The organism is Hydrogenophaga intermedia (genome assembly GCF_023715105.1).
GTDB classification, from domain to species: Bacteria; Pseudomonadota; Gammaproteobacteria; order Burkholderiales; family Burkholderiaceae_C; genus Hydrogenophaga; species Hydrogenophaga intermedia_A.
Window position 1 is genome coordinate 55630 of sequence record NZ_JAMBNO010000009.1, and the last position, 55289, is coordinate 110918.

The 55289-nt window shown below is 67.3% G+C and carries 57 protein-coding genes and 2 tRNA genes (2 of these 59 only partly in view); 37 read left to right on the forward strand and 22 right to left on the reverse strand.

Features of this window, described 5'->3' with window-relative positions:
* Positions 1–850, forward strand: partial view of a 4-hydroxythreonine-4-phosphate dehydrogenase PdxA gene (gene pdxA, locus M3149_RS09955; RefSeq protein ID WP_251709154.1) — the 3' portion only. The gene continues 194 nt to the left of window position 1, outside the view; only the last 850 of its 1044 coding nucleotides appear in the window; the start codon falls outside the window, past its left edge; its stop codon occupies positions 848–850.
* On the opposite strand, the gene mscL is transcribed toward pdxA, so the two are convergent.
* Positions 840–1262 (reverse strand): large conductance mechanosensitive channel protein MscL, encoded by a 423-nt coding sequence (gene mscL, locus M3149_RS09960; protein ID WP_251709155.1) that lies wholly within the window; start codon positions 1260–1262, stop codon positions 840–842. The genes pdxA and mscL overlap by 11 nt on opposite strands.
* 179 nt (positions 1263–1441) lie before the next feature.
* On the opposite strand from mscL, the gene petA reads away from it, so the two are divergent.
* The 6 genes from petA to M3149_RS09990 all read left to right on the forward strand — a co-directional run bounded on the left by petA (position 1442) and on the right by M3149_RS09990 (position 5650).
* Entirely contained in the window at positions 1442–2059 is a 618-nt protein-coding gene (gene petA / locus M3149_RS09965; RefSeq protein ID WP_251709156.1) for a ubiquinol-cytochrome c reductase iron-sulfur subunit, read from the forward strand.
* A 43-nt stretch (positions 2060–2102) separates the two neighbouring features.
* Positions 2103–3503: a cytochrome b gene (locus M3149_RS09970; RefSeq protein WP_251709157.1), complete on the forward strand. Its 1401-nt coding sequence runs from the start codon at positions 2103–2105 to the stop codon at positions 3501–3503.
* A gap of 29 nt (positions 3504–3532) precedes the next feature.
* The gene (locus tag M3149_RS09975) at positions 3533–4288 is read left to right on the forward strand and encodes a cytochrome c1 (RefSeq protein WP_251709158.1); all 756 of its coding nucleotides are present in this window, start codon (positions 3533–3535) and stop codon (positions 4286–4288) included.
* A 105-nt stretch (positions 4289–4393) separates the two neighbouring features.
* The gene (locus tag M3149_RS09980; protein ID WP_251709159.1) at positions 4394–5005 is read left to right on the forward strand and encodes a glutathione S-transferase N-terminal domain-containing protein; all 612 of its coding nucleotides are present in this window, start codon (positions 4394–4396) and stop codon (positions 5003–5005) included.
* A 20-nt stretch (positions 5006–5025) separates the two neighbouring features.
* On the forward strand, positions 5026–5535 hold the full coding sequence (locus M3149_RS09985) for a ClpXP protease specificity-enhancing factor (RefSeq protein ID WP_251709160.1): 510 nt from the start codon (positions 5026–5028) through the stop codon (positions 5533–5535).
* Between the two features lie 39 nt (positions 5536–5574).
* Positions 5575–5650, forward strand: a tRNA-Thr gene (locus tag M3149_RS09990).
* A gap of 28 nt (positions 5651–5678) precedes the next feature.
* On the opposite strand, the gene M3149_RS09995 is transcribed toward M3149_RS09990, so the two are convergent.
* Positions 5679–5993: a DciA family protein gene (locus tag M3149_RS09995; RefSeq protein WP_251709161.1), complete on the reverse strand. Its 315-nt coding sequence runs from the start codon at positions 5991–5993 to the stop codon at positions 5679–5681.
* Between the two features lie 64 nt (positions 5994–6057).
* Between M3149_RS09995 and M3149_RS10000 the strand changes: the two genes are divergently transcribed.
* The 5 genes from M3149_RS10000 (at position 6058) to M3149_RS10020 (ending at position 12551) form a co-directional block, all read left to right on the forward strand.
* Positions 6058–7011 carry a M23 family metallopeptidase gene (locus M3149_RS10000; RefSeq protein ID WP_251709162.1) on the forward strand — a complete coding sequence of 318 codons (954 nt, stop codon included), beginning with the start codon at positions 6058–6060 and terminating at the stop codon, positions 7009–7011.
* 174 nt (positions 7012–7185) lie between these two features.
* The gene (gene secA / locus M3149_RS10005; protein ID WP_251709163.1) at positions 7186–9939 is read left to right on the forward strand and encodes a preprotein translocase subunit SecA; all 2754 of its coding nucleotides are present in this window, start codon (positions 7186–7188) and stop codon (positions 9937–9939) included.
* A gap of 40 nt (positions 9940–9979) precedes the next feature.
* Positions 9980–11227 (forward strand): bifunctional glutamate N-acetyltransferase/amino-acid acetyltransferase ArgJ, encoded by a 1248-nt coding sequence (gene argJ, locus M3149_RS10010; RefSeq protein ID WP_251709164.1) that lies wholly within the window; start codon positions 9980–9982, stop codon positions 11225–11227.
* Entirely contained in the window at positions 11224–12102 is an 879-nt protein-coding gene (locus tag M3149_RS10015; protein ID WP_251709165.1) for an ATP-binding protein, read from the forward strand. The genes argJ and M3149_RS10015 overlap by 4 nt, the downstream gene beginning before the upstream one ends.
* A complete protein-coding gene (locus tag M3149_RS10020) occupies positions 12099–12551 on the forward strand; it encodes an NUDIX domain-containing protein (RefSeq protein WP_251709166.1) in 453 nt (150 codons plus the stop codon). Before M3149_RS10015 ends, M3149_RS10020 begins: the two co-directional genes overlap by 4 nt.
* Before the next feature lie 27 nt (positions 12552–12578).
* On the opposite strand, the gene M3149_RS10025 is transcribed toward M3149_RS10020, so the two are convergent.
* From M3149_RS10025 to M3149_RS10060, 8 genes are all read right to left on the reverse strand, one after another.
* Positions 12579–12773, reverse strand: coding sequence for a DNA gyrase inhibitor YacG (locus tag M3149_RS10025; protein WP_251709167.1), 195 nt, complete (start codon positions 12771–12773; stop codon positions 12579–12581).
* A 4-nt stretch (positions 12774–12777) separates the two neighbouring features.
* Positions 12778–13533: a cell division protein ZapD gene (gene zapD, locus M3149_RS10030; protein ID WP_251709168.1), complete on the reverse strand. Its 756-nt coding sequence runs from the start codon at positions 13531–13533 to the stop codon at positions 12778–12780.
* Positions 13534–13575: 42 nt separating this feature from the next.
* Complete coding sequence (gene coaE, locus M3149_RS10035; protein ID WP_251709169.1) at positions 13576–14178, reverse strand: dephospho-CoA kinase; 603 nt, start codon at positions 14176–14178, stop codon at positions 13576–13578.
* Positions 14178–15032, reverse strand: coding sequence for a prepilin peptidase (locus M3149_RS10040; protein ID WP_251709170.1), 855 nt, complete (start codon positions 15030–15032; stop codon positions 14178–14180). The genes coaE and M3149_RS10040 overlap by 1 nt, the downstream gene beginning before the upstream one ends.
* Positions 15032–16249, reverse strand: a complete 1218-nt coding sequence (locus M3149_RS10045) for a type II secretion system F family protein (RefSeq protein WP_251709171.1) — start codon at positions 16247–16249, stop codon at positions 15032–15034. Before M3149_RS10045 ends, M3149_RS10040 begins: the two co-directional genes overlap by 1 nt.
* Before the next feature lie 35 nt (positions 16250–16284).
* Positions 16285–18015 (reverse strand): type IV-A pilus assembly ATPase PilB, encoded by a 1731-nt coding sequence (gene pilB, locus M3149_RS10050; RefSeq protein ID WP_251709172.1) that lies wholly within the window; start codon positions 18013–18015, stop codon positions 16285–16287.
* Positions 18016–18200: 185 nt separating this feature from the next.
* Positions 18201–18277: transfer RNA gene (locus M3149_RS10055), tRNA-Pro, on the reverse strand.
* 62 nt (positions 18278–18339) lie between these two features.
* Entirely contained in the window at positions 18340–19269 is a 930-nt protein-coding gene (locus M3149_RS10060; protein WP_251709288.1) for a polyprenyl synthetase family protein, read from the reverse strand.
* A gap of 290 nt (positions 19270–19559) precedes the next feature.
* Here M3149_RS10060 and rplU point away from each other — a divergent pair, with 290 nt between their 5' ends.
* The 4 genes from rplU to proB all read left to right on the forward strand — a co-directional run bounded on the left by rplU (position 19560) and on the right by proB (position 22501).
* A complete protein-coding gene (gene rplU, locus M3149_RS10065; RefSeq protein ID WP_251709173.1) occupies positions 19560–19871 on the forward strand; it encodes a 50S ribosomal protein L21 in 312 nt (103 codons plus the stop codon).
* 11 nt (positions 19872–19882) lie between these two features.
* Positions 19883–20140 carry a 50S ribosomal protein L27 gene (rpmA, locus tag M3149_RS10070; protein ID WP_251709174.1) on the forward strand — a complete coding sequence of 86 codons (258 nt, stop codon included), beginning with the start codon at positions 19883–19885 and terminating at the stop codon, positions 20138–20140.
* A 91-nt stretch (positions 20141–20231) separates the two neighbouring features.
* Entirely contained in the window at positions 20232–21305 is a 1074-nt protein-coding gene (gene cgtA / locus M3149_RS10075; protein WP_251709175.1) for an Obg family GTPase CgtA, read from the forward strand.
* A gap of 83 nt (positions 21306–21388) precedes the next feature.
* On the forward strand, positions 21389–22501 hold the full coding sequence (gene proB, locus M3149_RS10080) for a glutamate 5-kinase (RefSeq protein ID WP_251709289.1): 1113 nt from the start codon (positions 21389–21391) through the stop codon (positions 22499–22501).
* A 20-nt stretch (positions 22502–22521) separates the two neighbouring features.
* Here the strand turns inward: proB and M3149_RS10085 are convergent, their stop codons facing one another.
* Both M3149_RS10085 and M3149_RS10090 read right to left on the reverse strand, forming a co-directional pair.
* A complete protein-coding gene (locus tag M3149_RS10085) occupies positions 22522–23034 on the reverse strand; it encodes a CNP1-like family protein (protein WP_251709176.1) in 513 nt (170 codons plus the stop codon).
* Positions 23031–23663 carry an RNA pyrophosphohydrolase gene (locus M3149_RS10090; RefSeq protein ID WP_251709177.1) on the reverse strand — a complete coding sequence of 211 codons (633 nt, stop codon included), beginning with the start codon at positions 23661–23663 and terminating at the stop codon, positions 23031–23033. Before M3149_RS10090 ends, M3149_RS10085 begins: the two co-directional genes overlap by 4 nt.
* A 171-nt stretch (positions 23664–23834) precedes the next feature.
* Between M3149_RS10090 and M3149_RS10095 the strand changes: the two genes are divergently transcribed.
* Together M3149_RS10095 and M3149_RS10100 are read left to right on the forward strand one after the other, a co-directional pair.
* Positions 23835–25580 (forward strand): proline--tRNA ligase, encoded by a 1746-nt coding sequence (locus M3149_RS10095; RefSeq protein WP_251709178.1) that lies wholly within the window; start codon positions 23835–23837, stop codon positions 25578–25580.
* Positions 25577–26203, forward strand: coding sequence for a lytic transglycosylase domain-containing protein (locus M3149_RS10100; protein ID WP_251709179.1), 627 nt, complete (start codon positions 25577–25579; stop codon positions 26201–26203). The genes M3149_RS10095 and M3149_RS10100 overlap by 4 nt, the downstream gene beginning before the upstream one ends.
* A gap of 111 nt (positions 26204–26314) precedes the next feature.
* On the opposite strand, the gene M3149_RS10105 is transcribed toward M3149_RS10100, so the two are convergent.
* From M3149_RS10105 to hemA, 5 genes are all read right to left on the reverse strand, one after another.
* Positions 26315–27322, reverse strand: coding sequence for an AAA family ATPase (locus M3149_RS10105; protein ID WP_251709180.1), 1008 nt, complete (start codon positions 27320–27322; stop codon positions 26315–26317).
* Positions 27323–27490: 168 nt separating this feature from the next.
* Positions 27491–27814, reverse strand: a complete 324-nt coding sequence (gene grxD, locus M3149_RS10110) for a Grx4 family monothiol glutaredoxin (RefSeq protein ID WP_251709181.1) — start codon at positions 27812–27814, stop codon at positions 27491–27493.
* A gap of 46 nt (positions 27815–27860) precedes the next feature.
* Positions 27861–28694 (reverse strand): peptide chain release factor N(5)-glutamine methyltransferase, encoded by an 834-nt coding sequence (gene prmC / locus M3149_RS10115; protein WP_251709182.1) that lies wholly within the window; start codon positions 28692–28694, stop codon positions 27861–27863.
* Complete coding sequence (prfA, locus tag M3149_RS10120) at positions 28691–29776, reverse strand: peptide chain release factor 1 (protein WP_251709183.1); 1086 nt, start codon at positions 29774–29776, stop codon at positions 28691–28693. The genes prmC and prfA overlap by 4 nt, the downstream gene beginning before the upstream one ends.
* Before the next feature lie 57 nt (positions 29777–29833).
* Positions 29834–31126: a glutamyl-tRNA reductase gene (gene hemA, locus M3149_RS10125; protein ID WP_251709184.1), complete on the reverse strand. Its 1293-nt coding sequence runs from the start codon at positions 31124–31126 to the stop codon at positions 29834–29836.
* Positions 31127–31166: 40 nt separating this feature from the next.
* On the opposite strand from hemA, the gene M3149_RS10130 reads away from it, so the two are divergent.
* Positions 31167–31430 (forward strand): hypothetical protein, encoded by a 264-nt coding sequence (locus M3149_RS10130; RefSeq protein ID WP_251709185.1) that lies wholly within the window; start codon positions 31167–31169, stop codon positions 31428–31430.
* Between the two features lie 6 nt (positions 31431–31436).
* On the opposite strand, the gene ugpQ is transcribed toward M3149_RS10130, so the two are convergent.
* The 5 genes from ugpQ to ugpB form a co-directional block, all read right to left on the reverse strand.
* The gene (gene ugpQ, locus M3149_RS10135) at positions 31437–32186 is read right to left on the reverse strand and encodes a glycerophosphodiester phosphodiesterase (RefSeq protein ID WP_251709186.1); all 750 of its coding nucleotides are present in this window, start codon (positions 32184–32186) and stop codon (positions 31437–31439) included.
* A gap of 1 nt (position 32187) precedes the next feature.
* Complete coding sequence (locus M3149_RS10140; protein ID WP_251709187.1) at positions 32188–33195, reverse strand: sn-glycerol-3-phosphate import ATP-binding protein UgpC; 1008 nt, start codon at positions 33193–33195, stop codon at positions 32188–32190.
* On the reverse strand, positions 33196–34047 hold the full coding sequence (ugpE, locus tag M3149_RS10145) for a sn-glycerol-3-phosphate ABC transporter permease UgpE (protein ID WP_251709188.1): 852 nt from the start codon (positions 34045–34047) through the stop codon (positions 33196–33198).
* Positions 34048–34060: 13 nt separating this feature from the next.
* Positions 34061–34948 carry a sn-glycerol-3-phosphate ABC transporter permease UgpA gene (gene ugpA / locus M3149_RS10150; RefSeq protein WP_251709189.1) on the reverse strand — a complete coding sequence of 296 codons (888 nt, stop codon included), beginning with the start codon at positions 34946–34948 and terminating at the stop codon, positions 34061–34063.
* 69 nt (positions 34949–35017) lie between these two features.
* A complete protein-coding gene (ugpB, locus tag M3149_RS10155; protein ID WP_251709190.1) occupies positions 35018–36334 on the reverse strand; it encodes a sn-glycerol-3-phosphate ABC transporter substrate-binding protein UgpB in 1317 nt (438 codons plus the stop codon).
* A 175-nt stretch (positions 36335–36509) separates the two neighbouring features.
* Between ugpB and M3149_RS10160 the strand changes: the two genes are divergently transcribed.
* From M3149_RS10160 to M3149_RS10245, 18 genes are all read left to right on the forward strand, one after another.
* Positions 36510–40379, forward strand: a complete 3870-nt coding sequence (locus M3149_RS10160; protein ID WP_251709191.1) for a DUF3683 domain-containing protein — start codon at positions 36510–36512, stop codon at positions 40377–40379.
* 18 nt (positions 40380–40397) lie between these two features.
* On the forward strand, positions 40398–40814 hold the full coding sequence (locus M3149_RS10165; protein ID WP_251709192.1) for a gamma-butyrobetaine hydroxylase-like domain-containing protein: 417 nt from the start codon (positions 40398–40400) through the stop codon (positions 40812–40814).
* Positions 40815–40828: 14 nt separating this feature from the next.
* Positions 40829–41560 (forward strand): bifunctional demethylmenaquinone methyltransferase/2-methoxy-6-polyprenyl-1,4-benzoquinol methylase UbiE, encoded by a 732-nt coding sequence (ubiE, locus tag M3149_RS10170; RefSeq protein ID WP_251709193.1) that lies wholly within the window; start codon positions 40829–40831, stop codon positions 41558–41560.
* 47 nt (positions 41561–41607) lie between these two features.
* Positions 41608–42612, forward strand: coding sequence for a Tim44 domain-containing protein (locus M3149_RS10175; RefSeq protein ID WP_251709290.1), 1005 nt, complete (start codon positions 41608–41610; stop codon positions 42610–42612).
* Between the two features lie 61 nt (positions 42613–42673).
* Positions 42674–43252: a ubiquinone biosynthesis accessory factor UbiJ gene (locus M3149_RS10180; RefSeq protein ID WP_251709194.1), complete on the forward strand. Its 579-nt coding sequence runs from the start codon at positions 42674–42676 to the stop codon at positions 43250–43252.
* A complete protein-coding gene (gene ubiB, locus M3149_RS10185) occupies positions 43249–44814 on the forward strand; it encodes a ubiquinone biosynthesis regulatory protein kinase UbiB (protein WP_251709195.1) in 1566 nt (521 codons plus the stop codon). The genes M3149_RS10180 and ubiB overlap by 4 nt, the downstream gene beginning before the upstream one ends.
* Positions 44815–44915: 101 nt before the next feature.
* The gene (locus M3149_RS10190; protein WP_251709196.1) at positions 44916–45239 is read left to right on the forward strand and encodes an FmdB family zinc ribbon protein; all 324 of its coding nucleotides are present in this window, start codon (positions 44916–44918) and stop codon (positions 45237–45239) included.
* A gap of 12 nt (positions 45240–45251) precedes the next feature.
* Positions 45252–45929: a DUF502 domain-containing protein gene (locus M3149_RS10195; protein ID WP_251709197.1), complete on the forward strand. Its 678-nt coding sequence runs from the start codon at positions 45252–45254 to the stop codon at positions 45927–45929.
* Positions 45930–45946: 17 nt separating this feature from the next.
* The gene (aspS, locus tag M3149_RS10200) at positions 45947–47749 is read left to right on the forward strand and encodes an aspartate--tRNA ligase (protein WP_251709198.1); all 1803 of its coding nucleotides are present in this window, start codon (positions 45947–45949) and stop codon (positions 47747–47749) included.
* Between the two features lie 132 nt (positions 47750–47881).
* Positions 47882–48202, forward strand: a complete 321-nt coding sequence (locus tag M3149_RS10205) for a DUF883 family protein (RefSeq protein ID WP_251709199.1) — start codon at positions 47882–47884, stop codon at positions 48200–48202.
* Between the two features lie 13 nt (positions 48203–48215).
* Entirely contained in the window at positions 48216–48584 is a 369-nt protein-coding gene (locus M3149_RS10210) for a phage holin family protein (protein WP_251709200.1), read from the forward strand.
* Entirely contained in the window at positions 48581–48883 is a 303-nt protein-coding gene (locus M3149_RS10215) for a hypothetical protein (protein ID WP_251709201.1), read from the forward strand. The genes M3149_RS10210 and M3149_RS10215 overlap by 4 nt, the downstream gene beginning before the upstream one ends.
* Positions 48876–49364 carry a dihydroneopterin triphosphate diphosphatase gene (nudB, locus tag M3149_RS10220; RefSeq protein ID WP_435370738.1) on the forward strand — a complete coding sequence of 163 codons (489 nt, stop codon included), beginning with the start codon at positions 48876–48878 and terminating at the stop codon, positions 49362–49364. Before M3149_RS10215 ends, nudB begins: the two co-directional genes overlap by 8 nt.
* Before the next feature lie 29 nt (positions 49365–49393).
* Entirely contained in the window at positions 49394–50122 is a 729-nt protein-coding gene (locus tag M3149_RS10225; protein WP_251709202.1) for an endonuclease/exonuclease/phosphatase family protein, read from the forward strand.
* Positions 50119–51393 (forward strand): cardiolipin synthase ClsB, encoded by a 1275-nt coding sequence (gene clsB / locus M3149_RS10230; protein WP_251709203.1) that lies wholly within the window; start codon positions 50119–50121, stop codon positions 51391–51393. The genes M3149_RS10225 and clsB overlap by 4 nt, the downstream gene beginning before the upstream one ends.
* Positions 51393–52418 (forward strand): ligase-associated DNA damage response exonuclease, encoded by a 1026-nt coding sequence (locus M3149_RS10235; protein WP_251709204.1) that lies wholly within the window; start codon positions 51393–51395, stop codon positions 52416–52418. Before clsB ends, M3149_RS10235 begins: the two co-directional genes overlap by 1 nt.
* The gene (locus M3149_RS10240) at positions 52415–54154 is read left to right on the forward strand and encodes an ATP-dependent DNA ligase (RefSeq protein WP_251709205.1); all 1740 of its coding nucleotides are present in this window, start codon (positions 52415–52417) and stop codon (positions 54152–54154) included. The genes M3149_RS10235 and M3149_RS10240 overlap by 4 nt, the downstream gene beginning before the upstream one ends.
* A 294-nt stretch (positions 54155–54448) precedes the next feature.
* Positions 54449–55289: the 5' portion of a hypothetical protein gene (locus M3149_RS10245; protein WP_251709206.1), read on the forward strand. The gene runs 44 nt beyond the window's last position; the window shows 841 of its 885 coding nt (coding positions 1–841); it begins with the start codon at positions 54449–54451; its stop codon lies beyond the right edge, outside the window.

Consider the following 55289-nt stretch of genomic DNA (forward strand, 5'->3'; position numbering starts at 1 on the left):
GCTGGCCGAGCTGGCGTCGCTTGCGCACTGGCCGCAGCGCCCACCGGGCGCGGTAGCGCTCGTTCAGACCGGCGAAGCCCTGCCCGATCTGGGCTGGGGTGTCGTCAGCGCGGCGGCCGGACGCGCGGCCGCGGGTGCGGTGCGCGCGGGTGCCCGGGCGGTGCTCCAGGGTCAGGCACGTGCGCTGGTCACCGCCCCGCTGCACAAGGAAGCACTGGCCGCAGCGGGTGAACCGTTCCCCGGGCACACCGAACTGCTCCAGGCCCTGGCCGCCGAGCACCTCGGGGTGCCAACGACCGCCGTGCCGGTGCGCATGATGCTCAGCGCGCCTCGGTTGGCGACGGTTCTGGTGAGCATTCACGTGGCGCTGCGCGATGCGCTGGACGCCGTGCGTGCCGATGCGGTGCTGCAGACCATCCGCATCGCGCACGCCCATTTCGTTCGTACCGGCAAGGCGGCGCCGCGCATCGCGGTGGCCGGCCTCAATCCCCATGCGGGGGAGGGGGGGTTGTTCGGCCGCGAAGAAATCGAGCACATCGCACCGGCCGTGGCCGCCGCACGCGCCCAGGGCATCGATGCGAGCGGGCCGCACCCGCCCGACACGGTGTTCATGCGGGCCCGTCAGGGGGTGTACGACGTGGTCGTGGCGATGTACCACGACCAGGGGCTGATCCCGGTGAAGCTGCTGGGGGTGGAGCACGGCGTGAACACCACGCTGGGCCTGCCTTTCGTGCGCACCAGTCCGGACCACGGCACCGCCTTCGACATCGCTGGGCGGGGCGTGGCCAGCGCGGCCAGCCTGCTCGGTGCAATCGACGCGGCGCTGGCGGCGACGGCGCTCAGCGCTTGAGGCTGTCGCGGATCTCGCGCAGCAGCACGATGTCTTCGGGCGGCGCTGCCGGCGGGGCGGGGGGTGCCTCGCGCTTGAGGCGGTTGATCTGCTTGATCATCAGGAAAATGATGAACGCCAGGATCAGGAAGTTGATGGCCACGGTGATGAAGTTGCCGTAGGCCAGCACCGGCACGCCGGCCTGCTTCATGGCCGCCAGGGTGCGCGCGGTGCCTTCGGGCGCCGTGCCAAGCACCACGAACAGGTTGCTGAAGTCGAGTTTGCCGAACACCAGGCCCACGACGGGCATGATGACGTCATCGACCAGCGAGCCCACGATCTTGCCGAAGGCGCCGCCGATGATCACACCCACGGCCAGGTCGATCACGTTGCCCTTGACCGCAAATTCCTTGAACTCCTGCATCATGCCCATGTCGTCCCTCCAGTCTGGTTGGTGTGGCGTCCATTCTCACACGCTGCGCACCGGATTCGTGCGCGCGCCGCGGCCGATGTCCCACTGCGGCGTGCGGACCCGGAGAACGCCCGGGTACCGTCCAGTACAATGCCGGGTTGTCCCTGAGATCCCCTCCCTCGACCCCGAGAAAGACTCCCATGAGTGAAGCTACCTCCGACAACGGCAAGGCCGCTGTGGACAGCAGCCGCCGGACCTGGCTGATCACCTCCTGCGCCATGGGCGGCGTGGGTGCCGCGGCGGTTGCCGTGCCCTTCGTGAGCTCCTTCCAACCCTCCGAGCGCGCCAAGGCCGCCGGTGCCGCGGTCGAGGTGGACGTCTCCACCATCGCCCCGGGCGAAAAGCGCGTCGTGGAATGGCGCGGCAAGCCGGTGTGGGTTTTCCGCCGTACGCCCGAACAACTGGCCACGCTCGAGAAGGACGAGGCCAAGCTGGCCGACCCCAATTCCGAGCGCACCGCTTACCCCACCCCCGAATACGCCAAGAACCGCCACCGCTCCATCAAGCCCGAATTCTTCGTGGCGGTCGGCATCTGCACCCACCTGGGCTGCTCGCCAGGCGACAAGCTCACCCCCGGCCCGCAGCCCTCGCTGCCGGACGACTGGCAGGGCGGGTTCCTGTGTGCCTGCCACGGCTCCACGTTCGACGTGGCCGGCCGCGTGTTCCAGAACAAGCCGGCGCCGGACAACCTGGAGATCCCGCCGCACTACTACGCCTCCGACACCCTGCTGGTGGTGGGCGAGGAACAACCGGCCTGAGGCCGCGGCACCGATTCAATGAGGAACCCCGAGGCACTTCCCCATGGCTGAATTCAAAGAGATCTCCCCTGACGCACCGCTGGGCCAGAAGGCCCTGAACTGGGTCGACAACCGGTTCCCGCTGTCCAAGCTGTACAACGAGCACCTGGCCGAGTACTACGCGCCGAAGAACTTCAACTTCTGGTACTTCTTCGGCTCGCTGGCCCTGCTGGTGCTGGTGATCCAGATCGTCACCGGCATCTTCCTCGTGATGCACTACAAGCCCGACGCGAACTTGGCGTTCGCCTCGGTCGAGTACATCATGCGCGACGTGCCCTGGGGCTGGCTGATCCGCTACATGCACTCCACCGGTGCCTCCGCGTTCTTCGTGGTGGTGTACCTGCACATGTTCCGCGGCCTCATCTACGGCAGCTACCGCAAGCCGCGCGAGCTGGTCTGGATCTTCGGTTGCGCGATCTTCCTGTGCCTGATGGCCGAGGCCTTCATGGGCTACCTGCTGCCCTGGGGCCAGATGTCCTACTGGGGCGCTCAGGTGATCGTGAACCTGTTCTCCGCCATTCCCTTCATCGGCCCCGACCTCGCGCTGCTGATCCGCGGCGACTACGTGGTGGGCGATGCCACGCTCAACCGCTTCTTCAGCTTCCACGTCATCGCGGTGCCGCTGGTGCTGCTGGGCCTGGTGGTGGCGCACATCATTGCGCTGCACGAAGTGGGCTCCAACAACCCCGACGGCGTGGAAATCAAGGCCAAGAAGGACGCCAGCGGCAAACCGCTCGATGGCATTCCGTTCCACCCCTACTACACCGTGCACGACATCCTGGGCGTCTCGGTGTTCCTGATGGCGTTCTCGGCGATCGTGTTCTTCGCGCCCGAGTTCGGCGGCTACTTCCTCGAGTTCAACAACTTCATTCCCGCCGACCCGCTGACCACGCCGCTGCACATTGCCCCGGTCTGGTACTTCACGCCGTTCTACTCGATGCTGCGTGCCATCACCGCCGAGATGATGTACGTGCTCGTGGCCTGCGTGGTGCTGGGTGCCGTGCTGGGTGTGCTCAAGGCCCGCGTGGCGGGTGCCATCAAGGGCGCCATCGTCGCCGCCGCGGTTGCCGCCTCGGCTGCGATGCTATCCATCGATGCCAAGTTCTGGGGCGTGGTCGTGATGGGCGCTGCCGTCATCATCCTGTTCTTCCTGCCCTGGCTGGATCACAGCCCGGTCAAGTCGATCCGCTACCGCCCGACCTGGAACAAGTGGCTGTATGGCGCGTTCGTGGTGAACTTCTTCGTGCTTGGCTACCTGGGCATCCTGCCCCCGTCGCCGATCGGCGAGCGCGTCTCGCAGGTGGGCACCCTGTTCTACTTCGGCTTCTTCCTGCTGATGCCGTGGTGGAGTCGCTTGGGCGATTTCAAGCCCGTGCCCGAGCGCGTGACCTTCCAGCCGCACTGACCCGACGCGATCTCCGGAGAAACACAGCAATGAAGAAGATCCTCCTGGCCCTCGGATTGGCGTTGGGCATGAGCGGCGCGGCGCTGGCCGCCGGCGCCAGCATTCCGCTGGACAAGGCCCCCCAGCGCACCAACGACATGGCCGCGCTGCAGAACGGTGCCAAGCTGTTCGTCAACTACTGCCTCAACTGCCACTCGGCGGCGTTCATGCGCTACAACCGGCTGCGCGACATCGGCCTGAACGACAAGCAGATCGCAGAGAACCTGACCTTCGCCACCGACAAGATCGGCGACACCATGAAGGCCGCGATCGACCCGGCCATGGCCAAGGCCTGGTTCGGCAAGGTGCCGCCCGACCTCACGCTGGTGGCGCGCTCGCGCTCGAGCAAGGCCGGCCCCGGCCCCGACTACCTCTACACGCTCTTGCGTACCTACTACCGCGACGACACCAAGCCCACCGGCTGGAACAACAAGGCCTTCCCGAACATCGGCATGCCCAACCCCCTGTGGGAACTGCAGGGCGAGCAAAAGCCCGTTTACCGCAAGGTCATGAGCCACGGTCAAGAGGTCGAGGTGCTGGCTGGCTGGGAGCAGGTCAAGCCCGGCACCATGACACCGGCCGAGTACGACCAGAACGTCGGCGACCTCGTCGCCTACCTGCAGTGGATGGCCGAACCCGCTGCCAACAGCCGTGTGCGCATCGGTGTGTGGGTGCTCATCTTCCTGGGCTTCTTCACCGTGGTCGCCTGGCGCCTCAACGCTGCCTACTGGAAAGACGTCAAGTAAGCCTTCGTCTCGGGGCGTGAGCCGCCCCTTGCTCGCCCACAGTGGCCTGCGGTGCCGGACGGCACAATCGCAAGCCACTGTTTTCTGTTTCAGGAGACGCCAATCATGATGGTCTTGTACTCGGGCACCACCTGCCCCTATTCGCACCGCTGCCGCTTCGTGCTGTTCGAAAAGGGGATGGACTTCGAGATCCGCGACGTCGACTTGTACAACAAGCCCGAAGACATCAGCGTGATGAACCCCTATGGCCAGGTGCCCATCCTGGTCGAGCGCGATCTGATCCTGTACGAGTCGAACATCATCAACGAGTACATCGACGAGCGCTTCCCGCACCCGCAGCTCATGCCCGGCGATCCGGTGGACCGCGCCCGCGTGCGCCTGTTCCTGCTCAACTTCGAGAAGGAACTGTTCACCCACGTGTCCGTGCTTGAATCGCGTGCCAGCAAAGGCAACGAGAAAGCGCTGGAGAAAGCGCGCTCGCACATCCGCGACCGCCTCACCCAGCTCGCCCCGGTGTTCATGAAGAACAAGTTCATGCTGGGCGACAACTTCTCGATGCTCGATGTGGCGATCGCACCGCTGCTCTGGCGCCTGGACTTCTACGGCATCGAGCTGAGCAAGAATGCGGCGCCGCTGCTCAAGTACGCCGAGCGCATCTTCTCGCGTCCGGCCTACATCGAGGCGCTCACGCCTTCCGAGAAGGTGATGCGCAAGTAAGCCGGGTAGGCCCGAGCACCATGAACCGCACCGAGACTGCCGTTCCGTCCACCCGCCCGTACCTGATACGTGCGCTTTATGAATGGTGTGGCGACAACGGCTTCTCGCCCTACATTGCGGTGCATGTCGATGCCTCGGTCCAGGTCCCGTTGGAATACGTGAAGAACGGGGAGATCGTGCTCAATGTGAGCATGGACGCCACCAACGGCTTGCGCCTGGGCAACGAGTTCATTGAGTTCAAGGCCCGCTTCGGTGGCGTGGCGCGCGACATCGTGGTGCCCGTCAGCCATGTGATCGCCATCTATGCGCGCGAGAATGGGCAGGGCATGGCCTTTCCGGCACCCGCGCCTGCGCCCGCACCCGGCGCTGGCGCAGGCCCCGCCCTTGCGCCCGCTGCCGGTGTCGCCCCTGCGCCCGCCGCCAGCCCGCTGCGTGCGGTACCGCCTGAAGGGGGCGGCGAGCCCCCGCCCGGCGGCGACGGCCCGGGGCGTCCGGGTGGCGGTCGCCCTCAGCTCAAGCGCGTGAAGTGAGATTTCGACCGGAGGCGCCACCTAGAATGGCAGCCCCGAGCCGCTTTAGCTCAGTTGGTAGAGCAATCGCCTTGTAAGCGATAGGTCGTCCGTTCGAGTCGGACAAGCGGCACCACCCCCTCCCAGGCGCCCGAGACCCGCGCTCATCGCCCCGGCGTTTGGACCTTGATCCGGATTGCGCTAACCTGCGCCCCGTTTTCGTGCAATGTGTCACGCATGGCGGGGAGCAATTGGCGCAGTTTGGCGGCCGCAGCGGCGTTGCCCACCAGCAAGCACCACTCGCCGTCGCCCCACGGGCCGGGTTTGACCTGGCTGCGCAGGCCTGCTGGCAGCAAGGGGCGAACCAGGGCGAGGCAGCGCTGTGAGGCTTCGGCCCGCTCGCGCAGTTGGGCCAGCGTGGATGCGGCGCTCACGGCCTCCTGCAGGCTGAAGACGTTGGTCGATCGGGGAGCGGGCATGCGGTGATTGTCACCGCCCCCAGGCGTTCGGGCCCGTTCCCGGCGCGCAGGAAAGGATTGGAAGGTGCACATCATCATCACGGACGCATGGCTGGCTCGCCGCCAGGCCCTGCACCTCAACGGCTGGAAGCTCATGGGCGCTGCGGTGCTGTCGGTGCTGCTGCTCATGCTTGGCGCGGTGGCCACCTACCACTGGGTCTTCCTCGAGGGCATCCGGCAGGGCTGGCCAGGGTTTTCGTCGGTGGCGCGGCTGGTCCACCGGGACACTGACGGCGAGCGCGACGCCTATCTGCGCGCCAACCTCGATGCCATGGCCCGCAAACTGGGCGAAATGCAGGCGCGCCTGATGCAGATCGACTCGCTGGGCGAACGCGTGGCCGGCCTGGCCGGGCTGGAGCCGGCACAGGCCCGGCCACCGCTGCCCGGTTCGGGCGGCGTGCTGGTTGCCAACCGTTCGCTCACGCTGGAAGAACTCTCGCGCGAGATCGACGCCCTCGAGGCCGGCAGCGGCTCTCGCGTCGACTGGCTCACGGCGATCGAGTCGCGCCTGTTCGACCAGAAGATCCAGCGCTCGCTGGTGCCCACCGAGGACCCGGTGGTCGGGGTTCGTGCCGGCTCACCGTTCGGGTTCCGCATCGACCCGATCACGGGGCAATCGGCCTTGCACACCGGCCTGGATTTCCCGGCGGACACCGGCACGCCCATCCTGGCCGCCGCCGGTGGCGTGGTGATCGCGCAGGAGTACCACTCGGCCTACGGCAACCTGGTCGAGATCGACCACGGCAACGATCTGGTGACGCGCTACGCCCATGCCTCGAAGGTGCATGTGAAGAAAGGCGACATCGTCAAACGCGGCCAGCGCATCGCCGACGTGGGCTCCACCGGGCGCTCCACGGGGCCGCACCTGCACTTCGAGGTCTGGGTGTCCGGCGTGCCGCAAGATCCGAAGAAGTTCCTGCAGGCCGGTGAGCAACTGGCACAGCGCGGCGCCGCGCCCGCCGGGCCGCGAGCGCGTTGAGGCGCAACGCCGGTGCCCCCGGCTAAAATCGTCTTTTCGCGCTTGAAAGCCGCGTGAGCGCCTGCATCTGCAGCGCGAGCGCTGCATGGCAGCCAGCCCGGGCGCTTACGCGCTCACCCGACCGACCACCCACGTCTGCCCACATGCCCTCGCATGTGTCGCAGGCGCCCCAACATGGCCACCAATTTCCTCACCAAGCTCTTCGGAAGCCGCAACGACCGCCTGCTCAAGCAGTACCGCAAGACGGTTGATCGCATCAACGCCCTGGAGCCTCAGTTCGAGAAGCTGAGCGACGAGGAACTGCGTGGCAAGACCGACGCCTTCAAGCAGCGCATTGCCGCGGGCGAAGCGCTCGATGCGCTGCTGCCGGAGGCGTTCGCCGTGGTGCGAGAGGCCAGCAAACGCGTGATGAAGATGCGGCACTTCGACGTGCAGCTGATCGGTGGCATCGCCCTGCACAACGGCAAGGTGGCCGAGATGCGCACGGGCGAGGGCAAGACGCTCACCGCCACGCTGCCGGTCTACCTCAACGCGCTGGCCGGCAAGGGTGTCCATGTGGTCACGGTCAACGACTACCTGGCCAACCGGGATGCCCAGTGGATGGGCAAGATCTACAACTTCCTCGGCCTCAGCGTGGGCGTGAACCTGCCGCAGATGCAGCGCGAGGAGAAGCAGGCCGCCTACCGCTCCGACATCACGTACGGCACCAACAACGAGTACGGCTTTGACTACCTGCGCGACAACATGGTCTATGAAGCGGCGGATCGCGTGCAACGCGGCCTGCACTTCGCCATCGTCGACGAGGTGGACTCGATCCTGATCGACGAAGCCCGCACGCCGCTCATCATCAGCGGCCAGGCCGAGGACCAGACAGCGCTCTACGTTGCCATCAACCAGCTGGTGCCGCACCTCACGCGACAGGAAGGCGAGGCCGACCCCCGCACGGGCGAGGGTGTCATCAAGCCCGGTGACTTCACGCTGGACGAGAAGGCGCGCAACATCCACCTCACCGAGCAGGGCCACGAGCGCGCGGAACAAATGCTTGCCAAGGCCGGCTTGCTGCCCGAGGGCGCTTCGCTCTACGACCCGGCCAACATCACGCTGCTGCACCACCTGGTGACGTCGTTGAAGGCCCACCACCTGTACTTCCGCGACCAGCACTACGTGAATCAGGGCGGCGAGATCGTCATCGTGGACGAGTTCACCGGCCGCCTGATGGCCGGGCGCCGCTGGAGCGATGGCCTGCACCAGGCCGTGGAAGCCAAGGAAGGCGTGGGCATCCAGCCCGAGAACCAGACGCTGGCCTCGATCACCTTCCAGAACTACTTCCGGCTGTACGGCAAGCTCTCGGGCATGACCGGCACCGCCGACACCGAGGCCTACGAGTTCCAGGAAATCTACGGCCTGGAGACGGTGGTGATCCCGCCGAACCGACCGAGCAAGCGCCAGGACCAGCTCGATCGCGTCTACAAGACCACCCAGGAGAAGTACGACGCCGCGATCGCCGACATCCAGGAGTGCCACGAGCGCGGCCAGCCCGTCCTGGTGGGCACCTCGTCGATCGAGAACTCGGAAATCATCGCGCAGCTCCTGATGGCGAAGAAGCTGCCGCACCAGGTGCTCAACGCCAAGCAGCACGCGCGCGAGGCCGAGATCATCGTGCAGGCCGGGCGCCCCGGCGCCATCACCATCGCCACCAACATGGCCGGCCGCGGAACCGACATTGTGCTCGGGGGCAATCTCGAAAAGATGGTCGATGCCGTGATGGCCGACCCCGCGCTGGACGACGCCACCAAGGCCGCGCGCGCCGACGCTTTGCGTGCGCAGTGGCAGGCCGACCACGAGAAGGTGGTGGGCCTGGGTGGCTTGCGCATCATCGCGACCGAGCGTCACGAGAGCCGGCGCATCGACAACCAGCTGCGCGGCCGCTCGGGCCGTCAGGGCGACCCGGGCTCCTCGCGCTTCTACCTGAGCCTGGACGACGCGCTGATGCGCATCTTCGCGGGCGATCGCGTGCGCGCCATCATGGACCGCCTGAAGATGCCCGAGGGCGAGGCGATCGAGGCCGGCATCGTCACGCGCAGCATCGAGAGCGCGCAGCGCAAGGTCGAGGCGCGCAACTTCGACATCCGCAAGCAGCTGCTCGAATACGACGACGTCGCCAACGACCAGCGCAAGGTGATCTACCAGCAGCGCAACGACATCCTCGATGCGAAGGACCTGCGCGCGCAGATCGACTCGCTGCGCGATGGTGCGATGACCGATCTCGTGCACCAGTACGTGCCTGAGGGCAGCGTCGAAGAGCAGTGGGACCTGCCGGCGCTGGAGAAGGCGCTGCAGGAGGAATGGGGAGTCGACGCGCCCGTGACCTCCTGGGTGAGCGAGGCCGAATCGATCGATGTCGACGAGATCGTCGAGCGTGTGCTGGCCGCGGCGAAGTCCGCCTTCGAAGCCAAGGTGGCGCAGGTCGGCGAGGAGAACTTCACCGCTTTTGAACGCGTGGTGCTGCTGCAGACCATCGACTCCCAGTGGCGCGAACACCTGGCGGCGCTCGACTATCTGCGCCAGGGCATCCACCTGCGTGGCTATGCGCAGAAACAACCGAAGCAGGAGTACAAGCGCGAGGCCTTCCTGCTCTTCGGCCAGTTGCTCGACGCGGTGAAGAACGACGTGACCCGCATCCTCATGAACGTGCGCGTGCAGTCGGCCGAGCAGATCTCGCAGGCCGCCGAGCAGATGGAAGAGCGTGCCGAGGCCATCAGTAACGTCACCTACACCGCTCCCACCGAGACCGGCGAGGTCGAGGTCACGGCCGGGCCGGCGGGCAGCGCCCCGCGTGCCGGTGATGTGCCGCGCGTCGGTCGCAACGATCCCTGCCCGTGCGGCAGCGGCAAGAAGTACAAGCACTGCCACGGCAAGCTCGACTGACCCCGCGGCGCCTTCGCGCGCTGCCATCCCGGAGGAACCCATGCCCGTCCAGCTCCCCATTCCGGTCGAGTCCGATCTGCTGCCCATTGCCGGCGTGCGCATCGGTGTGGCCGAGGCCGGTATCCGCAAGGCCAACCGCAAGGACCTCACGGTCTTCCTGCTCGACGAGGGCTGCGCGCTGGGGGCGGTGTTCACGCGCAACCGCTATGCCGCCGCACCGGTGCAGGTGTGCCGCGAGCACCTCGCCAGTGGCCAAGGCATCCGGGCGATGGTCATCAACACCGGCAACGCCAACGCAGGCACCGGTGAGAGTGGCCTGGCCAACGCGCGCCAGACCTGCTCGGCGCTGGCGCGCTCGCTGCAGCTGCACCACGAGCAGGTGCTGCCGTTTTCCACCGGCGTGATCATGGAGCCGCTGCCCATGGACCGTCTGCTCGGTGGCCTGCCCGCCGCGCTCACGCACGCCGCGCAACCGCAGCACGACAGCGGTGCGCACTGGCTGGCGGCGGCCCAGGGCATCATGACCACCGACACCGTGCCCAAGGCCGCGAGCGTGCGCTTCACGATCGGTGGGCGCGAGGTGCGGGCCACCGGCATTGCCAAGGGCGCCGGCATGATCCGGCCCAACATGGCCACCATGCTCGGCTACCTGGCCACCGACGCGGCCGTGGCACCCGGTGCCATGAACGAGCTCGCGCGGCGCCTGGCCGACGTGTCGTTCAACCGTGTGACGGTCGATGGCGACACGAGCACCAACGATTCCTTCGTGGTCGTGGCCACCGGCCGTGCCGGACATGCCGTGATCGACGACCTCGGCAGCGCCGACGGCCAGGCCTTGCTGGCCGCGCTCACGCCGCTCGCGCAGCGCCTGGCACACGCCATCGTGCGCGACGGCGAGGGTGCCACCAAATTCATCGCCATCCGTGTCGAGGGTGGCCGCAACGCCGACGAATGCCTCAAGGCCGCGTACGCGGTGGCGCACTCACCACTGGTCAAGACCGCGTTCTTTGCGAGCGACCCCAACCTGGGCCGCATCCTGGCGGCCGTGGGCTACGCGGGCATCGACGATCTCGACATCCGCGGCATCGACCTCTGGCTCGGCGATGTGCACGTGGTCACGCAGGGGGGGCGCCACCCGCAGTACCGCGAGGAAGATGGCCAGCGTGTCATGAAGCCGGCCGAGATCACGGTTCGAATCGGCCTGGGCCGCGGGAACGCGAGCGAGACGGTGTGGACCTGCGATTTCAGCCACGACTACGTCACCATCAACGCCGACTACCGCTCATGAACCCCTCGTTCGAGCGCCTCCTGCAGCGCGCCGAAGCGCTGATCGACCGCATCGAGGCGGTGTTGCCCCAGCCCCTGGGCGAACCCGACTGGTCCGCCTCCATCGCCTTTCGCTACCGCAAGCGCAGCAGCGGGCACGGCGTGCTCGAGCCGGTGCGCCACGTGGCCGCCATTGCGCTGGAAGACCTGAAGGAGGTCGACGCGCAGAAGGAGCGCATCCAGCGCAACACCGAACACTTCGTGCAGGGCCTGCCGGCCAACAACGTGCTGCTCACCGGCGCGCGCGGCACCGGCAAGTCCTCGCTGGTTAAGGCTTGCCTGAATGCCTATGCGCCCCAGGGATTGCGCCTGATCGAGGTCGACAAGGGCGATCTCGTGGACCTTCCCGACATCGTGGACGTGGTGGCCGGCCGACCCGAGAAGTTCATCGTCTACTGCGACGACCTGAGCTTCGAGGACGGCGAGCCCGGCTACAAGGCACTCAAGTCCATCCTCGATGGCTCGGTGTCCGCGGCCAGCGCCAACGTGCTGGTCTATGCCACCAGCAACCGGCGCCACCTGCTGCCCGAGTACATGAAGGAAAACCTCAGCTACACGCACACCGCGGACGGCGAGGTGCACCCGGGCGAGGTGGTCGAGGAAAAGATCTCGCTCTCCGAGCGCTTCGGCCTCTGGATCAGCTTCTACCCCTTCAGCCAGGACGAGTACCTCGCCATCGTGGCGCAGTGGCTCACATCCTTTGGCGTGTCACCCGAGGCGATCGAGGCGGCGCGGCCGCAGGCGCTGGTGTGGGCGCTGGAGCGCGGCTCCCGCAGCGGCCGCGTCGCCTACCAGTTCGCGCGCGATCACGCAGGCTCTCACGGCCAGGCCGCATGAGCGCTGACGTGCTGGTGGTCGACGGCGGCCGCCTGGCGGGGCAGGCCGGTCGACCCGTCACGGAGGTCGCGGTGGGCGTGCTCATCGACGCCCAAGGCCGTTTCCTGCTGACCTCGCGCCCCGAAGGCAAGGTGTATGCGGGTTACTGGGAGTTCCCGGGTGGCAAGCTCGAGTCAGGCGAGACGGTGGAGCAGGCGCTGCGCCGCGAACTGATCGAGGAAATCGGCGTGCGCATCGGCACCGCGCACGCCTGGAAGTCGCAACTGGTGGACTATCCGCACGCGCTCGTGCGCCTGAACTTCTGCAAGGTGTTCGACTGGACGGGCGAGTTGCAGATGCACGAGGGCCAGCAGTTCCGCTGGGAGCGCTTGCCGGTGCAGTGCAGCCCGGTGCTGCCGGGCACCGTACCGGTGCTGCAGTGGTTGCAGGAAGAGGCCTCGTCGGCCTGAGTCGGCGCTGCTCGCGTAGCGCGCGGATCAGCTCTTCTCGAAGTCGGGGTCGCTCTGGTTTTCCTGCTCGGGCACGGCGTATTGCTCGCTGGCCCAGGCGCCCAGGTCCTGCTGCCTGCAGCGTTCGCTGCAAAACGGGCGCCAGCGGTTGGACGGGGCGTACACGCTGTCACCGCCGCAGGCGGGGCAGCGCACCACGCGTTCCGGGTTGGTCGCGCTCATGCCGTCACGCACAGAGGGTGAGCTCGAAGCTGCCGTCCTCGCCGGCCGGGTGCAGGCGTTGGTCGGCGCCCAGGCGCATCAGGCGCACCGAGAACATCAGGCGGTTGCCGCTGATCTCCGGGATCATGCCGGGCGCCGGGTCGATGCGCAGTCGCAGCAGCTGGAAGCTGCGCCCCTGGGGCAGGTTCTGCTGAAACTGACCACCCACCGCCACCACCTTCTGCGGGGTGCCGGTGTCGCGCATCATCTTGAGCAGCAACACCACGGCTTCGGCCAGCGGCGCCAGCGAACGCGACCAGGCTGCCAGTTCCGCCTGCCGCTGGCCGGCGGGCAGGTGCTGCCAGTGAAAGTAGGCAGGCAGATCGAACTCACAGGTGCCGCCGGGGATGCTGATGCGGCTTCGGATGGCCATGAGCCAGTCGTTTTCCGTGAGCCCGTGCCCAGGCTTGCCCGCGGTCTCGGCGATCTGCGTGAAGCAACCGTCGAGCTGCGCGATCACCGCATTGAGGGCATCTTCCGAAATGGCCGGGTTGCCACGGTAGCCAATGAGCGTCTGCTTGTGGCGATCGAGATCCTTGAGGACGTCGGACTTCATGTCGGCCCGAGCGGCCACGTCCATGATCTCGAACAGCGTCTGGATCGCGTAGTGGTGATCGAGCGCGTGCTCACGGGGCACCAGCAAGGCCAGGCGCTTGAAGAGTTGCTCGAGCCGCAGGTAGGTGCGGATGCGTTCGTTGAAAGGGTATTCGTAGAGGATCACGGGCGCTGGGGCCGGCGGCGCCCTGGGCCTCCGGCGGCTTGATCATAGCCCGAAGCGTGTCGACAACCGGTCGATGTCGGCGTGCAGGCGGTCCAGCTTGTCCTCGTCGTTGAAAAGAACGATGTCGGCTGCCGCCAGACGACGGGACCGGGAGGCCTGCTGGGCCATGACGGCGTGGATGGTGGCATCGTCCCAGCCGCTGCGCGCGCGCACCCGGCGCACCTGGGTGGCTTCGCTGCAGTCGACCACCAGTACCCGATCAAGTTGCACGCGCCAGCGCGGCGACTCCACCAGCAGCGGGACATCGAACACGATGCAGGGCGCGCGACTCTCGCGCACGCGCATGGCCACGCCTTCGGCCACGATCGGGTGCACGATTGCCTCCAGGCGCTGGCGGGCCGTGGCGTCCTTGAACACGCGCTCGCGCATGGCCGTGCGGTCGAGAGCGCCGTGGCTGTCGATGAAGCCGTCGCCGAAGGCGGCTCGGATCGGCTCGATCGCGGCCCCGCCGGCCGCCGTGCTCTGGCGCGACAGCGCGTCGGCGTCGATCAGTTCTGCGCCCAATGCCTGCAGACGCGCGCCCACCGTGCTCTTGCCGCTGCCGATGCCACCCGTGAGGCCGAGCCGCCAGGGCTGCCGGGTCATCACAGGCCGACCGCGGCGAGGATGGCTTGGGGGCCGAAGACCATGGCGGTGAGGCCGCCCAACGCCAGAAAGGGACCGAAGGGCACGTAGCCCCCTTCGCGCAAGCGCCCCACGAGCTTGATGCCGATGCCCACGACCGCGCCGATCACCGAGGCCATCAGGATGATGGGCACGAGCGCCTGCCACCCGAACCACGCGCCGAAGGCGGCAAAGAGCTTGAAATCGCCGTAGCCCATGCCCTCCTTGCCGGTGAGCAGCTTGAAGGCCCAGTAGATCAGCCACAGCGACAGATAGCCCGCCACGGCACCCCACAGCGCATCTGCCAGGGGCAGGGGCAGCACGCCCGAGGCCGATGCAACCAGGCCCGCCCAGAGCAGGGGCAGTGTGATGTCGTCGGGCAGCAGTGTCGTGTCCCAGTCGATGCAGGCCAACGCGAGCACCGCGGCGGCAAAGCCGCACCAGGCCAGGCCTGTGGCGCTCACGCCCCAGCGCCAACCCGCCCATGCGAACAGCGCGCCCGTGGCCAGTTCCACCGCCGGATAGCGCAGACCGATGCCTTTGCCGCACTGGCTGCAACGGCCCCGCAGCGCCAGATAGCTCACGACCGGGATGTTCTCGTACCAGCGGATGAGGTGTCCGCAGTGCGGGCAGGCCGAGCGCGGCACCAGCAGGTTGTAGCGCGCCGGTTCCTCCGCCACTGCCTCCTGGCCCTGCAGTTCCGCGCACTCGCGGGCCCACTGGCGCTCCATCATCTTCGGCAGGCGGTGGATGACGACGTTGAGAAAGCTGCCCAGCAGCAACCCGAGCAGACCCAGCAGCGCCGCCGCCGGCGCTCCGGTGGCGACGTCGGCCATCAGACCACCTGACCGAGTTTGAAGATCGGCAGGTACATCGACACCACGATGCCGCCGATGACCGTGCCCAGCACCACGATGATGATGGGCTCCATCAGGCTCGAGATGCCGGCGACCATGTCGTCCACTTCGGCCTCATAGAAGTCGGCGGCCTTGCCCAGCATGTGGTCGATCGAGCCGGACTCCTCACCGATGGCGCACATCTGCAGCACCATGGACGGGAAGATGTTGGCGTTGGTCATGGCGGCGGTGAGGCTGGTGCCGGTGGAGACCTCCTGCTGGATCTTCTCGGTGGCGATGGCGTAGACCGAGTTGCCCGAGGCGCCACCCACCGAGTCGAGCGCCTCCACCAGCGGCACGCCCGCGCCGAACATGGTGGCCAGGGTGCGCGTCCAGCGCGCCACGACGGACTTCTCGATCAGTTCGCCGAAGATGGGTAGTTTCAGGAGCAGCCGGTCCATGACGCGCTGCACCTTCTCGTTGCGCCTCCAGGCCTGCATGAAGAAATAGAAGCCGCCACCCAGACCGCCGAAGATGAGCCACCACCATTCGACGAAGAATTCGCTCATCGCGATGACGAACAGCGTGGGCGCAGGCAGGTCGGCACCGAACGAGGTGAACACCTCCTTGAAGGAGGGGATCACGAAGATCATGATGACCGCGACCACCACGAAGGCGACGATGATCACCGCGGTGGGGTACATCAGGGCCGACTTGATCTTCGATTTCAGCGCCTCGGTCTTCTCCATGTAGGTGGCGAGGCGATCGAGCAGGTCTTCCAGGATACCGGCGGCCTCACCGGCCTCCACGAGGTTGCAGTACAGGCTGTCGAAGTAGAGGGGGAACTTGCGGAAGGCGGCACTGAGCGAGGTGCCCGTCTCGACATCGGAACGGATGTCGTTGAGCAAGCGCGTGACGTTGGGGTTGGGGTTGCCGCGGCCCACGATGTCGAAAGCCTGCAGCAAGGGCACACCAGCTTTCATCATCGTGGCGAACTGTCGCGTGAAGATCGCGATGTCCTTGGGCTTGATGCGCTTGCCCGAGGACGTGCGGCGCTTCTTGATCTTGACCGGGATGATGCCCTGACGGCGCAGCGTGGCTGTCACCTGGTTTTCGCCCTGGGCTCGCGTCTCGCCACGCACCGCCTTGCCGTTGCGGTCCTTGCCCTCCCACTCGAACACGAAGTCCTTGATGCTCTTGCTTGCAACGGTGGCCATGAAAAGTCCTCAGGGAGCCGGAAAGGATTGGGGGGTCATTCGTTGGTCACGCTCAGCACTTCCTCCAGGGAAGTGAACCCGAGCTTGACCTTGAGCAGGCCGGACTCGCGCAGATTGCGCACGCCCTCCTTGCTGGCCTGTTGGGCGATGTCCAGGGCGGTGCCGCCGCGCAGGATGATGCGCTGGATCTCTTCGGAGATGGGCATGACCTGGTAGATGCCGACGCGGCCCTTGTAGCCGTTGTTGCAGGCCGAGCAGCCCACAGGCTTGTAAGGCGTCCACGTGCCGTCGAGCTCTTCGGGCTTGTAGCCGGCCTCGAGCAAGGCCTTGCGTGGCACGTCCAGCGGCGCCTTGCAGTTCGGGCACAGCCGGCGCGCCAGACGCTGGGCGGTGATCAGGATGACGCTGGAGGCGATGTTGAACGTGGGAATGCCCATGTTCATCATCCGTGTCAGCGTGGTCGGCGCGTCGTTGGTGTGCAGCGTGGACATCACCATGTGGCCGGTCTGAGCAGCCTTGATGGCGATATCGGCGGTTTCCAGGTCGCGAATCTCGCCGACCATGATGACGTCGGGATCCTGGCGCAGGAAGGCCTTGAGTGCGACCGCGAAGGTCAGGCCCGCCTTTTCGTTCATGTTGACCTGGTTCACCCCGGGCAGGTTGATCTCGGACGGGTCTTCGGCCGTCGAGATGTTCACGCCAGGCTTGTTCAGGATGTTCAGGCAGGTGTATAGCGACACCGTCTTGCCCGAGCCGGTAGGGCCGGTGACGAGCACCATGCCGTACGGGCGCTGGATCGCACTGAGCAGACGTTCCTTTTCCTCGGGCTCGTAGCCCAGGGCGTCGATCCCCAGCTTGGCCTGGCTCGGGTCCAGGATACGGATCACGATCTTTTCGCCAAAGAGCGTGGGCAGCGTGCTCACGCGGAAGTCGATCACGCGGTCGGGGCCCACCTTGAGCTTCATGCGCCCGTCCTGGGGCACGCGCTTCTCGGAGATGTCCATGCGCGAGATGACCTTGATGAGCGAAGCCAGCTTGTCCTTGATGGCCACCGGCGGCGAGGCGATCTCGCGCAATTCGCCGTCGATGCGGAAACGCACGCGGTACTGGTGCTCGTAGGGCTCGAAGTGCAGGTCGGACGCGCGCATGTTGAACGCGTCGATCAGCATCTTGTGCAGGAACTTGACGACCGGCGCGTCGTCGACCTCGGCGGTTTTCTCGGCCGAGTCGGTCACGGCGGCTTCGGCCGCGAGGTCGTCGAATTCAACGTCACCGACGATGTTGTCCATCGCCTCGGTGACGGACTTGGTCATCGTCTCGACCAGCTTGCTGAGCTTGTCGAACTCCGCGATGACCCAATCCACGCCCATCTGCGTGGCGAACTTGATTTTCTCGGCCGCTTGTTGATCCGACGGGTCGGCCGTGGCCACGATCAGGCGGTTGTTGCGCTTGCTCAGCACAACGATGCGGAAGTCGGCACAGATCTTCGGGTCCAGCAGGCCGGAAGGCAGGCGCTGCACGTCCACGGCATCGATGTCGAGCAAGGGTGCCGCAAACGCCGTCGACATGGTGTGCGCCAGATCCGACGGGGATACCGCACCCGAACCCGTCAGTTCGGCAATGAAACTGGTGCGGCTGCTCTGCGCCTTGCGGTAGAGGTCTTCCGCGGCCTTCTGCCCGAGCTTGCCGGCGGAGACAAGCGCACGCCCCAACCCTGGCAGGGCCATGGACGGGCTTTCCTGATTGACCGTGTCGACTGACGCCATATCTGCGTAATCTAACGGAAATCAACAACTTGGACGGCACAATTGACGCCAGTTGTCTGGAAAAACGCGGTGCACGTCAGCCCGCGTTGTATCCAGGGTGCGTCAACCGGGTTTGTGTGGGGCCTGTCAGCGAAAACGACAACGCGCGGCAATGGCGGTCGTCATCGGCATGAAGGTCGGGAAACTGGTCGGGGTGAGAGGATTCGAACCTCCGGCCTCTACGTCCCGAACGTAGCGCTCTACCAGGCTAAGCTACACCCCGATGGGTTCTCAAGAACCGCGGCCGCCGGCACTTCGCCGGCGGCTTGCTGCTTCTGCGTGACGTCAGGAGCGACGCTCCAGAAGAGCAGCCGCCAATTGTAGCAAAGCGGATTGGTGCTCATTGGCCGGCAGCGACTTGGCCGCCTCCAGTGCCCGCCGTGCTTCGGCTTGCGCCGCCTGCCGGGCCGCCTCCAGCGCGCCGGTGCTCACGATGATCGACTGGATCGCGGGCAGATGTTCCAGCTGACCATGCTCGATGGCCTCGCGGATGAGCTGGCGCTGCGCATCGCTGGCGGCCCGCAACGCGCAGATGATGGGCAGGGTCACCTTGCCCTCGCGCAGGTCGTCTCCCAGGTTCTTGCCGAGCTCCTGCGCATCGCCCTCGTAGTCGAGCACATCGTCGATCACCTGAAAGGCAGTGCCCAGCGCCTGGCCGTAGGTCGCACAGGCCTGCTCGATCGCCGGGTCGGCACCGGCCAGGATGGGCGCCAGCCGCGCGCTGGCCTCGAACAGCTTGGCGGTTTTCGAGCGGATGACGCGCAGGTAGTCGTCCTCGCTGATCGAGGCATCGTGCATGTTCATCAGCTGCAGGACTTCGCCTTCCGCGATGACGTTGGTCGCATCGGACAGCACCTGCATGACCCGCATGTTGTCCACGTCGACCATCATCTGGAAGGCGCGTGAATACAGGAAGTCGCCCACCAGCACGCTGGCGGCATTGCCGAACACCTGGTTGGCCGTGGCCCGCCCGCGCCGAAGTGTGGATTCGTCGACGACGTCGTCGTGCAGCAGGGTGGCGGTGTGGATGAATTCAACGACCGCCGCCAGGGTGTGGCGGTGCGGATGCGAACTGCCCAGGGCGCCGCTGACCAGCAGCAGCAGGGCGGGGCGCAGGCGTTTGCCGCCGGCAGAAATGATGTACTGGGCCACTTCGCGCACCAAGGGCACGTCCGTGGTGAGGCGCGCGCGGATCACCTCGTCGACCTCGGCCATGTCGGCGCGGATCAGATCAAGCGGTTGGGGCTGGGGGGGCGAGGCAGACAAGGAAGTGCCGATCGAAGGGGCTCTGGGCGGGGCAAAGGGGCGCGCGAATTATAGAAACCGGTCCGTCTGCGCCTGATCGCCCGCACAACCCGGCCCTGGCGAACCGGGGGAAAATAGCTATAATCCGCGGTTCGGTAGAAATTCGTCTGCCGAAACTGGCTGTCGGCGTTGCGCGTTCCCATCGCGCTCTGCGCGTGTCGTGGCGACGCCCAAGGCCAGCCAACTTCGAGAGGATCCCTATGTACGCGGTCATAAAAACCGGTGGCAAGCAGTATCGCGTTGCCGCTGGCGAGAAGATCAAAGTAGAACAGATTGCTGCGGATGTGGGCCAGGAGATCGTGTTCAGTGAGGTTCTGGCGGTCGGCAACGGCACCGAACTCAAGGTGGGCACCCCCTTGGTCTCCGGCGCATCGGTCACGGTGAAAGTCGTGGCGCATGGTCGTCACGACAAGGTTCGCATCTTCAAGATGCGTCGTCGCAAGCATTATCAGAAGCGCCAGGGTCACCGGCAGAACTTCACCGAGATCGAGATCGCTTCGATCTCGGCTTAAGGAGCAGCAAGATGGCACAGAAAAAAGGCGGCGGCTCCACGCGAAACGGCCGCGATTCCAAGCCCAAGATGCTGGGCGTCAAGGCCTTCGGTGGTGAACTGGTCACGGCCGGTTCCATCATCGTTCGCCAGCGCGGCACCAAGTTCCACCCCGGCACCAACGTCGGTATCGGCAAGGACCACTCCCTGTTCGCTACGACCGACGGGCATGTGACCTTTGCTGTCAAAGGCGCGCTTGGCCGTCACGTGGTCAGCATCACCCCGGTCTGACCGCCAGGTCAGCCGCGAGGTGATCGCCAAGAGGCCCGCGTGAGCGGGCCTTTTTGTTTCCCCCCGGCGCAAGCCTGATACAACCACCACCATGAAATTCGTCGACGAGGCCTTCATCGACGTCGCCGCGGGCGATGGCGGGAACGGCTGTGCGTCGTTCCGGCACGAGAAGTACAAGGAATTCGGGGGGCCGGACGGCGGCGACGGTGGTCGCGGCGGGCACGTGTACGCCCTGGCCGACGCCGGGCTGAACACCCTGGTCGATTTTCGCTACACGCGCCGTTTCGAGGCCGAGCGTGGTGAGCACGGCAAGGGCTCGGACATGTTCGGCGTCAAAGGCGACGACATCATTCTGCGCATGCCGGTGGGCACGATCATCTCGGACGCCGAAACCGGCGCCGTGGTGTGTGAGCTGCTCACCCCGGGCGAGCAGGTCCTGATTGCCAAGGGCGGTGACGGCGGCTTTGGCAACATGCACTACAAGAGTTCGACCAACCGAGCCCCGCGGCAGAAGACGCCGGGCTGGCCCGGCGAACGCAAGGCGCTCAAGCTCGAGCTCAAGGTGCTGGCCGACGTGGGTCTGCTGGGCATGCCCAATGCGGGCAAGTCCACCTTGATCGCGGCCATCTCGAACGCCCGGCCGAAGATCGCCGACTACCCCTTCACCACCCTGCATCCCAACCTGGGCGTGGTTCGTGTCGGGCCCGAGAAAAGTTTTGTGGTCGCCGACGTGCCTGGCCTGATCGAAGGCGCTTCGGAGGGCGCGGGCCTGGGGCACCAGTTCCTGCGGCACCTGCAGCGCACGCGGCTGCTGTTGCACCTCGTCGACGCAGCGCCGTTCGACGAGACGGTGGACCCGGTGGCGCAAGTGCGCGCGATCGCTGCAGAGCTCAAGAAATTCGACCCCGCCCTGTACGACAAGCCACGCTGGCTGGTGCTGAACAAGGTGGACATGCTGCCCGCCGACGAGCGCGACCAGCGCATCAAGGACATCGTGCGCCGGCTGCGCTACAAGGGGCCGGTGTTCCAGATCTCGGCGCTCACGCGCGAGGGCTGCGAGCTGCTCGTGCAAAAGGTGTTCGAGCACATCCACAACGTGCACCGCAGCGAGCAGGTGCCCGTGGACGTCGATCCCCGTTTCGGCCCCTCGACGACAGACGAATGACCGACACCTCCCTCATCCCTGCCGACCGCGTCCCGGCTTTCGATCCAGCCGCCGAGGTGACCGCCGGCCATGCCAGCGCCCTGCTGCAGGAGGCGCGGCGCATCGTGGTCAAGGTGGGCTCCAGCCTGGTGACCAACGAAGGGCGCGGCCTCGACGAAGACGCCATCCGGCAGTGGAGCCAGCAACTGGCCGCGCTGGTGCAGCAAGGGCGTGAGCTCATCATGGTCAGCAGCGGCGCCGTGGCCGAGGGCATGAAGCGCCTGGGCTGGCGCACCCGGCCCAAGGAAATCCACGAGTTGCAGGCCGCTGCTGCCGTCGGGCAGATGGGCTTGGTGCAGATGTACGAAACCCAGCTTCGTGCCTGCGGTGTGGGCAGTGCTCAGGTGCTGCTCACGCACGCCGACCTGGCCGATCGCGAGCGTTACCTCAACGCCCGCTCCACCCTGTTGACCTTGCTGCAGCTCGGCGTGGTTCCCGTGATCAACGAGAACGACACCGTGGTCAACGACGAGATCAAGTTCGGTGACAACGACACGCTCGGCGCGTTGGTGGCCAACCTGGTCGAGGCCGATGTGCTCATCATCCTGACCGACCAGAAGGGCTTGTACACGGCCGACCCGCGTCGCGATCCGCAGGCCCGGTTCGTGGACGTGGCCCGCGCGGGCGATCCGGCGCTCGAGGCCATGGCTGGTGGGGCGGGGTCGGGTATCGGCAAGGGCGGCATGATCACCAAGATCCTGGCGGCCAAACGCGCGGCCGGCTCGGGCGCTTCCACCGTCATTGCCTGGGGACGTGAGCCCGATGTGTTGTTGCGCCTGTCACGCGGCGAGGCGATCGGCACCGCCCTGGTGGCGCAGACCGCCAAGCACCAGGCGCGCAAGCGCTGGATCTCGGACCACCTGCAGTTGCGCGGCGCCGTGCTGGTTGATGACGGTGCGGTCAGCAAGATCCTGGGCGAGGGCAAGAGCCTGTTGCCCATCGGCATGACGGCGGTCGAGGGAGAGTTTTCGCGCGGCGATGTGATCGCCGTGCGCGATGCCCGGGGCGCGGAGATCGCACGTGGCCTGGCCAACTACGCCAGTTCGGAAGCGCGCCTGCTGTGCCGCAAGTCCTCGTCGGACTTCGAACGCCTGCTGGGGTACGTGGGTGAGCCCGAGATGATCCACCGCGACAACCTCGTGCTCAGCCGGGGCTGAGAGCCCACAGCGTCAGTCGGTTACCGAAACTGATCGGCGCGCCCGTTGCGAAGCGCGTCCAGCATCAGTGCAGTCGAGCGATTGGCCACTTTGCCATCGCACAAGCCGCCACGCGCCATCTGCAGCGCGCGCCGCGTGGCACCTCGAAAGTCCATCGCCTGCCACGACTCGTCGGCGCTGCTGCGCCATTGCCGGGCATCCGGATCCCATCGCGCATACACCTTGACCTCCGCGGTCTGGCAGCGCACGCCCTCGTACAGCGCATTGATCGCGCCACTGCTGCTGCGCGCGATGAACACGTAGCGCACCACACCGTCTTCGCCCACGCTGAGGGTCTGTGGGTCGATCGCGTAGCGCAACGTGGTCGTGTTGCCGAGGCGAAACTCGACCGCGCGGTCTGCGCTCCAGGTGGCGGGTGGCGCCGTGGGCGCCTCGGTCCAGGGTGCGGGCTCGTCCACCTGTGCCCAGGTGGGCGTGGCGGCGATGGCCCAGGCCGCGGCGACGGCGGCGAGCCGGATGGTGGTGAATGTCATTCGGATCCGGTGTCGAGCAAGCGGGTGTCTGGGCCTGGTACGGGATCGAAGCTGCCGCCCGGCGGCAACTCGATGCCCATCGGTGCGGTCTGCGGGCCGAAGTCGCCCGCATGCCCGCGGCCGCCGTGGCGCAGATACCGGTTGCGCTGGCTGTCCACCCGCGGCAGGTATCGCGACAGTTCGGTGAGTGCCATTTCGTATACGCCGCGCTTGAACTCGACCACCACGTCCAGCGGCACCCAGTAGTCGTTCCAGCGCCAGGCGTCGAACTCGGGGTGGTTGGTGGCGCGCAGGTTCAACTGCCAGTCCTGTGCGACCAGTCGCAGCAGGTACCAGATCTGCTTCTGGCCCTTGTAGTGGCCGCGCGCATCCCGACGGATGAAGCGGTCCGGCACTTCGTAGCGCAACCAGTCCCGCGTGCGGGCCACGATGCTCACGTGCTCGGGGCGCAGACCGACTTCCTCGTGCAATTCCCGGTACATCGCCTGCTCGGGCGTCTCGCCCCGGTCGATGCCGCCTTGCGGAAACTGCCAGGAATGGGAGCGGATGCGCTTGCCCCAGAACACCTGGTTCTTCTGGTTGAGCAGAATGATGCCGACATTGGGCCTGAAACCCTCTCTGTCAAGCATAATCAACCTCGGATTTTTGAACTGTGGTCATTATGCCTCGCCCCCTGTGGGAAGCGAAGTGACCACACACCGCTCAAGCCCGCGCACCGCCTAGGGAAAACCCGCCAGCGCCCCGCGCGTCCCCCACCCGAACGCAGCCACCGTGCACCGAAACGGCGCCCCATCCTGTTCATGAAAGCCAGTCAGTTCCTCATCACCACGCTCAAGGAAGCCCCCGCCGACGCCGAGGTGGTGAGTCACCGGCTCATGACGCGCGCCGGCATGGTCCGCAAGCTGGGTGCCGGCATCTACAACTACATGCCCATGGGCCTGCGCGTGATCCGCAAGATCGAGAACATCGTGCGCGAGGAGATGAACCGCGCCGGGGCGGTGGAGATGACGATGCCGGTGGTTCAGCCCGCCGAGCTCTGGCAGGAAACCGGCCGCTTCGAGAAGATGGGGCCCGAGCTGCTGCGCATCAAGGACCGCCATGATCGCGACTTCGTCGTCCAGCCCACCAGCGAGGAGGTGGTGACGGACGTGGCGCGCCAGGAACTGCGCAGCTACAAGCTGCTGCCGCGCAACCTGTACCAGATCCAGACCAAGTTTCGCGACGAGCGCCGTCCCCGCTTTGGCCTCATGCGCGGACGCGAGTTCATCATGAAGGACGCCTACAGCTTCGATCGTGACGAGGCCGGCGCCAAGGCGAGCTACCAGGCCATGGCCGCGGCCTACCGCCGCATCTTCGATCGCTTCGGTCTGCGCTACCGCGCCGTCGCGGCCGACAGCGGCGCCATCGGGGGCGATCTGAGCGAGGAGTTCCAGGTGATCGCCGCTACCGGCGAGGACGCGATCGTGTATTGCCCGAACAGCGACTACGCCGCCAATATGGAAAAGGCCGAGGCGCTGGCGCCCACCGGCCCGCGGCCCGCGCCGGCCAATCCGCTCACGCGCACGCCCACGCCGGGCAAGGCCACCTGCGCCGACGTCGCTGCGCTGCTGGGCGTACCACTGGCCACGACGGTCAAGTCAATCGTGCTCGCCACCGACGAACTCGACGAGGCCGGCGAGGTGGTGAAGTCAACGGTCTGGTTGCTGCTGCTGCGTGGCGATCACGACATGAACGAGGTCAAGGTTGCCAAGGTGGCGGGCCTGGACAAGGGCTTTCGTTTTGCCACCGTGCCCGAGATCGAGGCCCACTTCGGCTGCAAGCCGGGCTACCTCGGCCCCATCGGCCTGAAGCAGCCGGTGCGGTTGGTGGTGGACCGCGAAGTGGCGGTGATGGCCGACTGGATCTGCGGCGGCAACGAGATTGACGTGCACCTGACCGGCGTGAACTGGGGCCGCGACCTGCCCGAGCCGACACAGGTGGCCGACATTCGCAATGTGGTCGAGGGTGACCCCTCGCCCGACGGCAAAGGCGCGCTCGCCATCGAGCGTGGTATCGAGGTCGGGCATGTGTTCTACCTGGGCACCAAGTACAGCAAGGCCATGAACGCCACCTTCCTGGACGAAGACGGCAAGCCCAAGCATTTCGAGATGGGGTGCTACGGCATCGGCATCACGCGCCTGCCGGCGGCCGCCATCGAGCAGAACCACGACGAGCGCGGCATCGTCTGGCCGGACGCGATCGCGCCGTTCACGGTCGTGGTGTGCCCGATCGGCATGGACCGCAGTGCCGATGTGAAGGCCGCGGCCGACAATCTCTACATGCAACTCCTGAACGACGGTGTGGACGTGATCCTCGACGACCGCGGCGAGCGCCCGGGCGCGATGTTTGCCGACTGGGAGCTGATCGGCGTGCCGCACCGCATCACCATTGGCGACCGTGGCCTCAAGGCCGGTGAGGTGGAATACCAGCACCGCCGCGACAGCGCCGCCACCGCGGTCAAACTCGCCGACATCGTGGCCCACGTGAAGGGCCGTCTGCAGGCATGAAGCTGCCGGGCTGGACGCGTCGCGACAGCCTGCTCGGGCTGGTATCGGTCGGTGCGTCGGCCTGGCTGCCCACCGTGCACGCCGGTCAGGTGGAGGAACCCCTGGCCGACTCGGTGCGCGGGGCGTTGCGCATGGCCATCGAGTCCGCCGGACCGCCCAACCACGAACTGCTCCCGCAGGCATCCCGCGAGCGCTTCGAACGGTGGAGTCGCGACATCGGTCCGCGACTGGCCCGGCAGAAAAGTCACCCGCTCGAGCGCGATGAATTCCTGCGAACCGTCTGGTACTACGCCACCCGCCAGGGCCTGGACCCGACCATGGTGATGGGCGTGATCCAGGTCGAGAGCGCGTTCCGCAAGTTCGCGGTGTCGGTCGTGGGTGCGCGCGGCTACATGCAGGTCATGCCGTTTTGGGCGCGGCTCATCGGCAACGGTGACGCCAGTCTCCTGTTCCAGCTCAACGCCAACATCAGCTTCGGTTGCGTGATCCTGCGTCACTACCTCGACCGCGAGCGTGGCGACACCTTCTACGCGCTGGGGCGCTACAACGGCAGCCGCGGCCGCGCGCCGTACCCGAACGCGGTGTACGCCGCGATGCGCCGCTGGGCGCACCCCGACGCTTGACAGAGCACCCCCCCGCCGCGCTGCGCGCGACCCCCTCAAGGGGGCGATGCCTGCGGCCTGGCGAAGCCAGTTCCGCGGCATCCCTCGGTTAGGGCCGCCTCATTCGCGTAGTTATTGCAGAAAGCCGATGCGGCCTTTGCCAGGGCCGCCGCGGGGGAGGTCGTCGGGTTCTATGGTGTAGCGGCTGGCCAGGCGTGCGTTGCCGAAGGCGGTGACCAGCGCGCGGCGCATCTCGCGCGGCGGCAGGCTGCCCAGGAGGTCGAGCACGTCGGCCGCCGGTTCGGGGTCGAAACGCTGGCCCCAGTCGTGTTCACCGCGAATGCCTCGGTACAGGTTGGCGGCGATCTTTCGGGCGGCTTCGGGCGATGGCGCCTGGATCTCGAACACGTTCATGCGGTTGAGAATGGGCTCGGGGATGGCGCGCTCGTCGTTGGCGGTGGTGACCCAGATCACCTGGCTGGCGTCGATCGGCACCTCGGCGAACTCGTCCACAAAGCTCTGCGCCGTGTCGTGCTCGAGCAGGCTGTAGAGCGCGCCCAGCGGGTCGTACTGGGCTTCGCCCGCCGCCTTGTCGATCTCGTCCACCACGATCACCGGGTTGGCGTACTGCCCATCGACCAGCGCCTCGAACACCTTGCCCGGGCGGGCGCCTTTCCACTGCGATGACGAACCTGAGAGCAGCCAGCCCGCGGTCATGCTGCTCATGGGCACGAGGTTCATGCTGGTGCCCAACAGTTCCGCGATCTGGCGTGCGAAGTGGGTCTTGCCCACGCCGGGGGGGCCCAGCAGCAGCATGGGCGTGAGCTCCAGGCTGTCACGGCTGTCCTGGCTCAGCGCCACGTGGCGCTTCACGTCGTCCAGCGCTTCACCAAAATTGGGCATCAGGTCGTAGAGCGGCGCCATGTCGGGCACGCCCGAGGGCTTGACGGCAAAGCGCTGCGGGCCCCGCTCGAGCATGCGCTGCCAGGTGTTGCGCAGGCTTTCGTGCTCGCGGTCGTTGCCGCTGGCCTGCAACTTGGCGAGCTTGCGTTCCACCTCCTCGGGTTTGAACACGCTGCGCATCTGGGCGATGGGCAGGCCCAGGGGAGGGGATGCAACCAGGCTGCGTGAGCTGCTCATGGAACTCTCCTTCAAGCGGTTCGGCACTTTCATTCAAGCACAGTCCGTGCCCGCCTTGAACCCCGAACAGGACCGGGAAATCCCCGCTTGTGTTCACTTTGCTCGCGCACGTGACCAAAAGCACGAAGCCGCCTCGCGGGCGGCTTCGTGTGTGGCGCGAACGGGCGCTCAGCCCTGCGAACCCAGTACCTGCTGCAACTCGCCCGATTGGTACATCTCCATCATGATGTCCGAGCCGCCGATGAACTCGCCCTTGACGTAGAGCTGCGGGATGGTGGGCCAGTTGCTGTATTCCTTGATGCCCTGGCGGATGGCCTCGTCCTCGAGCACGTTGACGGTAACGAGGGACTTCGGGTCCACGCCGCTGGCCTTGAGGATCTGGATCGCGCGGCCCGAGAAGCCGCACATGGGGAAGCTCGCGTTGCCCTTCATGAAGAGCACGACGTCGTTGGACTTGACCAGTTGGTCAATGCGGGTCTGGGTGTCGCTCATGGGATGGATTCCTGTGCAAGCCGGCAGCGGGCCGGCGATAGGGCGATTATCGCGCCGCCGGCCAGCGCCCGCCGCTGCAGCGCACGATGCCCGCCAGATCGGTGCGGCCACCGACGGCCTCGAAGCCGCGCTCGCGCAGCAAGGCCTGCACCGCGGCGCCCTGGTCGTGGCCGTGTTCCAGCAGGAGCCAGCCGCCGGGCAACAGGGCGTCGGGCGCCTGCTTCACGATGGCGCGGATGTCGTCCAGGCCGTCCGCGCCAGCCGTCAGGGCGCCGATGGGCTCGTGTGCCAAGCCCGGCAGGTGGGGGTCGCCTTCGGCAATGTACGGCGGGTTGCTGACGATCAGGTCGAAGCGCTCGCCCGGCGTGGCCGCCAGCCAGCCGCCCTGGTGCAGGGCGAGCTCCAGGCCCAGGCGCGCGGCGTTCTCGCGCGCCACGGCCAGCGCGTCTGCACTGGCATCGCTGGCGTGCATGCGCAGCGCGGGGCGCTGGTGTTTCAGGGCCAGCGCGATCGCGCCGCTGCCGGTACCCAGATCGATCACCCGCGCCGCGGGGGGGCGCTCGGCCAGCACGTCCAGCGCCCACTGCACCAGGGTCTCGGTGTCGGGCCGCGGGGCGAGCACGCGCCGGTCCACCCGCAAGGGCAGGCCGAAGAACGCCTGCTCGCCGCGCAGGTAGGCCATGGGCTCGCCCGCGCGGTGGCGGGCCAGCAGGGCGTCCAGCCGTGTGCTGGCGTTGGCATCGAGCGTCTGATCATCATGCGCCGTCAGCCAGGCGCGGTCGTGCGGGTCGCGGCCCAGCGCCAGCAGCAGCAGTTGCTGCGCCTCCAGGCGCGGCAGGCCGGCGGCCTGCAAGGCGGTGAGCCGGGCCGCCAGGGTCATGGCGCGCTGTGTTCGAGCTCGGCCATCAGCTCGGCACCCCGCGCCACCTGCAACGCGCGCACCACCTCGTCGAGTTCGCCCTCCATCACGCTCGTGAGTTGGTAGATCGTGAGGTTGATGCGGTGGTCGGTGAGCCGGCCCTGCGGGAAGTTGTAAGTGCGGATGCGGTCGCTGCGGTCGCCGCTGCCGATCAGGCCCTTGCGCGTGGCGGCTTCCTTGGCGGCCCGCTCGGCGCGGTCCTTCTCGCGCAGGCGCGCGGCCAGCACCTGCAGCGCCTTGGCCTTGTTGCTGTGCTGGCTGCGCCCGTCCTGACATTCGGCGGTGATGCCGGTGGGCAGGTGCGTCACGCGCACGGCCGAGTCGGTCTTGTTGATGTGCTGGCCACCCGCGCCGCTGGCGCGGAAGGTGTCGATGCGCAGCTCGGCCGGGTTGAGCTCGATCGCCTGCGTCTCGTCGGGCTCGGGCATCACCGCCACTGTGGCGGCGCTGGTGTGGATGCGACCCTGTGCCTCGGTGGCCGGCACGCGCTGCACGCGGTGGCCGCCCGATTCGAAGCGCAAGCGGCCGTAGGCACCGTCGCCCTCGATGCGCAGCACCACCTCCTTGTACCCGCCGAGTTCCGCGGGCGATTCGCTCATGACCTCCACGCGCCAGCCCTGGCGCTCGGCATAGCGGGTGTACAGGCGCGCCAGATCGCCCGCGAACAGGGCGGACTCGTCGCCGCCGGTGCCCGCGCGGATTTCCACGAAGGCATTGCGCGCATCGTCCGGGTCGCGCGGCAGCAGTAGGGTCTGCAGCTCGGTGTCGAGCGTGGCAAGGTCGGCCTCGCAGGCGGTGATCTCCTCGCGCGCCATGTCGGCCATCTCCGGGTCGCGCAGCAGGGCTTGCGCGGCGTCCAGATCGGCTTCGCGCTGCAGGAAGCGTTCGTACACGGACACCACCTCGCTGGCCTCCGCGTGTTCCTTGCTCAGGGCGCGAAAGCGCGCCATGTCGTCCACCACGTCGGCGGCCGAGAGCAGGGCGTCAAGTTCGTGCAGGCGCGCGCGCAGGCGTTGCAGGGAGCTACGGACGAAGGGTTTCATGGGCGCGGCATGGCGTGCGCAAGCCCGCGGCAGCCGCCCGGGCGTGCGGTGTGCGGTCTAGGAGCGCGGTTCGCGCGGGGCCGGGCTCTCGCGCAGGAACAACCGCGACACGGTCTCGGCCGTGGCCGCGCGGGCGGCGGCGTCGCCGCTGTGCAGTTCGGCCAGGGTGCCGTGCAGCATCTTCTGGGTGAGCCCCTTGGACAGGGCCTCGAGCACCGCTTCCACCGGCTCCCCGCGCGCCAGCAGGCGCTTGGCGCGGGCGAGTTCGTGGGCACGCCAGGCGTCGGCCTGGGCGTTGATCTGCTGGATCAGCGGCACCACCCCGTTTTCGGGATCGCGCCGCTCCATCCAGTGCATGAAGCTGAGCACGCCGGCGTCGATGATGGCCTCGGCCTGCGCCACGGCGGCCTGGCGGTTGTCCTTGCCGGTCTGTACCACGTGGGCGAGGTCGTCCACGGTGTAGAGGAAGATGTCGTCCAGACCCTTGACTTCGGCCTCGATGTCGCGCGGCACCGCAAGGTCGACCATGAACATGGGGCGGTGCCTGCGCTTCTTGAGCGCGCGTTCCACCGCGCCCAGACCGATGATGGGCAGTGTGCTCGCGGTGCAGCTCACCACGGCGTCGAACTCGTGCAGGCGCTCGGGCACCTCGGCCAGCCGCATCACCTGCGCGCCAAAGCGCCCGGCCAGTTTTTCGCCGCGCTCCATGGTGCGGTTGGCGATCACCATGCCCTTGGGCGTGCGGGCCGCAAAGTGCGTGGCGGCGAGCTCGATCATTTCGCCCGCGCCCACGAACAGCACGCGGATTTCGCGCAGGTCCTCGAACAGCTGGGAGGCCAGGCGCACGGCCGCGGCCGTCATGCTGATGGAGTGGGCGCCGATTTCGGTGGAGGTGCGCACCTGCTTGGCGACCGCGAACGAGCGCTGGAACAGCTGGTGCAGCGTGGTGCCCAGCGCGCCGGCCTGGTCGGCCACGCGCACCGCGTCTTTCATCTGGCCCAGGATCTGCGCCTCGCCGAGCACCATGCTGTCCAGCCCGCTGGCCACCCGGAAGGCGTGTCGCGCGGCCTGGTCGTCGCGCAGCACATAGGCGTGGTGGCGCAGCACCTGCGCGCTCACGCCGCCGGTCTGGGCCAGCCAGTCGATGGTGGGCTCCATCGCGGCGGGATCACCCGCGCCGTACAGCTCGGTGCGGTTGCAGGTGGACAGCAGCGTGGCCTCGGGCTGGCGCGGCAGGCGCGTGCGCAACTGGTGCAGCGTGGGCTGGATCTGGTCGAGCGCGAACGCGAAACGGCCCCGCAGATCGAGCGGAGCCGTTTGGTGGTTGATGCCGAGCGCCCAGACAGACATGTTGCCGATTATAAAATTTGCGCCTTATGAAAGGGATGCCGTGACCATTCTCCTCTTTCTGGGGCATGTCGTGGCCTTCATTGCACCAGCGGTGGTGGTCGCGCTGCTGCTGTGGGCCGGTTTGCGCTGGCGCCGGGCGGTGCGCCTGGGCAAAGGCGCCCAGCTGGCGGCGTTGATCGCGGCCGGGGTGGTGGTGCTGGTGGCCGGCCTGGTGGTGTTCGGCCGCGACGGGCGCATGCTCACCTACGCGGCGCTGGTGCTGGCGCAGGGCAGTCTGGCGTGGTGGCTGCGCGGCAGCCGCTGACCAAATCTAGCTCACCGGTGCAAACAGGTCCACGCGGTCGGTGATGATGCCGTCCAGGCCGAGGTCAATCAGCCGCTCGGCGGCCCACTCGTCGTTCACGGTGTAGGCCAGCATGCGCCAGCCTTCGGTGCGCGCGATGCGCACCAGGGCACGGTCCCACAGCGCGTGGTTGCAGACGATGGCCTGTACGCCCAGTTCCTGCGCTTTGTCGAGCCAGCCGTTCCACAGCGTGTCCAACAGCAGCCCGCGCGGCAGATCGGGCGCGGCATCGCGCGCGCCGCGCAGCGCTTCGGGCTGGAAGGAGGTCAGCAGCGGCGCGCGCTCGGGCTGGTGCACCCACAGGCGTTGCGCCTCGGCGGCCACCACGCGGCCGGTCTCCAGCTCCTGCCCGGGCGTGGGCTTGATCTCGATGTTGAGCCAGTGCCGATGCGCCTGGCAGTGTCGCGCCACCGCCGACAGGGTGGCCAGGGGTTCGCCCGCAAAAGCGCGCGAATGCCAGCCGCCGGCGTCCAGCCGGCTCAGCGTCGTCCAGTGTCGCTCGCCGGCCACGCCCTGGCCGTTGGTGGTGCGCTCCAGCGTCGCGTCGTGCAGCAGGAACACCACGCCATCGGCACTGAGCTTGGCGTCGCACTCGTACATGCGGTAACCGTGCGCGGCACCGAGCCGGAAGGCGGCCAGTGTGTTCTCGGGTGCCAGCTTGCCGGCGCCGCGGTGGGCGATCCACAGCGGGTAGGGCCAGGGGGGCAGGGCGGGCATGTCAGTCGATCCGGTGCCCGGTGGCGGCGTCGAACCAGTGCTGGCGGTCTTCACGGGGCTTGGCGCGGATGGTGCTGCCCACCGCCGGCGATCCTGCGTCCTCGTGCGTGCGGATGATCACCGTTTCGTCGCCCAGGCGGCAATGCACCAGGCGCTCGGCGCCCAGCAACTCCACCGTGTCCACGGCGAGCTCCCAGCCGTCGTTGCCGACGTCCAGGTGTTCCGGGCGCACGCCCAGGATGCGACCCTCGCGCGCGCCGGGGGCGTGCTTGAGCAGGTTCATCGGCGGCGAGCCGATGAAGCTGGCCACGAAGGTGGTGGCCGGGCGGTTGTAGACCTCTTCGGGCGTGCCGAACTGCTCCATGTGACCGGCGTTCATCACGATCATGCGCTGCGCCAGCGTCATGGCCTCGACCTGGTCGTGCGTGACGAACAGGCTGGTGATGCCCAGCTCGCGGTGCAGCTTCTGGATCTCGATGCGGGTCTGCGCGCGCAGCTTGGCGTCCAGGTTGGACAGCGGCTCGTCGAACAGGAAGACCTGCGGCTGGCGCACGATGGCGCGGCCCATGGCCACGCGCTGGCGCTGCCCGCCCGAGAGCTGGCGCGGCTTGCGCTCCAGCAGGTGGCCGAGTTCGAGGATCTTCGCGGCCTTGTCCACGCGGGTCCTGATCTCGTCCTTGGGCACCTTGGCGATCTTCAGGCCGTAGGCCATGTTGTCGAACACGCTCATGTGCGGGTAGAGCGCGTAGTTCTGGAACACCATGGCGATGTCGCGCTCGGCCGGCTCGAGCTGGTTGACCACGCGCGGGCCGATGCAGATCTCGCCCCCGGTGATTTCCTCCAGCCCGGCCACCATGCGCAGCAGCGTGCTCTTGCCGCAGCCCGAAGGGCCGACGATGACGATGAATTCGCCGTCGCTGATGTCGGCATTGACGCCATGGATAACCTGAAGGGCGTGCTTGCCGTGGCCGTATCGCTTGACGACGTTGTTGAATCGGATGGCTGCCATTTACTTCTCGGAGTCCACAAGGCCCTTGACAAACCAGCGCTGCATGAGCAGCACCACCAGCGCGGGTGGAATCATCGCCAGGATGGCGGTGGCCATGACGATGTTCCAGTCGTTGGCGGCATCGCCGCCAGAAATCATGCGCTTGATGCCCATCACCACCGGGTACATGCTTTCATCGGTGGTGACAAGCAAAGGCCAGAGGTACTGGTTCCAGCCGTAAATGAACTGAATGACAAAGAGCGCGGCGACGCTGGTGGCCGACAGCGGCAGCAGCACGTCCCAGAAGAAGCGCATCGGACCTGCGCCGTCCACGCGCGCGGCCTCCACCAGTTCGTCAGGCACGGTCAGGAAGAACTGGCGGAACAGGAAGGTGGCGGTGGCGCTCGCAATCAGCGGCACCGTGAGGCCGGCATAGGTGTTGAGCATGCCCAGGTCGGACACCACCTGGTAGGTCGGGCCGATGCGCACCTCCACCGGCAGCATCAGCGTGACGAAGATGGCCCAGAAGAAGAACATGCGTCCCGGAAAGCGGAAGTAGACGATCGCGAAGGCCGAGAGCAGCGAGATCGCGATCTTGCCGATGGCGATGGCCAGCGCGGTGATCAGGCTGACGATCATCATGCGGCCCACCGGTGCGGTGGACGCAGCACTGCCGCTGGTTCCCTGGATGGCTTGTGTGTAGTTCTCGACCAGGTGCGGGCCGGGCAACAGCGGCATGGGCACCTGAACGATGTCCTGCGCGGTGTGGGTGCTCGCCACGAAGGTGATGTAAAGCGGGAAGGCGATGATGATCACCCCAAGCACGAGGACGATGTGCGAGATGGCGGTGGCAAGCGGGCGGCGTTCAACCATGTGTCTCGTGGCCTCAGTAGTTCACCTTGCGCTCGACGTAGCGGAACTGGATCACGGTGAGCACCACGACGATGGCCATCAGCACCACCGACTGTGCGGCCGAGCCGCCGAGGTCCAGCGCCTTGAAGCCGTCGTAGTAGACCTTGTAGACCAGGATCGCCGTCTCCTTGCCCGGGCCGCCTTCGGTGGTGGCATCCACGATGGCAAATGTGTCGAAGAACGCATAGACGATGTTGATCACCAGCAGGAAGAAGGTGGTGGGCGACAACAGCGGGAACACGATGCTCCAGAAGCGCCGCCATGGGCCCGCGCCGTCGATCGCCGCGGCCTCGATCAGGCTGCGCGGGATGGACTGAAGGCCGGCCAGGAAGAACAGGAAGTTGTACGAAATGTGTTTCCAGACCGCCGCGAACACGATGAGCGCCATCGCCTGGTTGCTGTTGAGCAGGTGGTTCCATTCGATACCGATCTGGCGCAACGCGTAGCTCACGATGCCGATCGACGGGGCGAACATGAACAGCCACAGCACGCCGGCCACGGCGGGTGCCACGGCATAGGGCCAGATCAGCAGGGCTTTGTAGAACGAAGCGCCGCGGACCACACGATCGGCAAACACCGCAAGCGCCAGCGAGATCGCAAGCCCCAGCCCAGCCACCAGCACCGAGAACACGGCCGTCGTCCTGAACGAGGCCAGGTAACTCTGGTCTGCCAGCAGGCGGCGGAAGTTGTCCAGACCCACCCATTCGGTGGCTGTGCCGAAGGCGTCCTGCTGCTGTAGCGATTGCAGCAGTGCCTGCCCGGCGGGCCAGAAAAAGAAGATTGCGATGACGGCCACCTGCGGTGCGAGAAGCACCGCCGGCAGCCACCAGCTCTTGAAGCGAACGCGTTTTTCTACGGCCAAGGATTGGCTCCGGGCATCAAAACGGCCGGGCGAGCCCGGCCGTGTCTACATCGGGGGCAAGACTGTAGCTCAGCCCTTGTTGGCGCGCTCGAAACGCTCGAGCTGCTCGTTGCCGCGTCGCACGGCTTCATCCAGCGCTTCCTTGGCGGTCTTCTTGCCCGACCACACCAGCTCCAGCTCCTCATCCATGATGGCCCGGATCTGGTTGAAGTTGCCCAGGCGCACGCCACGCGACTTGTCGGTGGTCTTGCGGATCATCTGGTTCACAGCGGTGTCGGTGCCCGGGTTCTCCTTGTAGAAGCCCGACTTCTCCGTCAGCGCGAACGACGCCAGCGTGATCGGCAGATAGCCGGTACGCTGGTGGCTCTTGGCCTGGATTTCGGCGTTGGTGAGGTGATTGAAGAAGGCGGCCACGCCTTTGTATTCGGCGGGCTTCTTGCCCGACATCACCCACAGCGAAGCGCCGCCGATGATGGTGTTCTGCGGCGCACCCTGCACGTCCGGGTAGTAGGGCAGCGGGGCAATGCCGAAGTCGAACTTGGCGTTCTTCTTGATGCTGGCGTAGGTGGACGAGCTCGCGGTGGCCATGGCGCATTCGCCGGAGTAGAAGGGCGCATCACCCTTGTTGCCTCGACCGCGGTAGTGGAACAGACCCTGCTTGGCCATGTTGGCGAGGTTTTCGATGTGGCGCACATGAAGCGGGCTGTTGAACGCCAGCCGCGCGGAAGTCCCGCCAAAGCCGTTGTTCTGGGTCGCGAACAGGGTGTTGTGCCAGGTCGAGAAACTCTCGAGCTGCGTCCAGCCTTGCCAGCTGGTGGTGAACGGGCAGGACACCCCCGAAGCCTTCAGTTTCGCCGCGGCCAGCACCAGCTCAGGCCAGGTCCTGGGCGGCGTGTTCGGGTCCAGGCCGGCCTTCTTGAACAGGTCCTTGTTGTAGTTGAGCACGGTGGTCGAACTGTTGAACGGGAAGCTCAGCATCTGGCCGTTGGGCGCGGTGTAGTAGCCCACCACCGCAGGGATGTATGCCTTGGGGTCGAACTTGTAGCCGGCATCGGCCAGCACCTTGCCCACAGGCACGATGGCGCCCTTGGCGGCCATCATCGTGGCGGTGCCCACCTCGTAGACCTGCAGGATGTGCGGGGCGTTGCCGGCGCGGAAGGCCGCAATCGAGGCGGTCATCGACTCGTCGTAGGAGCCCTTGTAGGTCGGCACGACCTTGTACTCCTTCTGGCTGGCGTTGAACTCGTTGGAGATGTCGATCACCCAGTCGTTGAGGCCGCCGGTCATGGAATGCCACCACTGGATCTCGGTCTGGGCGTGGGCGGGCAGGGCAAAGGCGCTGGCCAGGGCCATCGCGCCCAGGGTGGGAAGGAATCTGGGTTTCATCGGATCTCCTGAGGGTTGTGGTCTGCGAAGGTCGCAGGCTATCGGTCTTTTGTGACGGATCGATTGCAACGGGGTTGCCCGGTCATGACAACCGGGGTTTCCACGAGAAGGGGAGGGGATGTTGCGCTGCGATACCATCCCCGTCTCGGTGCTCCCTCTAACCGCCGAGCGCCCCATGAACGCTCCGACCCCGCTTCCGCTGCTTGCCACCGCCACGGACGACGCGCCCCGCCTGCGCGAGATTCCCTATAACTACACCTCGTTCTCGGATCGCGAGATCGTGATCCGCCTGCTCGGCGAGCGCGCATGGTCGCTGCTGGACGGGCTGCGCGGCGAGCGCCGCACGGGCCGCTCGGCCCGCATGCTGTATGAGGTGCTCGGCGACATCTGGGTCGTGCAGCGCAACCCCTATCTGCAGGACGACCTGCTGTCCAGCCGCCAGCGCCGCGGACAGTTGGTCGAGGCCCTCCACCACCGCCTGGGTGAGGTGCAAAAGCGCCGCACGCCCGAGGATGACCGCGAGCGCGACGCCCTGGTCGGGGAGTTGCTGACGGCGGCGCGTGCCGCCGTGGACAGCTTTGCACGCTCCTTCGACGAGGTGGCTGCGCTGCGCCAGCGCGCCACCAAGGTGCTGGGCCGGCTCACCGCCAAGGACAACATCAAGTTCGACGGCCTCTCGCGGGTTTCGCACGTGACGGACGCCACCGACTGGCGTGTCGAGTACCCCTTCGTGGTCCTCACCCCCGACACCGAGGCCGAGATGGCAGGGCTGGTGCAGGGCTGCGTCGAGCTCGGCCTGACCATCATCCCGCGCGGGGGTGGCACCGGCTACACCGGCGGCGCCATCCCGCTGACCTGGAAGAGCGCGGTCATCAACACCGAGAAGCTCGAGGCGATGACCGAGGTCGAATGGGTGAAGGTGCCCGGCCACGACGAGCCGCTGCCCACGGTGTGGACCGAGGCCGGCGTGGTGACCCAGCGCGTGGCCGATGCGGCCGAGCGCGCGGGCCATGTGTTTGCGGTCGACCCGACCAGCGCCGAGGCCTCGTGCATCGGCGGCAACATCGCCATGAACGCGGGCGGCAAGAAGGCCGTGCTCTGGGGCACCGCGCTGGACAACCTGGTGAGCTGGCGCATGGTCACGCCCCAGGCCGAGTGGCTGGAGGTGACGCGCCTGGACCACAACCGCGGCAAGATCCACGACGCCGAGGTCGCGACCTTCGAGTTGAAGTACTTCGCGCCCGACGGCAAGGCCCTGCGCCGCACCGAGACGCTGGCCATCCCGGGCCGCACCTTCCGCAAGGAGGGGCTGGGCAAGGACGTCACCGACAAGTTCCTCTCGGGCCTGCCCGGGATCCAGAAGGAAGGCTGTGACGGCCTGATCACCAGCGCGCGCTGGATCGTGCACCGCATGCCCGAGCACACGCGCACGGTGTGCCTGGAGTTCTTCGGCAACCCCAAGGACGCGGTGCCCAGCATCGTCGAGATCAAGGACTTCATGTTCGCCGAGCAGAAGCGCTCGGGCGTGCTGCTGGCCGGCCTGGAACACCTGGACGACCGCTACCTGAAGGCCGTGGGCTACGCCACGAAAAGCAAGAAGGGCAACGGCGGCCTGCCCAAGATGGTGCTGATCGGCGACATCGTGGGCGACGACCCGGACGCCGTGGCGCGTGCCACCAGCGAGGTCATCCGCATCGCCAACTCGCGCAGTGGCGAAGGCTTCACCGCCATCAGCCCCGAGGCGCGCAAGAAATTCTGGCTCGACCGCAAGCGCACCGCGGCCATCAGCAAGCACACCAACGCCTTCAAGATCAACGAAGACGTGGTGATCCCGCTGCCGCGCATGGGTGAATACACCGAGGGCATCGAGCGGATCAACATCGAACTGTCGCTGCGCAACAAGATCCGGCTGGCCAGCGAGCTCGAGGCCTTCTTCGCGCGCGGCCACCTGCCGCTGGGCAAGGGCGACGATGCGAGCGAGATCCCCAGTGCCGAGCTCCTCGAAGACCGGGTGCAGCAGGCCCTGGCGCTGGTGCGCGAGGTGCGCAGCCTCTGGACCGGTTGGCTGTCCGACATCGATCGCCTGTTCCCGCAGTTGCAGGATCACCGTCTGCGCGCGAGCTGGAAGGCGCAGATCCGCGCGCCGCTGCAGCAGATCTTCAGCGGCGCTGCCTTCGGCCCGCTGCTGGCCGAGTGCAACGCCATCCACCAGCGCGTCCTCAAGGGCCGGGTGTGGGTGGCCCTGCACATGCACGCCGGCGACGGCAACGTGCACACCAACATTCCGGTCAACAGCGACGACTACGAGATGCTGCAGACCGCGCACGAGGCGGTCGACCGCATCATGGTGCTCGCGCGCAGCCTGGACGGCGTGATCTCGGGCGAGCACGGCATCGGCATCACCAAGCTGGAATACCTCACCGACGAGGAGCTCAAGCCCTTTGCCGACTACAAGGCCAAGGTCGATCCCGAGGGTCGCTTCAACAAGGGCAAGCTGCTGCGCCAGACGATGTCGGGCGCCCACCGCGCCGACCTGGCGCACGCCTACACGCCCAGCTTCGGCCTCATGGGGCACGAGTCGCTCATCATGCAGCAGAGCGACATCGGCGCCATCGCCGACTCGGTGAAGGATTGCCTGCGTTGCGGCAAGTGCAAACCGGTGTGCGCCACCCACGTGCCGCGCGCCAACCTGCTCTACAGCCCGCGCAACAAGATCCTGGCCACGTCCCTGCTCATCGAGGCCTTCCTTTACGAGGAGCAGACCCGACGCGGCGTGAGCATCCAGCACTGGCAGGAATTCGAGGACGTGGCCGACCACTGCACGGTCTGCCACAAGTGCCTCACCCCCTGCCCGGTGAAGATCGACTTCGGCGACGTGACCATGAACATGCGCAACCTGTTGCGCAAGATGGGCCAGAAGAGCTTCCGCCCGGGCAATGCGGCGGCCATGTTTTTCCTCAACGCCACCCAGCCCGAGACCATCAAGTTGATGCGCTCGGCCATGGTGGGCGTGGGCTTCAAGGCACAGCGTCTGGCCAACAACCTGCTCAAGCGCGTGGCGCGCAAGCAGACCAGCGCGCCCCCGGCCACGCTGGGGCCGGCGCCGATCAAGGAACAGGTCATCCACTTCATCAACAAGAAGATGCCGGGTGGCCTGCCCAAGAAGACCGCGCGCGCGCTGCTCGACATCGAGGACAAGGACTACGTCCCCATCATCCGCAACCCGCAGGCCACCACGGGCGAGACCGAGGCGGTGTTCTATTTTCCCGGTTGCGGCTCGGAGCGCCTGTTCAGCCAGGTCGGCCTGGCCACGCAAGCCATGCTCTGGCACGCCGGCGTGCAGACGGTGTTGCCACCGGGCTACCTGTGCTGCGGCTACCCGCAGCGCGGCTCGGGCCAGTTCGACAAGGCCGAGAAGATCATCACCGACAACCGCGTTCTGTTCCACCGCGTGGCCAACACGCTCAACTACCTGGACATCAAGACCGTGGTGGTGAGCTGCGGCACCTGCTACGACCAGCTCCAGGGCTACGAATTCGAGAAGATCTTCCCCGGCTGCCGGATCATCGACATCCACGAGTACCTGCTCGAGAAGGGCATTCGCCTGGAATCGAAGGGTGCATACCTCTACCACGATCCCTGCCACAGCCCCATGAAGCTGCAGGACCCGATGAAGACCGTGAAGGCGCTGGTCGGGGAGCAGGTGCTCAAGAACGAGCGCTGCTGCGGCGAGTCGGGCACGCTGGGCGTGACGCGCCCGGATGTGTCGACCCAGGTGCGTTTCCGCAAGGAAGAGGAAATCCGCAAGGGCGAGTCCGCGCTGCGCGCCAGCGGCGCCGTGGGCGCGGACGACAACGTCAAGATCCTTACCAGCTGCCCGAGCTGCCTTCAGGGCCTCACCCGCTACGGCGACGACCTGCAGAACGGCCTGCTCGAAGCCGATTACATCGTCGTCGAGATGGCGCGCCACATCCTGGGCGAGAACTGGCTGCCCGAGTACGTGGCCCGCGCCAACCAGGGCGGCATCGAACGCGTTCTCGTCTGATTCACCCGGAGACAAACCATGGCCGGCCTGGACCGCAACACCCCCACCCCGCAGGACATCACCGTGCACGGCGCCTCCCGCGTGCTCGAGGTGAGCTTTTCCGACGGGCAGACCTTCAAGATCCCGTTCGAGCTCATGCGCGTGTACTCGCCCTCGGCCGAGGTGCAGGGCCACGGCCCGGGCCAGGAGGTGCTGCAGACCGGCAAGCGTCACGTCGGCCTGCTGGCGCTGGAGCCGGTCGGCAATTACGCGGTGCAACCCACTTTCGACGACGGGCACTCCTCGGGCATCTTCTCCTGGGACTACCTCTATTTCCTGGGCTCGAAGCAGGCTGAGCTGTGGGCCGACTACGAGGCCCGGTTGCAGGCCGCTGGCGCGGGTCGCGATGACCCGATGCCCGAGAAGGCCGGCGCCGGCTGCGGCCACTCGCACTGAACGGGAAGCCCCGCATGGCCCAGACCCACTTCGGCTTTCAGAACGTCGACGAGCGCGAGAAGGCGCAGCGCGTGCGCGGCGTCTTCGACTCCGTGGCCTCGCGCTACGACGTCATGAACGACCTCATGTCGGCCGGCCTGCACCGCCTCTGGAAGCGCTACACCATCACCGTGGCCGATGCGAAACCAGGCCACCAGGTGCTCGACATCGCCGGCGGCACCGGCGACCTGGCGCTGGCCTTTGCGCGCGAGGTCGGCCCGGGCGGGCGTGTGGTGCACACCGACATCAACGAGGCCATGCTGCGCGAGGGGCGTGAGCGGCTCATCGACGCCGGCGTGGTGCTGCCCACGATGGTGTGCGATGCCGAGAAGCTGCCCTTTGCCGACAACAGCTTCGACCGCGTTTCGGTGGCCTTTGGTCTGCGCAACATGACGCACAAGGAACTTGCGCTGGCCGAAATGCATCGCACGCTCAAACCGGGCGGCAAGTTGCTGGTGCTGGAGTTTTCCCGGGTGGCCAAACCGCTGGAGAAGGCGTACGACTGGTACTCGTTCCAGGTGTTGCCGAAACTGGGCAAGTGGGTCGCCAATGACGAGAGCAGCTACCGCTACCTGGCCGAGTCGATCCGCATGCACCCGGACCAGGAAACGTTGCGACAGATGATGAAAGCGGCGGGCTTCGGCCACGTCGACGTGCACAACCTCACGGGGGGCGTGGTTGCCCTGCACGTAGGGATCAAGTGCTGACGCTATCTTGTGGGTATTGTTCGATTTCAGACACGGAGGCAAGGATGATGAACAAGCTGTGGTCGGTGCTGCTGGCGGTGACCCTGGCGCTCGGTTCGAGCGAGGTGCTGGCCAAGCGCATGGGTGGGGGCTTGTCCATTGGCAAGCAGTCGGGCAACGTCACGCAGCGCAGCACGGCGCCGAGCCAGCCGGCTCAGCAGGCCGCCCCCGCGCAGGCACCCCAGAATGCCGCGGCGCCGCGCCCGGCCAACGCGCCGGCTGCCGCCGCGCCGCAGCGCCCCTGGGGCGCCATGCTCGGTGGCCTGGCCGCCGGCCTGGGCCTGGCCTGGCTGGCCTCGGCGCTGGGTTTCGGTGAGGCTTTCGCGCAATTCCTGCTGTTCGCGCTGCTGGCCGTGGTGGTGCTGGCGGTGGTGGGCATGGTGATGCGCCGCAGGGCCCCCGCCGCCCAGGGCAGCGGCCTCGCCTACCAGGGCGCCGCTCCCGCCGCCGCCCGCGCGCCGGCCGAGTTCGAGCCCACCATGCCGCGCAGCTACAGCCCGCAGAACGTCGGCAACGACGCGTCGGCGCGCCCCTGGGAGCGCAGCGCGCCGGTTGCCCTGGAACAGCCGTCGTCCTCTGGCGGTTCGATGATCGGCTCGGCCCTGCTGGGCCGCCAGAGCTGGGGCATCCCGGCTGGCTTTGACGTCGAGGGCTTCCTCAAGGCCTCGAAGTCCAATTTCGTGAACCTGCAGGCCGCCTGGGACCGCGCCGACATTCCCAGCCTGCGCGCCATGATGACCGACGACATGCTCGAGCAGATCAAGGGACAGCTGGCCGAACGCGAGCGCGAATCCGGTGGCACGGGCAACAAGACCGAGGTGGTGATGCTGGAGGCCCAGCTGCTGGGCATCGAAGAGACCGACGACGTCTACATGGCCAGCGTGGAGTTTTCCGGACTGATTCGCGAGGATGCGTCGGCCGGTCCCAACCCGTTCCGAGAGGTCTGGAACATCACCCGTCCCAAGAATGGCCCGGGTGGCTGGCTGGTGGCGGGCGTGCAGGCGCTGCAGTAATCCCCTCAACCCGCCCGGCACCTGCCGCCGGGCGCGGCTTATCCGTCAGAATCGGGTGGTCATGGCACATGTACCACCCGATTCCGCTTCTGGCGGCGCTTCGCGCACCCCCGAGAACCCGCTGCAGAGCCTCCTGGGCGCGATCCGCCCGCCCGCCTGGGTCGTTGACGAGTTGCAGAACCGCCTCGTGCTGTTCCTCAACCATGTGTTGCAGCAGGAGCCCGCGGCCACCGAGCGCCTCAAACGCCAGGCCGGCAAGCCACTCAAGCTGCAGTGGGGCGATTTCCACCTCACGTTGGCGCCCACGCGCGCGGGCCTGCTGGAGCGCTGCGACCCTGCCGTGGTCACGCCCGAACTCACCGTCACGCTCACCCAGGCCTCGCCGCTCGATCTGGCCCAACGCGTGCTCGCGGGCGAAAAGCCTGGCGTCGATATCCAGGGTGACGTGCAGCTGGCCGCCGAGATCGCCTGGCTGGTCGACAACCTGCGCTGGGACGTCGAGGAGGACCTTGCGCGGGTGCTGGGCGATGCGCCCGCGCACGCGCTGGCGGGTTTCGCGCGCCGCGCAGCCCAAGGCGTGAAGGCCTTCGTCGAGCGCATGCCGCGCCCGCCGGTGCCCGGCGCCGGGGTGGACCGGTGAGCCGCCTGCTGCGCGGCACCTTCATCGTCTGGGTGGTGCTGCGGCACGGGCTCGACGAGCTCGTGCTCTCCAGCTTCCAGCACCCCTGGCTGCGCCGGCTCACGCGCATCGTCAGGCTCGGGCGTCGGCTCGACGCGCCGCGCGGTCAACGCCTGCGCGAGGCGCTGGAGCGCCTGGGCCCCATCTTCGTGAAGTTTGGCCAGGTGCTCTCCACCCGGCGCGATCTGATGCCGGCGGACATCGCCGACGAGCTGGCCCGGCTGCAGGACCGCGTACCCCCGTTCCCCGCCGAGGTCGCCATCGCCACCATCGAGCGTGCCTACGGTCGCCCGCTCGACGACGTGTTCAGCCACTTCGAACGCGTGCCGGTGGCCAGCGCCTCGATCGCGCAGGTGCATTTCGCCACGCTCAAGGCCGGCAAGGCCGCCGGCCGCGAGGTCGCCGTCAAGGTGCTGCGGCCCAACATGCTGCCCGCCATCGACAAGGACCTGGCGCTCATGCGCACCATGGCCGGCTGGGTGGAGCGCCTCTCGGCCGACGGCCGACGCCTCAAGCCGCGCGAGGTGGTGGCCGAGTTCGACAAGTACCTGCACGACGAGCTCGACCTGCTGCGCGAGGCGTCCAACGCCGCTCAACTGCGCCGCAACATGGCCGGGCTCGATCTGGTCATCATTCCCGAGATGCACTGGGACTGGTGCCGCACCGACGTGATGGTGATGGAGCGCATGCACGGCGTACCCATCAACCGCACCGACGAGCTGCGCCGCCGCGGGGTGGACATCCCGAAGCTTGCGCGCGACGGCGTCACCATCTTCTTCACCCAGGTGTTCCGCGACGGCTTCTTCCATGCCGACATGCACCCGGGCAACATCCAGGTCAGCCTCGATCCGGCCACTTTCGGGCGCTACATCTCGCTCGACTTCGGCATCGTGGGCACGCTCACCGCGTTCGACAAGGAATACCTGGCGCAGAACTTCACCGCCTTTTTCCGGCGCGACTACAAGCGCGTGGCCGAGTTGCACATCGAGTCCGGCTGGGTGCCCGCCGACACGCGGGTGGATGAGCTCGAGGCTGCGGTGCGCGCTGTGTGCGAGCCCTACTTCGACCGGCCGCTCAAGGAAATCTCGCTCGGCATGGTGCTCATGCGCCTGTTCCAGACCTCGCGGCGCTTTCACGTCGAGATCCAGCCCCAACTCGTGCTGCTGCAGAAAACGCTGCTCAACATCGAGGGCCTGGGACGCGATCTCGACCCCGACCTCGACCTCTGGGCCACCGCCAAACCCTTTCTGGAGCAGTGGATGCTGGAGCAGGTGGGCCCGCAGAAGCTGCTCGCCCAGCTCAAGGCCGAGGCGCCGCAATATGCCAAGCTGCTGCCCGCCCTGCCACGTCTGCTGCACGACTACCTGCGCCACCGTCCGCACGAGTTGCGCCAGGAACTCGATGCCCTGATGGCCGAGCAGCGCCGCACCAACCGGCTGTTGCAGGGCATCGTCTACGGCGGGGTGGGGTTTCTGCTCGGCCTGCTGGTCACGCAAGTGCTGCTGCGCGTGCGGCTGTGGTGAGGCGCCCGGCGCCGCCCCGGGAAACCCCCCGGAATTTATAATCGCCGGCTTTGTCCGCCCCGCCGGGGCGGGTACGTCCTGTCCACTTACATCCCACTGCCATGCCCATCTACGCCTACAAGTGCGAGTCCTGTGGCCACGCCAAGGACGTGCTCCAGAAAATGGCCGACGCCCCGCTGACCGCCTGCCCGGCGTGCGGCGCCGACGCCTTTCGCAAGCAGGTCACGGCCGCCGGCTTTCAGCTCAAAGGGTCCGGCTGGTACGTGACCGACTTCCGCGGTGGCAACACCGGGGGCGCTGCCGCCCCGTCGGGCGACGCCAAACCCGCGGACAGCAAGCCGGCCGAGAGCCCGGCCGCGGACAGCAAACCCGCGGCTGCACCGGCGGCGAGCGCGCCTGCGTCGCCCTCGACCCCGGCCGCCTGACCGGCCCGCCCCATGACCGCCTTGCGAAAGTGGCTCTTCTCGGGACTGCTCGTCCTCGTGCCACTCATCGTCACCTTGTGGGTGCTTGAATGGGTGGTCAGCACACTCGACCAGACACTCAACATCCTGCCGGCTTCCTGGCATCCCGATGCCTGGCTGGGCGTGCACATCCCCGGTCTGGGCGTGGCGTTCGCGCTCATCGTCTTGCTGTCGATCGGCGCGCTGGCCTCCAACATCATCGGCAACAAGCTTGTGCACTGGTGGCACGCGCTGTTGCACCGCATCCCGGTGGTGCGGTCCATCTACTCCGGCGTCAAGCAGGTCTCCGACACGCTGTTCTCGGAGAAGGGCAATGCCTTTCGCAAGGCGCTGCTGGTGCAGTGGCCGCACGAGGGCATGTGGACCGTCGCCTTCCTCACCGGCGCGCCGCAGGGTGACCTGCTCGAACAGCTGCAAGGCCAGCCCGGCGCGCGCGCGCCCGACGACCGCTTCATCAGCGTCTACGTGCCCACCACGCCCAATCCCACCGGCGGCTACTTCGTGCTGCTGCGCGAGCGCGACTGCGTGGAACTCGCCATGAGCGTGGACGAAGCGCTCACCTACATCGTGTCCATGGGGGTCATCGTGCCCGGTGGGCCGAAGAACCCCAAGATCAAGCTCGCGGCCACCCCTGCCGCGGACGTTTCCTGAAGCAAGAAAGAAGCAACATGGCCATGCGTTCCCACTACAGCGGTCTGGTGACCGACGCCCTGCTGGGCCAGACCGTCACGCTCGCGGGCTGGGTGAACCGCCGCCGCGACCACGGCGGGGTGATCTTCATCGACCTGCGCGATCGCGAAGGCACGGTGCAGGTGGTCTGCGACCCCGATCGCCCCGACATGTTCAAGACCGCCGAAGAGGTGCGCAACGAGTTCTGCGTGCAGGTGGTCGGCGTGGTGCGCGCGCGCCCGGAGGGCACCACCAACGACAGCATCAAGAGCGGCAAGATCGAGGTGCTGTGCCACGAGCTCAAGGTGCTCAACCCCTCGGTCACGCCGCCGTTCCAGCTCGACGACGACAACCTCTCCGAGACCACGCGCTTGACGCACCGCGTGCTCGACCTGCGCCGCCCCTACATGCAGCGCAACCTCATGCTGCGCTACCGCGTGGCCATGGAGGTGCGCAAGTTCCTCGACGCCAACGGCTTCGTCGACATCGAGACCCCGATGCTCACCAAGAGCACGCCCGAAGGCGCACGCGACTACCTGGTGCCCAGCCGCGTGCACGACGGCATGTTCTTCGCGTTGCCGCAATCGCCGCAGCTGTTCAAGCAACTGCTGATGGTGGCCGGCTTCGACCGTTACTACCAGATCACCAAGTGCTTCCGTGACGAAGACCTGCGCGCCGACCGTCAGCCCGAGTTCACGCAGATCGACATCGAGACCTCGTTCCTGACCGAGCAGGACATCCGCGACATGTTCCAGGGCATGATCAAGACGGTGTTCCAGAACACGCTCGGCGTGGATCTGGGCGACTTCCCGGTCATGCCTTATGCCGAGGCCATGCACCGCTACGGCTCCGACAAGCCCGACCTGCGCGTGAAGATGCAGTTCACCGAGCTCACCGACGTGATGGCCGATGTGGATTTCAAGGTTTTCAGCGCGCCCGCGCAGATGAAGAACGGCCGTGTGGTGGCCCTGCGCGTACCCGGCGGCAGCGAGATGAGCCGCAGCGAGATCGACGCCTACACCGAGTTCGTCAAGATCTACGGCGCCAAGGGCCTGGCCTGGATCAAGGTCAACGACATCACCAAGGGCCGTGACGGCCTGCAGAGCCCGATCGTGAAGAACCTGCACGACGCCGCGCTCGATGCGGTGCTGCAGCGCAGCGGCGCGCAGAACGGCGACATCCTGTTCTTCGGTGCCGACAAGGCCAAGGTGGTCAACGACGCCATCGGCAACCTGCGCATCAAGATCGGCCACAGCGAGCTCGGCAAGAAGAACGGCCTGTTCGAGGACCGTTGGGCACCGATGTGGGTGGTGGACTTCCCCATGTTCGAGTACGACGAAGAGGAAGACCGCTGGACCGCGGTGCACCACCCCTTCACCGCGCCCAAGGACGGTCACGAAGATTTCATGGTCACCGACCCGGGGCGTTGCATCGCCAAGGGCTACGACATGGTGCTCAACGGCTGGGAGATCGGCGGCGGTTCCGTGCGTATCCACCGCGCGGACGTGCAGCAGAAGGTCTTTGACGCGCTCAAGATCAGTCCCGAGGAGGCACGCCTGAAATTCGGCTTCCTGCTCGACGCGCTGCAGTATGGCGCGCCGCCGCACGGTGGTCTCGCCTTCGGCCTGGACCGCATCGTCACGCTCATGACGGGTGCCGAGTCGATCCGCGACGTGATCGCCTTTCCCAAGACCCAGCGCGCGCAGTGCCTGCTCACGCAGGCACCGAGCCCGGTGGACGAGAAGCAGCTGCGCGAGCTTCACATCCGCCTGCGCAACCCCGATTCGGTCAAGAACGCTTGACATTCCTGTAGGACCAGACCGCAAAAGGCGCCTTCGGGCGCCTTTTTTGTCGGGAACCTGCGTATCCTCTGGCGGTCGCACCATTGATCACGCCGATCAATGACCTGTCACTTTCTGGAAAGGAGCCCCGCCATGGCCGACGCCACCGCCGATACCACCGCCAGCAAGAAGAAGCTCGTGCGCGACCTGCAGCGCGTCATCACCGACGCCGAAGAGCTGCTGCATGCCACCGCCGACGAAACCGAGGGCAAGGTGGTCGAGATGCGCGAGCGCATCCGTGAAAACCTGAACGCCGCCAGGCACAAGCTCCTCGACATCGAGGAATCCATTGCCGTGAAGGCCAAGGAGGCCGCGCGCGCCACCGACGAGTACGTGCACGAACACCCGTGGCAGGCCATCGGCACGGCCGCCGGGGTGGGCCTGCTCATCGGCCTGCTCATCGGCCGTCGCTGAGGCAGCGCGGCCGATGGAGACCTCGCGTCTGTCGGCATCGGTCCGCGGCCTGGCCGCCACGCTGATCGAGCTGGCCCAGGTCCGCCTTGAACTGCTCAGTGTCGAGGCGCAGGAGGAGGTGCTGCGTGTTGCCGGCCTGCTGGCCTATGGTGCGATCGCACTCGTCTGCCTGGCACTCGGCCTGGGCTTTCTGGCGATCCTGATCACCGTGGCCCTGTGGGATACCCACCGCATGCTGGCCCTGGCGGTGTTCGCCGTGCTGTTCCTGCTGTGTGGCCTCGTGGCCGCCTGGCGCGCGCGTGAACGCGTGTTGCGGGGCTCGCGCCTGTTCTCGGCCAGCATCGACGAACTGCGCCAGGACCGCGAGGCGCTTGAGCCATGAGCGCCTCGCGCGCGCAGCAACTGGCACAGCGGCGCCACGCTTTGCGTGCGCGCTCGCGCAGCCTGCGTGCCCGCGCCGGCCGGCATGCGCAGGCACTGCAGCCCGTGCTGGGTTGGGCCGACCGCGCCCAGGCCGCGTGGCGGTGGGTGCGCGAGCGCCCACCCGAACTGCTGTGGCCATTGGCCCTCGTGGCGGGGCTGTGGGTGGCGCGTCGTCCGAGCCGGCTGGTCAGCGCGCCGCTGCGGTTGTGGTCGGTGTGGCGCTTGTGGCTGCGCCTCTCGGCAGGCCGGCGTGTCTGACCTGCCCGCCGCCGCGACCCGGCCCTTCAAGGTGCCGCAGTCGGTGCTGGTGGTGATTCACACGCCCGCGCTGCAGGTGCTGCTCATCGAGCGCGCGGACGCGCCCGGGTTCTGGCAGTCGGTCACTGGGTCCAAGGATCACCCCGACGAGCCCTTCGAACAAACCGCGGTGCGCGAGGTGGCCGAAGAAACCGGCCTCGACGCGCGCGCCCCGGGCCATGTGCTGCGCGACTGGGCCCTGGAGAACGTCTACGAGATCTACCCCCAGTGGCGCCATCGCTATGCGCCGGGTGTCACACACAACACCGAGCGCCTGTTCGGCCTGTGCGTGCCGCACGCAATGCCCGTGCGCCTGAGTGCGCGCGAGCACCGCGACCAGCTCTGGCTGCCCTGGCATGAGGCCATGGAGCGCTGCTTTTCGCCCTCCAACGCCGAGGCCATCGGCTGGCTGCCGCGGCTGGGTGGCCCGTCTGCTCGCTAGCCGCGCGAGCGCATGCGATCATTTCGCGCATGAGCATCGTGCGCGTGGCGACCTACAACATCCACAAGGGCGTACAGGGCCTGGGCCCGGTGCGCCGGCTGGAGATCCACAACCTCGCGCACGCCGTCGAGCAGTTCGACGCCGACATCGTCTGTCTGCAGGAGGTGCGCAGCCACCACCGCAAGTTCGAGCGCTATTTCACGCGCTGGCCCGAGCTGGACCAGGCGGGCTACCTCTCGCCCGAAGGCTACGAGGCGGTCTACCGCACCAACGCCGTCACGCGCCACGGCGAGCACGGTAATGCGCTGTTGTCGCGCTGGCCCGTGCTGGGCGTGGGCCATGCCGACGTGTCCGACCACCGTTTCGAACAACGCGGTCTGCTGCATGCGCAAGTGCTCGTGGAGGGCACCGACGTGCATGTGGTGGTGGTGCATCTCGGCCTCATCCACGCCAGCCGCGAACGCCAGGTGCGGCGACTGGGTCAGTTCATCGAACGCGAGGTGCCCACCAGCGCCCCGCTGATCGTCGCCGGCGACTTCAACGACTGGAGTGCGCAACTCATCAAGCCCATGGCCGCGCTGGACCTGCGCACCTTCGAGGGCATCCGCCTGCCCACCTACCCGGCGCGCCTGCCCCTGTTGCACCTGGACCGCATCTTCGTGCGCGGCCTGCGGCCGGTGTCGGCGCACGTTCCGCACGGGGCAGCCTGGCGCCGCATGTCCGACCACCTCCCCTTGATCGCGGATCTGGAGCTGTGAGACGCATCCACTCCACCTGGCGCGACGGCCACCAACTGGTGCTGCTGCAAGGCGGCGACGCGTTCTTTCCCGCGCTCATCGAGGCCATGGACGCGGCGCGCCAGGTGGTGCACGTGGAAACCTACATCTTCGAATTCAAAGGATCGGCGCTGGCCGTGGCCGAGGCGCTGGAACGCACGGCGCGCCGCGGTGTGGAGGTCCGGCTGGTGGTCGATGGTGTCGGCACGCCCGCGATGCCTGTCGAATGGCAGCAGCGCTTTGACGCAGCGGGCGTGAAGTGGCGTGTGTACGCGCCGCTGGGCCGGCTGGGCCTGTTGCTGCCCAGCCGCTGGCGGCGTCTGCACCGCAAGCTCTGCGTGGTGGACGGCACGGTCGGGTTCTGTGGCGGCATCAACCTCATCGACGACCGCGACGACGTGGCGCTGGGCCGACTGGGTGAGCCGCGTCTGGACTATGCGCTGCGCGTGGCCGGCCCGCTGGTGGCCGACATGGTGTCCGCGATGGAGCAGCTCTGGTGGCGCTTGCAAGCGGTGCGCGCAGCGCGCCAACGCGAGTTCATCGCGGCGTGGGACGCGCTGCGGGGCTCGCGCCCGGCGGGCGATTTCTCGCGGTTGTTGCGCAAGTTCGAGGCGCGCGCGCGCGGCTTCGCAGGCACCGATGCGCTCGAGGCCGAGAGCACCCTGGTCGGGGTGGACGGCGCCCGTGCCGCACTGCTGCTGCGCGACAACGTGGCGCACCGCCACGACATCGAGCGTGCCTACCTCAAGGCCATCGGCAGCGCGCACCGGGAAGTGGTGATCGCCAACGCCTATTTCATCCCGGGGCGGCGGCTGCGCAAGGCCTTGCTGCACGCGCGCGAGCGCGGTGTGCGCGTGCGCCTGTTGCTGCAGGGCCGCTACGAGCACTTCCTGCAGTACCGCGCCGCGCGTCCGGTGCTCAAGCGGCTGGCCAACGCCGGCATCGAGGTGCACGAGTACGCGCCGAGTGCATTGCACGCCAAGGTGGCGGTGGTGGACGAGCGCTGGGCCACGGTGGGCTCGACCAACCTCGACCCGCTGTCGCTGTTGCTGGCGCGCGAGGCCAACGTGATGACCACCGACAAGCGCTTCGCCGCGCTGCTGCGCGACCAGCTCGACCACCTGATGCGCACCGCGGGTACCCCGCTGGACGCTGCTGCGCTGAACCGCCGGCCCTGGAAAGACCGCGTGCTCGACCGCTTCGCCTTCGGCGTGATGCGCGGTGTGTTGTTCCTGACGGGACACCGGTACTGATGGACCTGATCGTCCAGCGCCCCGAAGGCCTGTACTGCCCGCCCGGTGATTTCTATATCGACCCCTGGCGGCGGGTGGATCGCGCGGTGATCACGCATGCGCACGCCGACCACGCGCGTCCGGGCCACGGCCACTACCTGGCCGCGGCACCCGGTGCGGGTCTGTTGCGTGCGCGACTGGGTGAGGACATCACCCTGCAGCCCCTGGCCTACGGGGAGTCCATCCTCCATCGCGGGGTGCGCATCTCGCTGCACCCGGCGGGTCACGTGCTGGGCTCGGCCCAGGTGCGGGTGGAACATGGTGGCCAGGTGTGGGTGGCCAGCGGCGACTACCGCACCACGCCCGTCGGCGCCGTGCCCGACCGCACCTGCACGCCGTTCGAACCCGTGCGCTGCGATGTGTTCATCACCGAATCCACCTTTGGCTTGCCGATCTACCGCTGGCGTACGGATCACGTGCTGTTCGCCGAGATCAACGCCTGGTGGGCGCGCAACGCCGCGCAGGGGCGCGCCAGCGTGCTCAGTTGCTACAGCCTGGGCAAGGCGCAGCGCATCCTGGCCGGGGTCGATGCGTCGATCGGCCCCATCGTCTGCCACGGCGCGGTCGAGCCGCTCAACCGCGCGTACCGCGAAGCGGGTGTGGACTTGCCCGCCACGCGTCTGGTGAGCGAGGTCGCCGACAAGGCCGACCTGCAGCGTGCCTTGGTGCTGTGCCCGGGCAGTGCCATCGGAACGCCATGGATGAAGCGCTTCGGCGATTTCAGCGACGCCTTTGCGAGTGGGTGGATGCAGATCCGCGGCTGGCGCCGCCGCGGCGGGCAGGACCGCGGCTTCGTGCTCAGCGACCACGCCGACTGGCCGGGCCTGCTCTCGGCCATCGGCGCCAGCGGCGCCGAGCGCGTGATCGTCACCCACGGCAGCGTGCCGGTGCTGGTGCGCTACCTGCAAGAGCAGGGGCTCCAGGCGGAGGCCTTCGAGACCGAGTACGGGGACGAGGCGCAAGAGTCCGACGGTGCTCCCGCATGAAACGCTTTGCCGCGCTGTTTGCCGAGCTCGACGAGAGCACGTCCACCCACGACAAGGTCGCCGCGCTGGTGCGCTACCTGCGCGACGCACCACCCGAGGACGCGGCCTGGGCGATGTACTTCCTGGCCGGCGGCAAGCCGCGCCAGATCATCCGCACCGCCCAGCTCAAGGCCGTGGCCATGCGGGCTGCGGGGCTGCCCGAGTGGTTGTTCGAGGCCAGCTACCAGGCGGTGGGTGACCTGGCCGAAACCATCGCGCACGTGCTCCCCGATCCCGCCCGCGCGGGCATCGAGCTTGGCCTGAGCGCCTGGATGCATGAGCGCTTGCTGCCGCTTCGCGGTGCCGACGACGCACACATCGCCGAGGCGCTCATGTCCTGGTGGCGCGAGTTGGACGCACTCGGCCGCTTTTTGCTGGTCAAGCTCGTGGGGGGCGGCTTTCGGGTCGGCGTGAGCAAGCTGCTGGTGCAGCGCGCGATCGCCGAGCACGCGGGCCTGGATGCGCGTCTGGTGGCCGCGCGCATGATGGGCTTCACCGACGGCAAGCGCGCGCCCACGCTCGCGGCCTGGCAGGCCATTGTCGCGCCCGCCGACGCGCTCGACGGCCGCGCACCGAGCCAGCCGTATCCCTTTTTTCTGGCTCACGCGCTCGCAGGCCTGCCCGAGGACAGCCTGGGTGCTGCAAGCGACTGGCTTGCCGAATGGAAGCTCGACGGGATCCGCGGCCAGATCGTCAAGCGCGCTGGCCAGGTGTGGGTGTGGTCGCGCGGCGAAGAGTTGATGACCGAACGCCTGCCCGAACTCGTGCGGCTGGCGGCGGGCTGGCCCGACGGCACGGTGGTGGATGGCGAGATCGTGGCCTGGGACGCCGGCGCCGAGCCGCTGCCCGGCACCGATCACGCCGGCCGCCCGGCGGCGTTCGCGCAACTGCAACAGCGCATCGGCCGCAAGACGCTGGGGCCCAAGGTGCTGGCCAGCGCCCCGGTGGGGTTTGTTGCCTACGACCTGCTCGAATCGCGTGGGCAGGATCTGCGCGCGCAGCCGCAACACGCGCGGCGCTTGGCGTTGCAAGACTTTGCGCAGACCTGCACACCGGCCCTGCCGTTGTCGCCGTTGCTGCTGGCCGACGATTGGCCCGCGCTTGCGGCGCTGCGCGCACGTTCGCGCGAGCTTGGCGTCGAGGGTCTGATGCTCAAGCACCGTGAGAGCGGCTATGGCGTCGGTCGCGTGAAGGGCGACGGGGAGGGCCGTCGCCTTGCGTGGTGGAAGTGGAAGATCGACCCACTCACCGTGGACGGCGTGCTGATCTATGCCCAGTCGGGTCACGGTCGACGCGCCTCGGTCTACACCGACTACACCTTCGCGGTCTGGAACCGCCCGCCGCGCGACCCGGCCGAAGCGCAAGCCGTGGTCGAGGCCATCGCCGCACGCCAACCCGCCGATCCCGAGGGCCTGCAGCTCGTTGCCTTCACCAAAGCCTACTCGGGCCTCACCGACCGCGAATTCCAGGCGGTGGACGCGGTGATCCGCCAGACCACCCTGGAGAAGTTCGGCCCGGTGCGCAGCGTGCGCCCCACGCTCGTGTTCGAGCTCGCGTTCGAGGGCATTGCGCGCAGCACACGGCACAAGAGTGGCGTGGCGCTGCGCTTCCCGCGCATGCTGCGCGTGCGCGACGACAAGCCGTTGCACGAAGCCGACACCCTGCACACGCTCCAGGCGCTTCTTTCGCATTTCTGATGATTCGCGGCGTCTTGCCGCCAGCCGCTGACACACCGGGAACCCGATGTTGTGCCGGACCACGTATCGACGTCATCCACGAAGCCTGCAAGGAATGAATCCATGAAGAGAACATCGTCCGGGACGCCAACGAGATCGCCTTCGCCATCGCCGACGCGAAGGGTCAGGGGTGAGGGCGAAGCGATTGCCCCGATCGTGCGCACGACGCGCGTATCCACGCGATGGCAGGGCATGCACCATCCCGGTCGTCCGACGGTCGTTGTGCTCGTGGTGGGCGGTTGCGAAGGACAAGCCGTGACCCAGCAACTCGACGCGTGGCAACTGCGCGCCCGGGCGGTGGAATACAACTACGGCGTCATCGAGGCGGGCGACCCTACCGAGAACCTGAGCGAGAGTGCCGCGTTGCTCAAGCAGCAGGTGCCTGCCAATGCCAAGGTGGTGGTGCTTCAGGCCAATGAGGACGTGCCCGAGGAGAACGTCGAACATGCGCAGGACGCGTTGAGCCATGCCGGTCTCGCCCGCCAGTCTCTGCCTCCTTGCCTGGCGGACGATGCCGATACGGCCCATCTGCCGGTGTTTCCATCCGAAGCGCAACTGGTCCGGCAGACCCTGCAGGCGCTGGACACGGGTGGCGCCGGCGAGGCCGTCGACCTGGGGGCTGAAGCGGCCTTCGAAGCACGTCAGCGATCGCTTCAACTCGCGCAACAGCGGCGAACGACCGATCAACTCACGGCGGTTCGCCAGCAGCTCGAAGAAGAGGTCCACGCGATGGTCGAACTCGTCCAGGCGATTGATGATCTGCTGCCCGATGAAGAGCCGCCACCGACGTCGCTGCCATTGGCGCTCAGGCAAGGCATCAACGCGCTGCAGTTCACGCCGCACTGGCAGGCCAGGGCCTCGACGCCGCAGGCCGCGCAACTGACGGGGCTGCTCCTGAGGGTGGGGCGGGAATCCGCGTCCGGCGGCGACCCGTCCCTTCAGCTCGCGTCGGGGGCGATTCTGCGGTGCCTGCAGCACGACGAAAACGCCCTGAGTGCCGTGCTGGCCGCCGTGGACCGGTGTCTGCCAGAGAGTTCGGACGCGGACCAGTTGGGGGTCTTGCTGGGGGCGGTGTTCGCATACGAGGTGGGGGCGG

Bases quoted from the DNA above. Each gene is read 5' to 3' on its own strand.
- pilB (WP_251709172.1), bottom strand. From the start codon at position 18,015: ATGGCGTCAGTCGACACGGTCAATCAGGAAAGCCCGTCCATGGCCCTG.
- M3149_RS10195 (WP_251709197.1), top strand. From the start codon at position 45,252: ATGACCGCCTTGCGAAAGTGGCTCTTCTCGGGACTGCTCGTCCTCGTG.
- petA (WP_251709156.1), top strand. From the start codon at position 1,442: ATGAGTGAAGCTACCTCCGACAACGGCAAGGCCGCTGTGGACAGCAGC.
- M3149_RS10060 (WP_251709288.1), bottom strand. From the start codon at position 19,269: ATGGCCGAGGTCGACGAGGTGATCCGCGCGCGCCTCACCACGGACGTG.
- M3149_RS10190 (WP_251709196.1), top strand. From the start codon at position 44,916: ATGCCCATCTACGCCTACAAGTGCGAGTCCTGTGGCCACGCCAAGGAC.
- M3149_RS10175 (WP_251709290.1), top strand. From the start codon at position 41,608: ATGAACAAGCTGTGGTCGGTGCTGCTGGCGGTGACCCTGGCGCTCGGT.
- M3149_RS09995 (WP_251709161.1), bottom strand. From the start codon at position 5,993: ATGCCCGCTCCCCGATCGACCAACGTCTTCAGCCTGCAGGAGGCCGTG.
- M3149_RS10240 (WP_251709205.1), top strand. From the start codon at position 52,415: ATGAAACGCTTTGCCGCGCTGTTTGCCGAGCTCGACGAGAGCACGTCC.
- ugpQ (WP_251709186.1), bottom strand. From the start codon at position 32,186: ATGCCCGCCCTGCCCCCCTGGCCCTACCCGCTGTGGATCGCCCACCGC.
- M3149_RS10205 (WP_251709199.1), top strand. From the start codon at position 47,882: ATGGCCGACGCCACCGCCGATACCACCGCCAGCAAGAAGAAGCTCGTG.
- M3149_RS10225 (WP_251709202.1), top strand. From the start codon at position 49,394: ATGAGCATCGTGCGCGTGGCGACCTACAACATCCACAAGGGCGTACAG.
- argJ (WP_251709164.1), top strand. From the start codon at position 9,980: ATGCCCGTCCAGCTCCCCATTCCGGTCGAGTCCGATCTGCTGCCCATT.
- prfA (WP_251709183.1), bottom strand. From the start codon at position 29,776: ATGAAACCCTTCGTCCGTAGCTCCCTGCAACGCCTGCGCGCGCGCCTG.
- ugpB (WP_251709190.1), bottom strand. From the start codon at position 36,334: ATGAAACCCAGATTCCTTCCCACCCTGGGCGCGATGGCCCTGGCCAGC.
- M3149_RS10215 (WP_251709201.1), top strand. From the start codon at position 48,581: ATGAGCGCCTCGCGCGCGCAGCAACTGGCACAGCGGCGCCACGCTTTG.
- M3149_RS10100 (WP_251709179.1), top strand. From the start codon at position 25,577: ATGAAGCTGCCGGGCTGGACGCGTCGCGACAGCCTGCTCGGGCTGGTA.
- aspS (WP_251709198.1), top strand. From the start codon at position 45,947: ATGGCCATGCGTTCCCACTACAGCGGTCTGGTGACCGACGCCCTGCTG.
- M3149_RS10165 (WP_251709192.1), top strand. From the start codon at position 40,398: ATGGCCGGCCTGGACCGCAACACCCCCACCCCGCAGGACATCACCGTG.
- M3149_RS10105 (WP_251709180.1), bottom strand. From the start codon at position 27,322: ATGAGCAGCTCACGCAGCCTGGTTGCATCCCCTCCCCTGGGCCTGCCC.
- M3149_RS09970 (WP_251709157.1), top strand. From the start codon at position 2,103: ATGGCTGAATTCAAAGAGATCTCCCCTGACGCACCGCTGGGCCAGAAG.
- M3149_RS10045 (WP_251709171.1), bottom strand. From the start codon at position 16,249: ATGGCCACCGTTGCAAGCAAGAGCATCAAGGACTTCGTGTTCGAGTGG.
- M3149_RS10210 (WP_251709200.1), top strand. From the start codon at position 48,216: ATGGAGACCTCGCGTCTGTCGGCATCGGTCCGCGGCCTGGCCGCCACG.
- coaE (WP_251709169.1), bottom strand. From the start codon at position 14,178: ATGACCCGGCAGCCCTGGCGGCTCGGCCTCACGGGTGGCATCGGCAGC.
- M3149_RS10040 (WP_251709170.1), bottom strand. From the start codon at position 15,032: ATGGCCGACGTCGCCACCGGAGCGCCGGCGGCGGCGCTGCTGGGTCTG.
- M3149_RS10235 (WP_251709204.1), top strand. From the start codon at position 51,393: ATGGACCTGATCGTCCAGCGCCCCGAAGGCCTGTACTGCCCGCCCGGT.
- M3149_RS10025 (WP_251709167.1), bottom strand. From the start codon at position 12,773: ATGAGCGCGACCAACCCGGAACGCGTGGTGCGCTGCCCCGCCTGCGGC.
- mscL (WP_251709155.1), bottom strand. From the start codon at position 1,262: ATGGGCATGATGCAGGAGTTCAAGGAATTTGCGGTCAAGGGCAACGTG.
- cgtA (WP_251709175.1), top strand. From the start codon at position 20,232: ATGAAATTCGTCGACGAGGCCTTCATCGACGTCGCCGCGGGCGATGGC.
- ugpE (WP_251709188.1), bottom strand. From the start codon at position 34,047: ATGGTTGAACGCCGCCCGCTTGCCACCGCCATCTCGCACATCGTCCTC.
- rpmA (WP_251709174.1), top strand. From the start codon at position 19,883: ATGGCACAGAAAAAAGGCGGCGGCTCCACGCGAAACGGCCGCGATTCC.
- ubiE (WP_251709193.1), top strand. From the start codon at position 40,829: ATGGCCCAGACCCACTTCGGCTTTCAGAACGTCGACGAGCGCGAGAAG.
- M3149_RS10015 (WP_251709165.1), top strand. From the start codon at position 11,224: ATGAACCCCTCGTTCGAGCGCCTCCTGCAGCGCGCCGAAGCGCTGATC.
- M3149_RS09985 (WP_251709160.1), top strand. From the start codon at position 5,026: ATGAACCGCACCGAGACTGCCGTTCCGTCCACCCGCCCGTACCTGATA.
- M3149_RS10140 (WP_251709187.1), bottom strand. From the start codon at position 33,195: ATGGCAGCCATCCGATTCAACAACGTCGTCAAGCGATACGGCCACGGC.
- prmC (WP_251709182.1), bottom strand. From the start codon at position 28,694: ATGACCCTGGCGGCCCGGCTCACCGCCTTGCAGGCCGCCGGCCTGCCG.
- M3149_RS10020 (WP_251709166.1), top strand. From the start codon at position 12,099: ATGAGCGCTGACGTGCTGGTGGTCGACGGCGGCCGCCTGGCGGGGCAG.
- hemA (WP_251709184.1), bottom strand. From the start codon at position 31,126: ATGTCTGTCTGGGCGCTCGGCATCAACCACCAAACGGCTCCGCTCGAT.
- M3149_RS09975 (WP_251709158.1), top strand. From the start codon at position 3,533: ATGAAGAAGATCCTCCTGGCCCTCGGATTGGCGTTGGGCATGAGCGGC.
- grxD (WP_251709181.1), bottom strand. From the start codon at position 27,814: ATGAGCGACACCCAGACCCGCATTGACCAACTGGTCAAGTCCAACGAC.
- M3149_RS10160 (WP_251709191.1), top strand. From the start codon at position 36,510: ATGAACGCTCCGACCCCGCTTCCGCTGCTTGCCACCGCCACGGACGAC.
- M3149_RS09980 (WP_251709159.1), top strand. From the start codon at position 4,394: ATGATGGTCTTGTACTCGGGCACCACCTGCCCCTATTCGCACCGCTGC.
- M3149_RS10085 (WP_251709176.1), bottom strand. From the start codon at position 23,034: ATGACATTCACCACCATCCGGCTCGCCGCCGTCGCCGCGGCCTGGGCC.
- M3149_RS10095 (WP_251709178.1), top strand. From the start codon at position 23,835: ATGAAAGCCAGTCAGTTCCTCATCACCACGCTCAAGGAAGCCCCCGCC.
- rplU (WP_251709173.1), top strand. From the start codon at position 19,560: ATGTACGCGGTCATAAAAACCGGTGGCAAGCAGTATCGCGTTGCCGCT.
- M3149_RS10180 (WP_251709194.1), top strand. From the start codon at position 42,674: ATGGCACATGTACCACCCGATTCCGCTTCTGGCGGCGCTTCGCGCACC.
- M3149_RS10090 (WP_251709177.1), bottom strand. From the start codon at position 23,663: ATGCTTGACAGAGAGGGTTTCAGGCCCAATGTCGGCATCATTCTGCTC.
- secA (WP_251709163.1), top strand. From the start codon at position 7,186: ATGGCCACCAATTTCCTCACCAAGCTCTTCGGAAGCCGCAACGACCGC.